The 57,671-nt window shown below is 46.4% G+C and carries 44 protein-coding genes and 2 pseudogenes (2 of these 46 cut by a window edge); 19 read left to right on the top strand and 27 right to left on the bottom strand.

Features of this window, described 5'->3' with window-relative positions:
• From srfAB to hxlR, 3 genes are all read right to left on the bottom strand, one after another.
• On the bottom strand, window positions 1–2,093 hold the start of the coding sequence (gene srfAB / locus AC0OMU_RS12975) for a surfactin non-ribosomal peptide synthetase SrfAB (protein WP_474241228.1). It extends 8,659 nt beyond the left edge of the window; 2,093 of the gene's 10,752 nt are visible here — the first part of the coding sequence; it begins with the start codon at window positions 2,091–2,093; the stop codon falls past the left edge of the window.
• Between the two features lie 12 nt (window positions 2,094–2,105).
• The gene (srfAA, locus tag AC0OMU_RS12970) at window positions 2,106–12,869 is read right to left on the bottom strand and encodes a surfactin non-ribosomal peptide synthetase SrfAA (protein ID WP_474241227.1); all 10,764 of its coding nucleotides are present in this window, start codon (window positions 12,867–12,869) and stop codon (window positions 2,106–2,108) included.
• A 575-nt stretch (window positions 12,870–13,444) separates the two neighbouring features.
• Window positions 13,445–13,807, bottom strand: a complete 363-nt coding sequence (gene hxlR / locus AC0OMU_RS12965; protein WP_015482783.1) for a transcriptional activator HxlR — start codon at window positions 13,805–13,807, stop codon at window positions 13,445–13,447.
• A gap of 231 nt (window positions 13,808–14,038) precedes the next feature.
• Here hxlR and hxlA point away from each other — a divergent pair, with 231 nt between their 5' ends.
• The 5 genes from hxlA (at window position 14,039) to nin (ending at window position 18,107) form a co-directional block, all read left to right on the top strand.
• A complete protein-coding gene (hxlA, locus tag AC0OMU_RS12960; protein ID WP_032724921.1) occupies window positions 14,039–14,671 on the top strand; it encodes a 3-hexulose-6-phosphate synthase in 633 nt (210 codons plus the stop codon).
• A 5-nt stretch (window positions 14,672–14,676) separates the two neighbouring features.
• A complete protein-coding gene (gene hxlB / locus AC0OMU_RS12955) occupies window positions 14,677–15,234 on the top strand; it encodes a 6-phospho-3-hexuloisomerase (protein WP_474241226.1) in 558 nt (185 codons plus the stop codon).
• 109 nt (window positions 15,235–15,343) lie between these two features.
• On the top strand, window positions 15,344–17,065 hold the full coding sequence (tlpC, locus tag AC0OMU_RS12950) for a methyl-accepting chemotaxis protein TlpC (protein WP_474241225.1): 1,722 nt from the start codon (window positions 15,344–15,346) through the stop codon (window positions 17,063–17,065).
• 167 nt (window positions 17,066–17,232) lie between these two features.
• Window positions 17,233–17,682 carry a DNA-entry nuclease gene (gene nucA, locus AC0OMU_RS12945; protein ID WP_014475770.1) on the top strand — a complete coding sequence of 150 codons (450 nt, stop codon included), beginning with the start codon at window positions 17,233–17,235 and terminating at the stop codon, window positions 17,680–17,682.
• Window positions 17,683–17,708: 26 nt separating this feature from the next.
• Window positions 17,709–18,107, top strand: coding sequence for a DNA-entry nuclease inhibitor (gene nin, locus AC0OMU_RS12940; protein WP_015382736.1), 399 nt, complete (start codon window positions 17,709–17,711; stop codon window positions 18,105–18,107).
• A 36-nt stretch (window positions 18,108–18,143) separates the two neighbouring features.
• On the opposite strand, the gene bglC is transcribed toward nin, so the two are convergent.
• The 4 genes from bglC to AC0OMU_RS12920 form a co-directional block, all read right to left on the bottom strand.
• Window positions 18,144–19,577, bottom strand: a complete 1,434-nt coding sequence (gene bglC, locus AC0OMU_RS12935) for a 6-phospho-beta-glucosidase (RefSeq protein WP_015382735.1) — start codon at window positions 19,575–19,577, stop codon at window positions 18,144–18,146.
• A 152-nt stretch (window positions 19,578–19,729) separates the two neighbouring features.
• Window positions 19,730–20,062: a YckD family protein gene (locus AC0OMU_RS12930; RefSeq protein WP_015252849.1), complete on the bottom strand. Its 333-nt coding sequence runs from the start codon at window positions 20,060–20,062 to the stop codon at window positions 19,730–19,732.
• 81 nt (window positions 20,063–20,143) lie between these two features.
• Window positions 20,144–20,575, bottom strand: a complete 432-nt coding sequence (locus tag AC0OMU_RS12925; protein WP_046340202.1) for an RDD family protein — start codon at window positions 20,573–20,575, stop codon at window positions 20,144–20,146.
• A 49-nt stretch (window positions 20,576–20,624) separates the two neighbouring features.
• Complete coding sequence (locus tag AC0OMU_RS12920) at window positions 20,625–20,822, bottom strand: hypothetical protein (RefSeq protein ID WP_144052033.1); 198 nt, start codon at window positions 20,820–20,822, stop codon at window positions 20,625–20,627.
• 161 nt (window positions 20,823–20,983) lie between these two features.
• Between AC0OMU_RS12920 and AC0OMU_RS12915 the strand changes: the two genes are divergently transcribed.
• Together AC0OMU_RS12915 and AC0OMU_RS12910 are read left to right on the top strand one after the other, a co-directional pair.
• Complete coding sequence (locus AC0OMU_RS12915) at window positions 20,984–21,847, top strand: transporter substrate-binding domain-containing protein (RefSeq protein WP_015482776.1); 864 nt, start codon at window positions 20,984–20,986, stop codon at window positions 21,845–21,847.
• 9 nt (window positions 21,848–21,856) lie between these two features.
• The gene (locus tag AC0OMU_RS12910; protein WP_015382730.1) at window positions 21,857–22,537 is read left to right on the top strand and encodes an amino acid ABC transporter permease; all 681 of its coding nucleotides are present in this window, start codon (window positions 21,857–21,859) and stop codon (window positions 22,535–22,537) included.
• Window positions 22,538–22,586: 49 nt separating this feature from the next.
• Here AC0OMU_RS12910 and zinU read toward each other — a convergent pair whose 3' ends face one another.
• From zinU to AC0OMU_RS12885, 5 genes and pseudogenes are all read right to left on the bottom strand, one after another.
• The gene (zinU, locus tag AC0OMU_RS12905; RefSeq protein WP_015382729.1) at window positions 22,587–23,780 is read right to left on the bottom strand and encodes a zinc metallochaperone ZinU; all 1,194 of its coding nucleotides are present in this window, start codon (window positions 23,778–23,780) and stop codon (window positions 22,587–22,589) included.
• A gap of 27 nt (window positions 23,781–23,807) precedes the next feature.
• Window positions 23,808–23,990, bottom strand: a pseudogene (locus tag AC0OMU_RS12900) (hypothetical protein).
• A gap of 221 nt (window positions 23,991–24,211) precedes the next feature.
• Window positions 24,212–24,796: a L,D-transpeptidase gene (locus AC0OMU_RS12895; protein ID WP_015382728.1), complete on the bottom strand. Its 585-nt coding sequence runs from the start codon at window positions 24,794–24,796 to the stop codon at window positions 24,212–24,214.
• Complete coding sequence (gene folE2, locus AC0OMU_RS12890; RefSeq protein ID WP_015382727.1) at window positions 24,793–25,707, bottom strand: GTP cyclohydrolase FolE2; 915 nt, start codon at window positions 25,705–25,707, stop codon at window positions 24,793–24,795. The genes AC0OMU_RS12895 and folE2 overlap by 4 nt, the downstream gene beginning before the upstream one ends.
• A 116-nt stretch (window positions 25,708–25,823) precedes the next feature.
• Window positions 25,824–27,029, bottom strand: coding sequence for an MFS transporter (locus tag AC0OMU_RS12885; protein WP_003246358.1), 1,206 nt, complete (start codon window positions 27,027–27,029; stop codon window positions 25,824–25,826).
• A gap of 179 nt (window positions 27,030–27,208) precedes the next feature.
• Between AC0OMU_RS12885 and nasB the strand changes: the two are divergent.
• The 5 genes and pseudogenes from nasB (at window position 27,209) to cobA (ending at window position 36,064) form a co-directional block, all read left to right on the top strand.
• Window positions 27,209–29,523 (top strand): annotated as a pseudogene (gene nasB, locus AC0OMU_RS12880) (assimilatory nitrate reductase electron transfer subunit NasB).
• A gap of 6 nt (window positions 29,524–29,529) precedes the next feature.
• Entirely contained in the window at window positions 29,530–31,662 is a 2,133-nt protein-coding gene (nasC, locus tag AC0OMU_RS12875; RefSeq protein WP_015382724.1) for an assimilatory nitrate reductase catalytic subunit NasC, read from the top strand.
• 120 nt (window positions 31,663–31,782) lie between these two features.
• Window positions 31,783–34,200 carry an NADPH-nitrite reductase gene (gene nasD, locus AC0OMU_RS12870; protein WP_063336032.1) on the top strand — a complete coding sequence of 806 codons (2,418 nt, stop codon included), beginning with the start codon at window positions 31,783–31,785 and terminating at the stop codon, window positions 34,198–34,200.
• Window positions 34,201–34,231: 31 nt separating this feature from the next.
• On the top strand, window positions 34,232–34,552 hold the full coding sequence (nirD, locus tag AC0OMU_RS12865) for a nitrite reductase small subunit NirD (protein WP_003246252.1): 321 nt from the start codon (window positions 34,232–34,234) through the stop codon (window positions 34,550–34,552).
• A 60-nt stretch (window positions 34,553–34,612) separates the two neighbouring features.
• Window positions 34,613–36,064 carry a uroporphyrinogen-III C-methyltransferase gene (cobA, locus tag AC0OMU_RS12860; RefSeq protein ID WP_309529882.1) on the top strand — a complete coding sequence of 484 codons (1,452 nt, stop codon included), beginning with the start codon at window positions 34,613–34,615 and terminating at the stop codon, window positions 36,062–36,064.
• A gap of 31 nt (window positions 36,065–36,095) precedes the next feature.
• On the opposite strand, the gene ffoR is transcribed toward cobA, so the two are convergent.
• On the bottom strand, window positions 36,096–37,106 hold the full coding sequence (gene ffoR, locus AC0OMU_RS12855) for a ferredoxin--NADP(+) reductase (protein WP_474241224.1): 1,011 nt from the start codon (window positions 37,104–37,106) through the stop codon (window positions 36,096–36,098).
• Between the two features lie 165 nt (window positions 37,107–37,271).
• On the opposite strand from ffoR, the gene AC0OMU_RS12850 reads away from it, so the two are divergent.
• The 3 genes from AC0OMU_RS12850 (at window position 37,272) to AC0OMU_RS12840 (ending at window position 39,972) form a co-directional block, all read left to right on the top strand.
• Window positions 37,272–38,126, top strand: coding sequence for an alpha/beta fold hydrolase (locus AC0OMU_RS12850; RefSeq protein ID WP_041517642.1), 855 nt, complete (start codon window positions 37,272–37,274; stop codon window positions 38,124–38,126).
• 99 nt (window positions 38,127–38,225) lie between these two features.
• The gene (locus AC0OMU_RS12845) at window positions 38,226–39,110 is read left to right on the top strand and encodes a permease (RefSeq protein ID WP_080030627.1); all 885 of its coding nucleotides are present in this window, start codon (window positions 38,226–38,228) and stop codon (window positions 39,108–39,110) included.
• Between the two features lie 4 nt (window positions 39,111–39,114).
• Complete coding sequence (locus tag AC0OMU_RS12840; RefSeq protein WP_015382717.1) at window positions 39,115–39,972, top strand: TIGR03943 family putative permease subunit; 858 nt, start codon at window positions 39,115–39,117, stop codon at window positions 39,970–39,972.
• Window positions 39,973–40,008: 36 nt separating this feature from the next.
• Here the strand turns inward: AC0OMU_RS12840 and putR are convergent, their stop codons facing one another.
• The 7 genes from putR to AC0OMU_RS12805 form a co-directional block, all read right to left on the bottom strand.
• Window positions 40,009–41,244 (bottom strand): proline utilization transcriptional regulator PutR, encoded by a 1,236-nt coding sequence (gene putR / locus AC0OMU_RS12835; RefSeq protein ID WP_015382716.1) that lies wholly within the window; start codon window positions 41,242–41,244, stop codon window positions 40,009–40,011.
• A 151-nt stretch (window positions 41,245–41,395) separates the two neighbouring features.
• Window positions 41,396–42,850, bottom strand: a complete 1,455-nt coding sequence (putP, locus tag AC0OMU_RS12830; RefSeq protein WP_072173908.1) for a sodium/proline symporter PutP — start codon at window positions 42,848–42,850, stop codon at window positions 41,396–41,398.
• 90 nt (window positions 42,851–42,940) lie between these two features.
• The gene (pruA, locus tag AC0OMU_RS12825; RefSeq protein WP_003234655.1) at window positions 42,941–44,488 is read right to left on the bottom strand and encodes an L-glutamate gamma-semialdehyde dehydrogenase; all 1,548 of its coding nucleotides are present in this window, start codon (window positions 44,486–44,488) and stop codon (window positions 42,941–42,943) included.
• 16 nt (window positions 44,489–44,504) lie between these two features.
• On the bottom strand, window positions 44,505–45,416 hold the full coding sequence (gene putB, locus AC0OMU_RS12820; protein ID WP_080030710.1) for a proline dehydrogenase PutB: 912 nt from the start codon (window positions 45,414–45,416) through the stop codon (window positions 44,505–44,507).
• 189 nt (window positions 45,417–45,605) lie between these two features.
• Entirely contained in the window at window positions 45,606–46,388 is a 783-nt protein-coding gene (locus AC0OMU_RS12815; protein WP_047183530.1) for a nucleotidyltransferase domain-containing protein, read from the bottom strand.
• Window positions 46,389–46,471: 83 nt separating this feature from the next.
• A complete protein-coding gene (cah, locus tag AC0OMU_RS12810; RefSeq protein WP_474241223.1) occupies window positions 46,472–47,428 on the bottom strand; it encodes a cephalosporin C deacetylase in 957 nt (318 codons plus the stop codon).
• 71 nt (window positions 47,429–47,499) lie between these two features.
• Window positions 47,500–48,474 (bottom strand): LysR family transcriptional regulator, encoded by a 975-nt coding sequence (locus AC0OMU_RS12805; RefSeq protein ID WP_015482768.1) that lies wholly within the window; start codon window positions 48,472–48,474, stop codon window positions 47,500–47,502.
• A gap of 116 nt (window positions 48,475–48,590) precedes the next feature.
• On the opposite strand from AC0OMU_RS12805, the gene AC0OMU_RS12800 reads away from it, so the two are divergent.
• Complete coding sequence (locus tag AC0OMU_RS12800) at window positions 48,591–49,352, top strand: class I SAM-dependent methyltransferase (RefSeq protein WP_015382709.1); 762 nt, start codon at window positions 48,591–48,593, stop codon at window positions 49,350–49,352.
• 27 nt (window positions 49,353–49,379) lie between these two features.
• Here the strand turns inward: AC0OMU_RS12800 and AC0OMU_RS12795 are convergent, their stop codons facing one another.
• Window positions 49,380–49,940, bottom strand: a complete 561-nt coding sequence (locus AC0OMU_RS12795; RefSeq protein ID WP_014475740.1) for a shikimate kinase — start codon at window positions 49,938–49,940, stop codon at window positions 49,380–49,382.
• Between the two features lie 277 nt (window positions 49,941–50,217).
• Between AC0OMU_RS12795 and tmrB the strand changes: the two genes are divergently transcribed.
• Complete coding sequence (tmrB, locus tag AC0OMU_RS12790; protein ID WP_063336043.1) at window positions 50,218–50,811, top strand: tunicamycin resistance ATP-binding TmrB; 594 nt, start codon at window positions 50,218–50,220, stop codon at window positions 50,809–50,811.
• Between the two features lie 49 nt (window positions 50,812–50,860).
• Here tmrB and nadE read toward each other — a convergent pair whose 3' ends face one another.
• A complete protein-coding gene (gene nadE / locus AC0OMU_RS12785) occupies window positions 50,861–51,679 on the bottom strand; it encodes an ammonia-dependent NAD(+) synthetase (protein WP_003246440.1) in 819 nt (272 codons plus the stop codon).
• A 129-nt stretch (window positions 51,680–51,808) separates the two neighbouring features.
• Window positions 51,809–52,405, bottom strand: coding sequence for a DUF1989 domain-containing protein (locus tag AC0OMU_RS12780; protein ID WP_003246345.1), 597 nt, complete (start codon window positions 52,403–52,405; stop codon window positions 51,809–51,811).
• Between the two features lie 129 nt (window positions 52,406–52,534).
• Between AC0OMU_RS12780 and AC0OMU_RS12775 the strand changes: the two genes are divergently transcribed.
• On the top strand, window positions 52,535–53,875 hold the full coding sequence (locus AC0OMU_RS12775) for an amino acid permease (protein WP_063336022.1): 1,341 nt from the start codon (window positions 52,535–52,537) through the stop codon (window positions 53,873–53,875).
• A gap of 4 nt (window positions 53,876–53,879) precedes the next feature.
• Here the strand turns inward: AC0OMU_RS12775 and AC0OMU_RS12770 are convergent, their stop codons facing one another.
• The 3 genes from AC0OMU_RS12770 to AC0OMU_RS12760 all read right to left on the bottom strand — a co-directional run bounded on the left by AC0OMU_RS12770 (window position 53,880) and on the right by AC0OMU_RS12760 (window position 55,878).
• Window positions 53,880–54,641, bottom strand: a complete 762-nt coding sequence (locus tag AC0OMU_RS12770) for a YqcI/YcgG family protein (RefSeq protein ID WP_474241222.1) — start codon at window positions 54,639–54,641, stop codon at window positions 53,880–53,882.
• 69 nt (window positions 54,642–54,710) lie between these two features.
• The gene (locus tag AC0OMU_RS12765; protein ID WP_003246469.1) at window positions 54,711–55,340 is read right to left on the bottom strand and encodes a LysE family translocator; all 630 of its coding nucleotides are present in this window, start codon (window positions 55,338–55,340) and stop codon (window positions 54,711–54,713) included.
• A 73-nt stretch (window positions 55,341–55,413) separates the two neighbouring features.
• On the bottom strand, window positions 55,414–55,878 hold the full coding sequence (locus tag AC0OMU_RS12760) for a MarR family transcriptional regulator (protein ID WP_014475735.1): 465 nt from the start codon (window positions 55,876–55,878) through the stop codon (window positions 55,414–55,416).
• Between the two features lie 112 nt (window positions 55,879–55,990).
• On the opposite strand from AC0OMU_RS12760, the gene bmr3 reads away from it, so the two are divergent.
• Complete coding sequence (bmr3, locus tag AC0OMU_RS12755) at window positions 55,991–57,529, top strand: multidrug efflux MFS transporter Bmr3 (RefSeq protein WP_163138453.1); 1,539 nt, start codon at window positions 55,991–55,993, stop codon at window positions 57,527–57,529.
• A 44-nt stretch (window positions 57,530–57,573) separates the two neighbouring features.
• Here bmr3 and AC0OMU_RS12750 read toward each other — a convergent pair whose 3' ends face one another.
• Window positions 57,574–57,671: the end of an L-lactate permease gene (locus AC0OMU_RS12750; RefSeq protein ID WP_038427334.1), read on the bottom strand. 1,528 nt of this gene lie beyond the right edge of the window; only the last 98 of its 1,626 coding nucleotides appear in the window; the start codon falls outside the window, past its right edge; it ends in the stop codon at window positions 57,574–57,576.

The following is a 57,671-nucleotide window of genomic DNA, read 5'->3' as shown; positions in this document are numbered from 1 at the left end:
GAGATTCTTTGCTCACGCAGAAATGCAGCAAATTGTTTCGCATCAAGCAGCGTCTCTTTTTTGACCGGATAAAGCGCTGCGCCATTCAGCAGTGCGCCGAATACCTCAAACGTTCCGGCATCAAAGCTGACAGCTCCCGTTTGCGCCATGCGGTCCTCTTCAGTAACAGGAACGTACCCGGCATTTTTGACGAGGCGCAGAATGCTTTTATGTTCGATCATGACGCCTTTCGGTTTGCCCGTTGAACCGGATGTGTACATGATGTACGCCAAATCAGACGGGGCGGATGGCAGGTTGAGATTGTCAGCCGCTTCACTCTCTTCAAAGCCTATGTCCAGTGTAAGAACCGGCACCTGCAGCTGATGTGCCTGCCCTGTATAAGAATTTCCGGTCAAAACCATTCGAACAGAGCTGTCCTCTGCCATGAAACGAAGACGATCCCCAGGAAGCGCTGGATCAAGCGGCACATATGCGGCGCCTGCTTTTAACACAGCCAGCATGCCGACAACGGTTTCTACTGAGCGGTCGTTCATAATCGCTGCTGTTTCCCCTTTTTGAAGCCCTTGTTCGACAAGCTTTCTCGCCAGACGGTTAGCCGCTGCATTCAACTCGCGGTACGTCAGCTCGGTTCCTTCATATACGACGGCAGTGCTCGCCGGCGTCCGTTTCGCTTGCTCTTCAAACACTTGGTGAACAGCCATTCCTTCAGGGAATTCGGCTTTCGTGCTGTTAAACACCTCGACAATTTGCCGCTGCTCTTGGTCTCCAACAAGCCCGTACTCACGCACAAAAGCGGCCGGCTGATCGACAGCTGCTTCCATCATGCGGGTAAGGTGCTCCGCTGTCCGTTCGATAAAAGCGGAATCAAAGGCGGCTCCGTTATATTTAATTTTGACGGTCCATGTTTTGCCTGGATACACAATCAGGTTGAAATCGAAGCTCGTTTGTTCAAATGCGCTTTCTACCTTAATCGAAAACCCGAGGCGGTCTTCCATGCTGCCGTTTTCAAGCTCTTGATCAAGCGGATAATTTTCAAACGCGACCAGATGGTTTAAGAGATTGCCATCAAGGGCTGAGCGTTTTTGAATCTCATAGAGCGGCACGTAATCGTAACGCTCTGCCTCTACTGCATGCTGCTGAACAGCTGTGAAAATATCAGCGAATGCAGCATCTCGTTCAACTTTCACCCGCACCGGAATGGTGTTGATAAACAGCCCCGCCATCGTTTCAATTCCGTTGATTTCAGACGGCCTTCCTGAGACGACCGTTCCGAAGACAACATCATCCGTAAAGTTGTATTTGCTGAGAACAATGCCCCAAACGGCCTGAAATAGGTTAGGCCCTGTCACTTGATGGAGATTTGCGGTTTGCTGAATACGGGCAACCAATGTTTCGTCCCATGTAAAGGAATATTCTTTATTGACGTATTCGTCTTTTTTTACAGGCAGGCGGCCCGGGAGCACGCTTGGCTGTTCAAAACCCGCCAAGCGCTCGCTCCAGTAGCTCTCCGCTTCTTCATTGTCCTGTTTTCCAAGCCACTTGATGTAATCGGAATAAGGCTTGCCCTGACCGTTTGCCGGTGTCCTGCCTGCTCTGAGCGCTTCATAGTTTTGGAACAGGCTTTTCATGAGGACGCCCATGCTCCAGCCGTCCATCATAATATGATGATTGCTCCAGACAAGATACAGCTGATCTGCATCAAGGCGGAAAACCGCTACCTTGAACAATATGTCTTTTGCCAGGTTAAAGCCTTGGCGCTGAACGTCTTGTTTGTAACGCTCAATGTGCTCTTTCTGGCGGTTCTCGTCTGCATGACTGATATCCTCATAATGCACCTTTGTTTTGCGTTCCGCTAACACGACCTGACGCGGTTTTTGCAGCTGCTGATGCACAAATACCGTACGGAGAATATCGTATGACCGAATCAGTTCATTGACGCTTTTCTCAAAGATTTCAAGATCAAAAGCGCCGTGAATCCCAAGCTCTAATTGTGTGAAGTACGAGGAAGAATGCGGATCAAGCATCGCATGATACAGCATTCCCTCCTGCATTGGTGTCAGTGCGTACACCTTTTGAATCGATTTTTTGCTCATATGCCACCTCTATTAGAAAATTTCCATTAATTTATCCAGCTCATCCAGCGTCAAATCGTCGTCACCAAGATCACTCGGGGTCAGTTCCGTACCGTCTTGAGATAGGCAATGTTCAATGATTCTGAGAAGATGCGCTTTAAAGCTGTCACTGAATGTTTGTACTGTTTTTTCATGAAATTCAAGAGAATGATAGGCCAGTGACATCGTCAGTTTTCCGTTTTCGATATATCCAACAACATCCAGCGCATTCGGTTTTTCTGTTTCAGGGCTTAATGACTGTCCTGATGGCAGCTCTGATCTCGTAAACAAACCTGCATCCGACATTTCGTCAAACTGACCTAAATAGTTGAAGCTGACATCCGGCTGAATCGAGAACGCCACATCTTCTTTATGTTCCGGTGCCGTCAGATAGCGCAGAATGCCGTATCCGACTCCCTTATTCGGCACATGTCTGATATCTTCTTTCATTTGCTTCAGCTGGTAGCCCAGATCATCCGCATGCTTCATATCGAGCACCATTGGGTACATACTTGTAAACCAGCCGACTGTGCGGGAAATGGTCAGGTCTTCTATGATTTCTTCACGTCCATGCCCCTCTAAATGAACACTTACTCGATCTTGACCCGTCCACTCCTTCATTGCCAATCCGAATGCCGTCAGCAAAATATCATTCATTTCTGTGTGATATGCCTCATGCACCTTTGTGGTGAGCTGTTCTGTCTCTTCAGCAGTCAGCGAGAATTCAATTGTCTTTGTATGTTTCATTCGCTGATCACCAGATTCGCGGTCTTTCGGAAGCTTTGCCGCGACTGCTTGTTCTTCAAGCTGTCTCCAATACTCTTTTTCTTTCAAAAAAGCTTTGGAGTTCGCGTAGTCTTGCAATCTCTCTGCATACTCTGCAAATGAATGTGTTTTCTGCGGGAGAACCGGTTCATTGCCTTGCTCAAGCTGTGTATATACTGCGGCGAAATCCTCCAGTAGAATCCGCCACGACACGCCGTCAACCACTAAGTGATGAATGGCAAGAAGCAAGTGGTCTCCGTCTTCCGCTTGGAACAAGCCTGCTTTTAACAAGCCGCCTTCCTGCAAGTCGATGCTGCTTTGCAAACGCTCCGCTTCTCTCTCTATACGGTCTTCGTAATCTGCAGCTTGGCCCTCAATCTGGATGACCTCCAATTGAGCTGAAGCAGCTTCAAGATCTCTGTTGTATTGAATGACGTCTTCCTGTCCCTCACGGTAGATCATACGGAGCGCGTCATGATGCTCGATCAGCGCCTGCAATGTTTTCTCCACCCGTTCAGGATCAAAGCCCTTCTTGGCGTGAAGCATCACCGATTGGTTCCAGTGGTGCTTGTTCGTGAAGTTCTTTTCAAAGAACCAGCGCTGGATCGGCGTCAGGATGACTTCGCCCTCCACCGGGCCTTGGTCTGCCTGTTTGCCTTCGGCACGCTCTACATATTGGGTAAGCTCTTCGATCGTCGGATGCTGGAAGAGATCTTTCATTTCCAGCTTCCAGCCGTGCTGGTTCAAGCGGCTCGCCATTTGAATTCCTTTGATGGAATCTCCGCCAAGCGAGAAGAAATTGTCGGTGACACCGACTTCAGACATTCCAAGCACGTCCTGCCAGATGCCGGCAAGCAGCTCTTCCATGTCGGTCGTCGGCGCTTTGTATTCTCCGCTTCCCGCTTCGATGTCCGGCTCAGGCAAGGCTTTGCGGTCCACTTTGCCGTTTGCCGTAACCGGAAGCTCGTTCAGCGTCACCCAGAACGCCGGGATCATGTAATCCGGCAGGGTTTCCTTCAGTGCTGATTTCAGTGCTTCTATGTCAGCTGTTTCCGGTGTGACATACGCCGCGATCGCTGTGTTGCCGCCTTTATCTTTGACAGCTGTCACCGCCGCATCCTGCACCTCAGAAAGCTGGGCGAGCTGGACTTCAATTTCTGAGAGCTCGATCCGGTAGCCGCGGACCTTGACCTGCTGGTCGATCCGGCCGATGTACTCAATGCCGCCGCCCGTCCATTTCACCAAATCGCCGGTACGGTACATGCGCTCACCCGGCACAAACGGATCAGCAACAAACCGCTTCGCGGTTTCGTCTTCTTTATTCAGATAGCCGCGTGCCAATCCGCGCCCCGCCACGCAAAGCTCTCCGGCTACGCCTTCCGGCTGCACCTGATTGCCCTCGCCGAGGATGTATACTCTCGTATTGGCGATCGCCCGTCCGATGGAAAGCGAGCCTTCCTCCGGATGGATTTCTGCGCTTGTGGCAACGACCGTATTTTCTGTCGGCCCGTAGTTATTGACGAGTGTGTACTGCATTTTCACTGCGCGCTTCAGCTTGTCTCCGCCTGTGAGCAATACGCGTAGCGATGTGTTCTCAAGCTCCATGAACTGTTCCGCAAGCTGTGTCGGCAGGAACGTGATCGTTATGCCGTTCGTTTCAAAATAATCGTTCAGGCGGACGATATCGAGGCGGATCGCTTCATCAATGACGTGAAGTTCGGCACCGATCGTCCAGGTCGGGAACATCTCCCAAATGGAAGCGTCAAATCCAAAGCCTGCGTACTTCGCACTGCGGTCCTCCGCTGTCATGCTGAACGCGTCGTGGTGCCAGAAGCACAGGTTCACAAGCGCATGGTGCTCGACCATGACACCCTTCGGCTGTCCGGTCGTTCCAGACGTGTAAATCATGTACGCCAAGTTCTCCGCGGTTACAGCCGTCTCTGGATTTCCCTCGTCGTTTTCATCAAGCGGCAGGCTTAGAATCGTGCGGCTTCCGTCGAGAAGAATGACATCTCCCGTATAGCTGTCCGGCACTGAATTCCCCTCTTGCTTCAAGAGAAGCTTCGCGCCGCTGTCCTGTAAAATATATTCAATCCGCTGATCCGGGTAGTCAGGATCAATCGGCACAAACGCCGCTCCCGCCTTTAAGACACCGAGCACCGCGGCGGACATTTCAAGCGACGGCTTCGTGAGAATGCCGACGCGGTCATCCGGGCTGATACCGCAGTCCATCAGAATCCGCGCAAGACGATTTGCCTTCGCATTCAGCTCGCCGTACGTCCAAGACTGGCCGTTGTATGTGACAGCCGGGCGGTCTTTGTGGCGCTGGACAGTCTCTTCGAATAGCTGATGAACCGTTTTGTCTGTCGGCACAGGCAGCGATTTGCCCTTCCATGCCTTAAGAAGCGCTTGTTTTTCTGTTTCAGTGACAAATGACAGGCTGGAAAGCGGCTGGTTCGGGTTCCCAGTAACAGCATCCAAAAGCTGCATCCAATATTGCTTCCATCGTTCAATCGTTTCCTGCTTAAACAGAGCTGTATTGTATTCGAGTACGAATGTAAGCCCTCCGTCGGTTTCGTCAGCCATCAGCGTGAGGTCAAACTTGGCTGTTTTCCGTTCAAACGGATGCGGCTCAAGCTGAATCCCTTTCATTGTTAAATCCTTTATGTTCGCATTTTGCATTGAAAAAACTGCATCAAATAACGGATTTCTGCTTGTGTCACGCTGAACCTGAACATTTCCGATCAAGTCCTCAAGCGGATAATCCTGCGCATCAAAAGCGCTTAGTGCCGTTTCTTTCACTTCGTTAAGATAGTCAGCAAACGTCTTTTCACCCTTCGGATACGTGCGGAGCGCCAGTGTATTGACAAACATTCCGATGACACGGCTGACGTCCGCTTGAGATCGTCCGGCCACAGGTGAACCGACGATGATATCGTCTTGCCCGCTAAGTTTTGATAAAAACGCACTGTATGAAGCCAGAAGCACCATGTAAAGCGTGGAATCCGTTTCTTTTGCAAGCCTGCGCAGAGCATCAGCTTTGCCTGCTTCTAATGAAAATGCAATGCGGTCTCCCTCAAATGTTTGAACGGCAGGCCGACTGTAATCAGTCGGAAGCGTCAACACCGGCAGTTCTCCGTCCAGCTCCTTCAGCCAATGCTCCTCTTGCTTCTTGTAAAGCTCAGACTGAATGAACTGCTGCTGCCACACGGCATAATCCTTATATTGAATACGGAGCGGCTCAAGGATTTCTCCGTCGTACAGCTTTGAAAGCTCCTCAATCAGCACACCGACAGACGCACCGTCAGAAATAATGTGATGCATATCGAACAGCAGCACATGCTCAGTGTCTGAATGCTTGATCAGCCCTATTCTGAACAGTGGAAGTTGGTCGATTTTGAAAGGCTTAATAAACTCAGAAACGATCCGCTCTGTCTCTTCTTCCGGGGCTTCGAAATAGGCTATCTCACACTCAGCCTCTTCCCAGATCCGCTGCACCGTTTCTCCATCTTTTATTTCAAACGTGGTTCTCAAGGCTTCATGACGCTGCATTAACTGCTGCATGACGCTGTTAAGCCTTTCAATATCAAGCTCACCTGTCAGGCGCAGAACCGCAGGCATGTTATAGCTCGTTTGCGCATCCTCAAGCTGCTGAAGCACGTACATCCGTTTTTGCGGTGAAGAAACAGGATACGTATCTTGTTTCTCTGCTGGGCTGATACTGGCGGCTGTCCCTTTTTCAACAGAGGCAATCACCTGTGCCAAGCCCTCAACCGTCGGTGACTGGAAGAGATCCTTGAGTGACAGCTCAACGCCCAGTTCCTGATGAACCAAGGCAAGCATCTTCATGCCTGCTAATGAATGTCCGCCAACGTCAAAGAAGTGGTCATAAACGCCGACTTGTTCAGCCTGAAGCACCTGCGCCCAAATGTCTGCGACTTTTTGTTCCGTTTCATTGCGTGGCGCCACATATGAAACACCTCTTGAAACGTTGGCATCAGGAATCGGCAGCGCTCTTCGGTCAATTTTTCCGTTCCCTGTCAGCGGCAGCTCGTCCATTTGGATAAACACCGCAGGAACCATATATGCCGGCAAGTCCTTCGCAGCATGCTCTCTCATCTCTTGTGATGAGATGTCTCCCTCTCCGACATAGTAAGCGCAAAGCAGTTTATCTCCCGCTCCTTGATCAACGGCAAGCACAACACTTTCCTGAACACGATCATGGGTTTGCAGCTGATGTTCGATTTCTCCAAGCTCGATGCGCTGTCCGCGAATCTTCACCTGATGGTCGATTCGCCCGATAAATTCGATGTCGCCATTCGGCAGCCATCTCGCAAGGTCTCCCGTTTTATACATGCGTTCGCCAGATGTAAACGGATGGGGAACAAATTTCTCCTCAGTCAGTTCTGGACGGTTGTAATAGCCTTTCACGAGTCCTTCGCCGCTGACGCAAAGCTCTCCGACAATCCCGGCAGGCTGCACGTGTCCCGTGCGGTCAAGAATGTATACTTCCGTATTGCTGACCGGTTTTCCAATCGGAACAGACAGCGTGTGCTCCTCCAATTCATCAACCGGATGATACGTCGCGAAAACCGTGCTTTCAGACGGCCCATACATGTGAAGGAGCTTGCCCTTTCCAACCGTTTGCAAAGCTTTTCTGACATGCTCAACCGAAGCCCGTTCCCCGCCAAACATAATCTTGCGAAGCGTTGACAAGCACGCCGGATTCAAGTCCACAAGCAAGTGGAACAAAGCGGTTGTAATCATGAGAATGCTGATGTTCTCCCGTTCAATGACGCGGGACAGGCGAGCCATGTCCAAAACGGTTTCCTTCGGTATCAGCACCAGCTTGGCTCCGTTTAACAAAGAGCCGAACATATCGAACATAAACGCGTCAAACACGTAATTGGAAAGACCGAGAATCGTATCCTGTTCTGTAATGCTGAGATAATTCGTTTCCTTCACCGTGCGGAGAATATTGGCATGTGTCACGATATTCCCCTTAGGTGTTCCAGTCGTTCCAGAGGTATACGTCAGGTTTGCCATTGCTTCAGAATCAAGAGGCAGTGCGAGATTGCGCGCATCGGCATGATAGCTTTCTTCCTCATCGGCTAGCACGATAACGCCCTTAAATTCCGCTTCTTCCGCCAAAGCCTTTAATTTCCTCTGAGTGAGAAGCACCTTTGCTCCGCTGTCACGGAAGAAATGCTGCATCCGCTGAATCGGATGTTCCGGATCAATCGGAACATAAGCCGAACCTGATTTTAATACTGCCAAGATCGACACAATCATATCCATTGACCGCTCGCATAAGACAGCCGCAGTTCTGCCTTCGCCAGCTCCAAGAGAAAGAATGCCGCGGGCTAAACGATTGGCCCGTTCATTCAGCTCACGATAAGTGAGTGTTTCACCTTCATATTGAAGTGCCGGCTGGTCTGGCGTTTTCGCCGCTTGCTCCTCAAACAGCTGAACAATTGTTTTGTCTTTCGGATAAGGTGTTCTGCCCGGGTTAAACTGCTGAATTTGCGAAGCAGCCTCCTCTTCAGAAAGAAGCTTATACTCGGAAATCCGCTTCTCCGGATCAGCCGCAGCATCTTCAAGCAAACGCGCAAAATGCGTAAGCAGCCTGTCTGCCGTGCTTTGTTTAAACAGCTTCGTGCTGTAATCCAAATCAAGCTCAATGCCTTCATCGGTTTCTCTCGCCTGCACCGTCAAATCAAATTTGGCAATCTTGAAATTGGTCTCATGAACAGACAAGGACAGATCGCCGACAGCCGGAATGCCCTCTGTCGCGTTTTGAAGGCTGAACATCGTGTCAAACAGCGGATGCCTGCTAACATCACGCGGGATATTCAAGTCTTCAACAAGCCACTCAAACGGATAGTCCTGATGAGAAAAGGCATCCAGCACCTGTTTACGAACACGCGAGATCAATTGGGTAAACGTCTCATCCTGCTTCACCTCACTGCGAATCGCAAGCGTATTGACGAACATCCCGATAATGCCCTCTGTATCGGAGTGATTTCTGCCGGCTGACGGCGTCCCGACAATGATGTCATCCTGTCCCGTATACTTTGACAAAAGCGTATAGTAAGCGGACAGCATCACCATATACAAAGTGGCGCCGTTTTGTTCAGCCAAACGATTGAGGCGATCCTTTATCCCCGCATCCAGCTTGATTGACACCCGATCCCCTTCAAAGCTCTGAACAGGCGGTCTTGGGTAATCGGACAGAAGCTGAAGCACCGGGAGCTCGCCTGCAAAGACTTCCTTCCAATAAGCCTGGTCCTTCTTGTATCCTTCAGCAGCCTGTCTGCTTTGCCATACAGCGTAGTCCTTATACTGAAGACGAAGCTCAGGAAGCTGTTCGCCTTTATAAATGCGTGCTAACTCCTCCAGCATAATGCCAATGGATACACCGTCAGAATTCAAATGGTGCATGTCAAACAGCAGCATATGACGGTTCCCTTCAAGCTCCAGCAAACCGATTCTGAACAGCGGCGCTTTCGCCAAATCAAATTTCCGAACGAATGAAGCCATAATTGCCTCATCTGAGCGGCCGCCTCTTTCAATCATTTCGATGTTGAAATCAACGCTATCGTGAATTTTCTGTCTCGGCGTGCTGTTTTCAAGAACAAATGATGTTCTCAACGACTCGTGGCGTCGGATTAACCCCTGAAATGCGCGCTCCAGCTTTTGAATATCTAAAGGCCCTTCTAGAATTGCTGCTGCCGGCATGTTGTAGCCGACTCCCGCATCCTCGAACTGGCTGACGATATATGTTCGCTGCTGTGCCAGAGAAAGCGGATAATGTTCCTGTTTTTCAGCAGGTTCAATCACCGAAAATGCCCGGCTTTCTCTGTGATCAGCTTCCTCTGCAAGAGCCGCAATCGTCGGATGCTCAAACAAATATTGAAGCGGAATCTCGACGCCTGTTTGCTTATGAATCTTTGTTAAAAGGGTCATGGCTTTCAATGAATGCCCGCCGGTTTCAAAGAAATTGTCAAAGATCCCCGCCTTCTCAACGTTCAGTACGTCCTGCCAAATGGCTGCGATTGCTTTTTCAGTCTCATTTCGCGGCGCTGTATAGGCAGTGCCGCTGACAGCCTTCACCTCTAGTGCAAACAGCTTGCGGCGGTCGACTTTGCCGCTTGGCGTAAGCGGAATTTCTGTCACTTCTGTAAAGTAAGCCGGCACCATATAGTCAGGAAGCTGTCTGGCCGCATGCTCCCTCAAGCCGGCTGGCGCAAATTCGCTTCCAGGCTTCTGCACAACATATGCGCAAACCTCAAGATTTCCCTGTTCGTCAGGGCGTGCCAAAACAACGGCTTTTGCAACGTCTGGCGCCTGCTGAATCACGGCTTCAATTTCCCCAAGCTCAATCCGGTATCCGCGGACTTTGACCTGGTCGTCCTCTCTGCCTAAATATTCGATTGTTCCATCTGGAAGCCAGCGCACCACATCCCCGGTCCGGTACATGTGATCGCCCGGCACGAATGGATCTTGTAAAAACTTCTCTTCCGTTAATTCAGGCAAATGCAAATAGCCTCGGCCCACACCGTCTCCCGCGATATAAAGCTCGCCCGCCACGCCTTCAGGCTGCAGCCGGCTTTTTTGATCCAAAATATATAAGCGATTGTTCCCCAGTGCTTTCCCGATCGGCACATACGCTGATTGAACTGCACTCTCAGGGATAACCGGATGAACAGACGCGTCAACGCACGTTTCAGTCGGCCCGTACACATTGGTCAAACGCGGCGCTGTGCCGGCTTCTTTAAACAGCTTCAGCAGCTTGTCCGCAACAACAGATGACAGGCCTTCTCCTCCGATCAGCATGTGTTTCAGTTTTAGGCCTTCAAAATCGCCCGCTGCTACCAGCATTTGCAAATGAGCCGGTGTTCCATCCGTCGCCTCAATGCTGTTTCTCCGATAATATGCTGCAAGGGCGGCCCCATTCGTCACTGTTTTCTTCGGTACGATATAAAGGGTTTGCCCCAAAAGAAGCGACGCGAAGATCTGCTTCACTGACGCATCAAAGTGGAACGGCGCAAGCAATGCCATCCGCAGGGTTTGGCTGCCGCTTTGGTAAATCGTCTGCTGCAGAGATTCAACCAAATGATGAACCTGGCGATGCTCGATCATAACGCCTTTCGGGCGTCCGGTTGTTCCCGATGTGTATATAATGTAGGCAAGGTTCCGAGCGTTCACATCTGCATTCAGGCTTTCTTCTGTACCTTCCTCAATCGCCTGATCTAAGTCAATCAGCTCAGCATCGGCTTCAGGCGCCGCAACCTTCGATTCAGTCAGGATAAAGTCCGCCCCGCAGTCCTCCAAAATATATTGAATGCGCTCAGCAGGAAAACCCGGATCAATCGGCACATAGGCTCCGCCGGCTTGTAAAATCCCCATGATAGCTGTAATCATCCGTTCAGAACGTTCAATCAAAACCGCGACAGGACTGTCCGGGCCAACCCCCTTCTGTTTCAGCACATTGGCGATACGTGCAGATTGTTCATGTAACGTTCGATAGGACAATGTGCGATCTTCAAATACAACCGCTGGATAATCTGAAAGCTGCTCAGCCTTTTCTTGGAACAGTTCCGGGATCGTCATGTCCTTACGGTAGCTCACAGATTTACCGCCGGCCCTCGCAAGCAGCTTCTCTTTCTCCGCATCAGAAATCATCGTTAATTCATCAATTGTATGTTCTGGATGCGTTAACGCGTCCTCCAGCATTGTAATCATGCGCTCACAAATCATGTTGATTTCTTCACGTGAAAATAAATCAGTGCGGTAATCAAAATCTATGGTGAGTTTCCCAGTATCCCATCGATCCTTTACATGGATCGAGACATCATTTAATCCGCTGCCGCTGAAAATCGGCTCAGTCAAAAAGGCAAGGTCCTCTTCTTTTTGCCACTGCATCACCTGATATTCAAGAGAAACAGTAAACAGCTTGGTCAGAGAGCTCTTTGTTTCACGCAAATCGTTGATCAGGAGATTATAAGGGTACTTTTGGTGGCGAAGCGTCTTCATGAGATCCTTCATCCGGTCTTTGACAAATTCTAAAAACGCCTGCCCGCCGTCAATGTTTGTCCGAAGCGGAACCGTAGAAACAAACATGCCAAGCATCTGCTTCTCTTTCGCATTTGTCCGGTTGCCCATAAAGGTTCCCGTCACAACATCATTCTGGCCGCTGACCCTGTATAAATAGGCGGCGAGCAACGATTGAAATACCGAAAGAACACTGACTTTATTCGCCTCACAAAACGATAGAATCTGCTGATGAAGCGCTTCAGGCACATCTTTAGAGAACCTCTCAGCATCTAAACTTCCTCCTGCGGAAGCATTCCGTTTCAAGGAAACAAGTTCAGGCACCGATTCAAATTGTTTGTTCCAAAACGCCTTGTCCTTTTCAAACCGCTTCGATTGAGCATAGTCCTGTTCAGATAAAACATGATCGATAAATGAATGCGAGATTCCTTCTTTTGTCTCTGAGCCGCTGGCTAATTCTAAATAAATGTGCATGATCGCATTTCCGAGAATATTCATGGAGATACCATCAGAAATCACGTGATGAACATTTGCGTAAAACCACACTTCATTTTCCTTTATGGTGAACAAGGAAAAACGGAACAAATCACAATCGTACAACGGCAACGGTTTCTTCGTTTCCTCCCGGCTCCATTGTGAAATAAACTCTATCGCATTCGGATCTTCAGTAGTGTCAGTATGTTTTATATCAACAGGCCGATACTCGCTAATATATTGAACAGGCTCCCCGTTTTTATCTAGCCGCAACCGAAGGCGCATGGCGTCATTTCTGCGAATAAACTCTTGAATCGCCTGCTCAACAAGCACATAATCAATCGCATCAGCTGAAACCAGCTTACCAATCCCCGCAAGATTTGAAATGCTCGTGTGAGGATAAAATTTTTCTGTGTACCAAATTCGTTTTTGTGCATCCGTTAAAGGGTAAAAAGTTATTTCCATATTGTCATACCTCCCCTAATCTTTATAAGCAGTGAACATGTGCAACGCATTTTCTCTTTCTTATCCATATCAGCTTTTAATGCTTATGAACTAACAGCCGAAATAGCCCAAAGTACTACACTTAAAAAGCAATGCTTCCAAACAAAAAAACAGATTGCCGCTATTAAAACGGGCAGCCGTCAGTCAGCATTGCGGCGTTTAACATAAGCGGATAAAGACCGCAAGATCCCCTATCCTAATAGGAAACAATTTTGGCTATTTATTCATTGTTTTCAATATTTTTTATCTTACTACCGTTCACTTTAAATGAAAAAAATGTTTTTATCACCGAAAAATGGGTGAAAAGTTTCATGCGGGATGCCGAAAGATTCCAGATTATTTACAGGGATATTTTTGCGGGATGCCGCAATCATTTCCACTAAACATTATTTACAGAAAAATAAAAATTTTTAAACCAAACTCTTGCGTTTAATCTTTTTTTATTGCTGACTGCAATTTACAATCTTTACATGACTATGTGTACCGCGCAAAAACCGAAAAAAAGGCCAAAAAAAGACACCCTTGCGAAGAGCGTCTTACAACGATTCTTTCATGATATTTTTGTCGATATCAATCAATTCCATATAGCCTTTCCCCCACTCATACATGGCTTCAAGAATAGGCATGAGGCTTTCTCCGTGCGGGGTCAGAGAATATTCAACCTTCGGCGGGACAACCGGATACACTTCCCTGTGAACAATCATATCCTGCTCAAGCTCCCTCAGCTGATTCACGAGGATCTTCTGCGTAATATCAGGAATCAATGTTTTTAATTCATTGAACCGTTTTGTGCCTTCTTTTCCTAAATGCCACAAAATGAGCATTTTCCATTTACCGCCAATCACTGCAAGCGTTAATTCCTTCTCACAATTAAACCTTTTGTCGTCCATCCGGCTCAATAGAATCCCCCCTTAGTAACCTTTTTGTATGTTAGATACGTATCATCACTTACTTACTTTTTTGCAGACTCTTTTTTCATTATACTCACTCATAAAATTAAGCGAAAGAAATCTGATTGCCTCTCCTCACAGTATCCTCCAAGTAACTTGTTGACTTTAAAGTGCCTACTTCTCAACAAAAGAGGGAACCTATAGAATGAACAATAATTCGAAAAAGGGAGTGGATCAACAATGGAATTACAGCTTGCATTAGACCTCGTCAACATTCCAGAAGCCATTGAGCTTGTCAAAGAGGTAGAACAATACATCGACGTAGTTGAAATCGGAACACCGGTCGTCATTAACGAAGGCCTAAGAGCCGTTAAAGAAATAAAAGAAGCATTTCCTCAATTGAAGGTTCTTGCAGACCTGAAAATCATGGATGCCGGAGGCTACGAAATTATGAAAGCGTCGGAAGCAGGCGCTGACATCATAACCGTTTTAGGGGCTACAGACGACGCAACGATTAAAGGCGCAGTAGAAGAAGCCAAAAAACAAAAGAAGAAAATCTTAGTGGACATGATTAACGTGAAAGATATCGAGTCCCGTGCGCAAGAAATTGACGCACTCGGTGTTGACTACATCTGCGTCCACACTGGCTATGATCTTCAAGCAGAGGGCAAGAACTCTTTCGAAGAATTAACGACAATCAAAAACACCGTAAAAAACGCAAAAACCGCAATCGCGGGCGGCATCAAACTTGATACACTGCCAGAAGTGATCCAGCAAAAGCCTGACCTTGTCATTGTCGGGGGCGGAATTACAAGCGCAGCTGATAAGGCGGAAACAGCTTCAAAAATGAAGCAGCTGATTGTCCAAGGATAACTCCGATGAAAACGACTGAATACGTAGCGGAAATTCTCAATGAGTTACACCGTTCAGCGGCTTATATTTCTGATAAAGAAGCTGACCAGCTTGCCGATCACATTCTTTCGTCCAATCAAATTTTCACTGCGGGCGCAGGTCGTTCTGGCCTGATGGCAAAATCCTTCGCAATGAGATTGATGCACATGGGCTTCAACGCCCATATTGTCGGTGAGATTCTCACTCCGCCGCTCCGCGAAGGAGATCTAGTTATTATCGGCTCAGGATCAGGCGAGACAAAAAGCTTGATTCATACCGCAGCAAAAGCAAAAAGCTTACACGGAATTGTTGCCGCTTTAACCATCAATCCGGAATCAAGCATCGGAAAACAAGCGGACCTCATCATCAGAATGCCTGGTTCTCCTAAAGACCAGTCAAACGGAAGCTATAAAACCATTCAGCCAATGGGATCATTATTTGAACAAACTTTGCTGCTCTTCTATGATGCAGTGATTTTAAAACTCATGGAGAAAAAAGGACTCGATTCTGAAACTATGTTCACTCACCACGCAAACCTTGAATAGCATCACACAACCGGCCTGAAGATCAGGCCGGTTTTATTTTTTAAAAATAAAACTTTAAACCTAAAAACCCGATAAGTAATATGACCTATAAATCATAAAAGGAGGAATTATGTTGATAAAACGATTTAAGATGAAGCTAGGAACTAAAATTCTTTGCCTCGTTTTCGTGGTGATTCTTTTGTTTTCGGCATCAGTTGGCACTGTGATGCTTAAAGAAATTACAGAAAGCATGAAACAAATGGCAACTGAAAAAGCGAAAGGTGATCTCGCTTTAAGCAGCACATATATTGATGATGTCATGTCAGGCGACTGGCAGGTGAAAAACAATAAGCTCTATAAAGGGCAAACACAAATCAATGGAAATGAAGATATTGTTGATCTGCTTGGTGAAAAAACAGGTGATACCATTACCATTTTCCAAGACGATACTCGTGTTGCAACCAATGTCATGAAGAATGGCGAAAGAGCTGTCGGCACCCAGGCTTCTTCTGAAGTTATTGCCGCTGTTTTAAAGAAAGGAAAGCGTTTTTACGGACAAGCAGATGTAGCAGGTTCTTCTTATCAGACTGCATACATGCCGTTAAAAGATCAAAATGGGAACATCATCGGCATGCTGTATACCGGAGCTAATCAAAGTATTTTAGCATCACTTACACAATCACTTTTCACTCAATTCGCTATTGTTCTTGTTATCGTCATTATAGTATCAGTCATCCTTGTTTTGGTTTTCACCAGAAAAATCAACAAGCGGCTGAACGCTTTAAAAAGCGCCTTTGAAAGTGCCGGAAACGGAGATATGACAATAGAGGTGTCAGACAAAACCGGTGACGAGCTTTCAGAACTAAGCGTCTATTATAATAAGATGAGAATGAAGCTGAACGATACCATACAAACCGTACAACAATCAGCCCTTCAGCTTGCGTCAGCCTCTCAGCAGCTCTCAGCCGGAGCAGAGGAAACAAATCAAGCTTCAGAAAAAATCACAGAAGCTGTACAGCAGATTGCAAATGGAGCCCAAGATCAGATCACCCGAATTGAAAACAGTGAAAGCTCATTAAAACAAGCTTCAGCAGACATCCGGGATATTTCTGCAAATACTGCCGCTATCGCTGACAAAGGGCAGCTCGCTCAATCAAAAGCAGACATTGGGCAAAAGGAAATTGCAAATGTACAGGCGCAAATGGATGCGATTCACCAGTCAATTCAGAAAAGCGGAGAAATCATACACCAGTTAGACGGCCGCTCTAAACAAATTGAGCAAATTTTATCGGTCATCACCCAAATTGCCGATCAGACAAACCTGCTTGCGCTGAATGCAGCGATTGAAGCTGCCAGAGCCGGTGAACAAGGAAAAGGCTTTGCTGTTGTTGCTGATGAAGTACGGAAATTAGCAGAAGAGTCTCAACAGTCTGCAGGGCAGATTTCAAAACTGATCATAGAAATACAAAAGGATATGAACCGGTCTGCAAGATCTGTTGAGCATGTGAAAACAGAAACTGCAGAAGGAGTCACCATGATCCAGCGCACCAGAGATGCATTTAAGGAAATTGCAGCTGCAACAGGTGAAATCAGCGCCGAGATTAGTGATTTATCAGCATCTGTAACAAACATTTCAGCCAGTGCACATCATATAAATGATTCCTTTGCAGCCAATACGGCCGACATTAAAGAATCTACTAAAAATACCCGGCAAGCGGCTGCATTAACAGAGGAGCAATTTGCTGCAATGGAGGAGATTACCGCAGCTTCTGAAACACTTTCTCAATTAGCTGAGGAGCTTACCGGTATCATAAGCCAATTTAAAATGATTAATCAAGCCGAAAACGGCTGATGACTTACTATCATTATTGTAAATTGGCAATCGTATTTTGCTGAAAACAAATATTTCGATCTGCTAAAATTACGATTTCTGCAATAAACTGAGCGTAAAACATAAAATTTAAACCTTTACACCAAATGCTTTCTGGATTACTCTTGTGTCAGTTTTAAAAGCGGGAGGTGAACATCACGACGGACATCATAAAAACGATACTTCTCGTCATCGTCATCATAGCAGCTGCAGCTGTCGGTCTGATAAAAGGAGACTTTTTCTCAGCTGATCAAAAAACGTCTCAAACGAAAGAATATGATGAAACAATCGCCTTCCCATCTGACCGGTATCCCGAAACTGCCAAGCATATTAAGGATGCGATAAATGAGGGGCACTCAGAGGTGTGCACTATCGACAGAGACGGAGCTGAGGAACGCCGCGAGCAATCATTAAAGGACGTACCTTCCAAAAAGGGGTATGACAGAGATGAATGGCCAATGGCCATGTGCAAAGAAGGCGGTGAGGGAGCTTCTGTAGAATACATTTCTCCCGCTGACAACCGCGGAGCAGGCTCTTGGGTCGGGCATCAGCTTACCGATTACCCAGACGGCACAAAGGTTTTATTCACAATTCAGTAAACAGTACATAGAGGAGGAACAGCACATTGATCAAATCATGGAAGCCGCAAGAACTTTCGATTTCATATCATCAATTTACTGTATTTCAAAAGGATTCTACACCTCCTGTAATGGATTGGACTGACGAAACGATTAAAAAAGGATATGCTGCGGCAGACGGAGCCATTTCCTTTGAGGCACAGCGAAATACAAAGGCCTTTATTCTTTTGCGCCTGAACAGTTCAGAAACAGTAAGCTCCTACGAAACAAAAGTGACTGTTCCTTTTCATGTCACAGAAAACGGAATTCATATTGAAAGCATCATGTCTAAAAGACTGTCCTTTGATCTCCCTAAAGGAGACTATCAATTGACATGCTGGACTGTGCCGGCTGAAATGTCAGATTTGCACGCCGACACTTATATTATTGATGCTGTTTCTGTGTAATGAAAAACCCCTGAGAGAATAACTCTCAGGGACTCTTTATAAACTTTCTCCGTTCGTCTTGATGACACCTTGATACCAATAAAAGCTTTTTTTCTTCAAGCGTTTTAAATCGCATGTGCTTTCTTCATCACGATTGACATATACAAATCCGTATCTTTTTTGGTAGCCGTTCAGCCAGCTTAACAGGTCAGTAAACGACCAGCTGCAATAGCCGATTAAATCGACACCGTCACTGATGGCTTGTCTGCATTGCTCAAGATGCGAACGTAAATAATCAATTCGATAATCATCCTGTACAGTGCCGTTCTCAACTTTATCAAATTCACCCAAACCGTTCTCTGTTATAAACACTGGAAGCTGATAGCGGCTTGTAATTCGGCGAAGACCGATACGCAGCCCAATTGGGTCAATTGTCCAATCCCAGTTGCTCGTTGTCAGATGCGGATTTTTTTTCGTTTTGAACACTCCGGGTATCCCCGTCTCCTGATTGGCTCCCTTTTGGCCTGTCGTATTCATTTTCCCTTCAGACACACCATCAAGCGGATTTCGTTCATAGGTGATTGTCTGATAATAATTGACACCTACAAAATCAGGCTTCCCTTTGGCAAGCAGCTCCATATCTCCTGCTTCGATTGTTGGCGCCCATCCCTGTTTTTCCAAGTAGCGGAATGGAATTTGCGGGTAGGTTCCCCAGCAATACATGTCAAGCCACCAATTGTTCATAAATTCTTCGGCGTTTTCAAATGCCAGTATATCCTCTGGATGGCTTGATAAAGGATAAGCCGGAGAATAAGCAAAGCTAGGACCTATTTTGCCTTCAGGCACATATTCTCTAAATGATTCGATGGCTTTTGCATTAGCCAGAAACGCAATATGGTTTGCTTCGTAAAATCGTTTTCTGTCTTTCACTCCAGGCGGATGCATGGCTGTAATAAATCCGTGATTAAAATTGTAGTTCTGTTCATTTAACGTAACCCAATATTTCACCCTGTCTCCAAAACGTTTATAAAGAGTAATACAGTAGTGATTAAAATCCTTTATGATGTTTCTGGATTCAAACCCGCCGTATTCGTCCATAAGCGCTTGAGGCAAATCCCAGTGATATAAAGTCAGAACCGGCTCGATGTGATGAGAAAGCAATTCATCAATCAGACTATCGTAAAACGCTAGACCTGCTTCATTGATCTCTCCTTTTCCTTTTGGAAAAACCCGTGGCCAGCTGACGGAAAATCGATATGCTTTTAACCCCATCTCAGCCATCAGAGCGACATCTTCTTTAAATCGGTGATAATGGTCAACCGCAATGTCGCCATTGGTTCCTTTAAACGTTTTGCCCGGTATTTTCGTAAACACATCCCAAACAGAGGGGCCCTTGCCATCTTCATTCCAAGCGCCTTCAATCTGGTACGCTGCAGAAGCAGAGCCCCACAAAAAATGTTTCGGAAAAGATTCTGGATGCTGGTGGATCATAGTGTTTATCACTCCTGAATTATTGATAAACCTATCATAGGCTATGAAACGCGTTTCATATCAACTCGATGTTAGTCGCGGAACAGCTCAGCTAATATTGTCTACCTGTAAATAACGCAAAAGCACCCAATTCCCATTGGATGCTTACCATCTTAATGTCTTTTTTCAAATTTATGCGGATGAGGATGGTGCTTTGGAACAAAGCCGTTTTGTTTCATCATTTCAAAGTGTTTGTCCAAGTGATTTTTGATGTGTTCTCCTCTTTCTTTAGGCAGGATACCGTATTGTACATACTTTGAGATCACGTCTTTGCGCTTTTTAAGAATCTCTGCTTCCAGTTGTTCAATCTCTTTCTTTTGCTGATCTGTCAGTGTAACATTTGCGGGAGGCTGCTGCTGTTTTTCAGCGGCCTCAGCTGTACCGGTCAGAGAAATGACAGCCGCTGCAATGAACATTGTGATGATGTTGATGGTTATTCGTTTCATCCAGTTTATTCCTCCAATCCTATTTTTCATATGGTTTGCTGCCTTGTATTTTTTATGCATAAAAATAAAAAGAGCGAACCATTATTCGCTCTTTCTAATCTCTTCGTCAGCATTAAGTTCTTCTTCACCTGGTGTCGCATAAGTGACATATGTTCCCGCGATTAAATCATGCAGGGTCCGTTTGTCTTCTCGTACGGCAATCAGAATCAGAATCAGGCTGGCGATCAAGCCGAGTCCGAAGGTTATACCGTAAACCAGGCCGGCTACAATAACCCGTAAAAACATTGTTAACAGGCTGACCTGTGATCCGTCTTTTTTTACGATTCTGATTCCGCATATCCTTTTTCCGATAAGATAACCGCGCCAAAACACTGGCAGCAAAATAGAGTACAGCAGAACAACCAAACTGATGAACATGCTGTCGTTCGGGTCTTTTCCTGTAATCAGCCAATAGATCAGCAAAAGAGGCACGGAGACTATAATGTAGTCTAACAATGCAGCTCCAAGTCTGATCCAAAATCAGGCTGGTTTGTAAATATTCATTTGACTCCCCCATTATGGTTTAAATGTTTCCATTTTCTTTCTCATCGAATATATCATATGCCTTAGGGGCATCAGCAAAACTTAAATTTATTCTGAAGATCGGTTTCATGCCTCTTGACCATTTCTTCCGGTATTGGCATAGATGAGTGACGGGTCTGCTGCATCCTTCACTTTCACATGCGTTTCCTTGGTACGCCTGGCATTCATCCTTGGACAACTCCTTTTTTCATCACCTCTTCCCTTCATAGACGCTTTTAAACACCCACCCATGCCTTTTGTATACACAATTCGAACTTTTTGAAAACGTCATCAACATATTGCAACCCCTTATGTTCAATGCTATCTTTTTAGTTGATTAACAGATTGGGGGAACTATAGGTGAAATCATTCATGCATTCCAAAGCCGTTATATTCAGTTTCACAATGGCTTTCTTTCTTATATTGGCAGCCTGTTCCGGCAAAAATGAATCCGATTCCAAGGATACAGGCTGGGAGCAAATCAAGGACAAAGGGAAAATCGTAGTCGCTACATCAGGCACGCTCTATCCCACTTCTTATCACGATACTGACTCAGGCTCCGATAAGCTGACGGGCTACGAGGTTGAAGTTGTTCGTGAAGCGGCAAAACGCTTGGGGCTGAAGGTTGAGTTCAAGGAGATGGGCATTGACGGGATGCTGACAGCGGTGAACAGCGGACAGGTTGACGCAGCCGCAAATGACATCGATGTCACGAAGGACCGCGAGAAGAAGTTCGCATTTTCTACTCCATATAAATATTCATACGGCACAGCAATCGTCCGTAAAGACGATTTATCAGGGATTAAAACGCTTAAGGATTTAAAAGGGAAGAAAGCGGCTGGCGCTGCTACCACCGTCTACATGGATGTCGCGAGAAAATACGGCGCCAAAGAAGTGATTTATGATAATGCGACGAATGAGCAATATTTAAAAGATGTTGCCAACGGACGCACTGACGTCATTTTAAACGACTATTACCTGCAGACACTTGCGCTCGCGGCATTCCCGGATCTCAACATTACAATTCATCCTGACATCAAGTACATGCCGAACAAACAGGCCCTTGTCATGAAAAAAAGCAATGCGGCACTTCAGCAAAAGATGAACGAAGCATTGAAAGAGATGAGCAAGGATGGCTCTTTGACTAAACTGTCGAAACAATTCTTCAATAAAGCAGATGTATCAAAAAAAATTGATGCCGACGTTCAGGACGTTGATTTGTAATCGGACGCCATGATTAGTAGCATTCAATGGGAATATATTTTCAACACGAAGCTGGCTATTGAATCGTTCCCTTATGTCATAAAAGGCATTGGGTATACACTGCTCATCTCTTTTGTAAGCATGTTTGCGGGAACTGTGATCGGCCTGTTTATATCACTCGCCAGAATGTCTAAACTTGCTTTGTTAAGATGGCCGGCGAAGCTCTATATCTCATTTATGCGGGGCGTTCCGATTTTGGTGATTTTGTTTATCCTTTATTTCGGGTTTCCTTATATCGGCATTGAATTTTCCGCTGTCACGGCTGCTTTAATCGGGTTTAGCCTAAACAGCGCCGCCTACATTGCGGAAATTAACCGTTCAGCCATTTCATCCGTCGAAAAAGGGCAGTGGGAAGCCGCATCCTCGCTGGGTCTTTCCTATTGGCAGACGATGAGGGGCATCATTTTGCCGCAATCGATACGTATTGCGCTGCCTCCGCTTGCCAATGTATTGCTCGACTTAATCAAGGCGTCCTCTCTCGCTGCGATGATTACAGTGCCGGAATTGCTCCAGCATGCGAAAATCATCGGGGGCAGAGAGTTTGATTATATGACCATGTATATTCTGACCGCTCTCATTTATTGGGCCATCTGCTCCATTGCCGCGGTCTTTCAGAATATCCTTGAGAAAAAATACGCTCATTATGTTTAAACAAACGTTTCATTAAAAAAAGCCGCTCCCCCAGGGGACGGCTTTTTTTCTATTGATTCAGCTTCCATTTAAACGGGTCCTCAAACAGCGACCAGTCGGAATCAAATTCATACTCAGTCAGCAGGCATTGATCAAGCTCTTTCGTGATCGTTTCTTCATCCAGGTCAGTTCCGATAAAAACTAGCTGCGTTAGGCGGTCGCCGAACTCCGGGTCCCACTCCTCCAGGATTTCCGGCTCCTGCTGTTTGACTTGCTCCTGCTCAAGCTTCGGCAGCGCCGCCACCCAATAAGATACAGGCTCAATCGTAACCGAAGGACCTGCTTGCGACATCAGCAAAGCGAGGTTGTTATGAGATGCGCACCAGACGATTCCTTTGGCACGAACCACGTTCTTTGGCATTTGATCCATCCATTGATAAAACCGTGTAGAATGAAACGGCAAACGTCTCTTATATACAAATGAAGAGATACCGTATTCTTCTGTTTCCGGGGTGTGTTCCGCATGGCCTGCCGTCAGCTCTTGAATCCAGCCGGCCGATCCGCTCGCTTCCTCGAAGTTAAATAATCCTGTATGCAAAATCTCCTGCGGTTTTACATTTCCTTTGACGGAACGAATGAACCTGGCTCTTGGCTGCAGTTTACGAAGAACGTTTTGAAGCTGTTCGAGCTCTTGCTCGCTGACCAAATCACATTTATTTAAGATCAGTACATCGCAAAACTCAATTTGATCGATCAAGAGGTCGGCGATTTCTCTTTCATCCTCTTCCCCCAATGCTTCTTTGCGGTCCAGAAGGCTTTCGCCTGACTGATAATCATGCCAAAAACGGTTGGCATCAACCACTGTCACCATCGTATCCAGCTGACAGAATTTTGTAAGATCGATTCCCATCTCTTCATCGATATAAGAGAAAGTCTGGGCCACCGGGATCGGTTCGCTGATTCCGGTCGATTCGATGACGATATAATCAAACCGTCCGTCTTTTGCCAGCTTCTCAACTTCTATTAATAAGTCTTCGCGAAGCGTGCAGCAAATGCAGCCGTTTGACATTTCCACAAGCTTTTCATCTGTTCTGGAAAGGCCCCCTTCCTGCTTAACCAAACCCGCGTCAATGTTCACCTCGCTCATATCGTTTACGATAACCGCTATTTTCAAGCCTTCGCGATTTTGCAGAATGCTGTTCAACAATGTTGTTTTTCCCGCACCGAGATAACCGCTCAGTACGGTAACCGGAATTTTTTTCATAATAATGCCTCCATTAAAATAGAATGATTACGATTTAAATTGAATACTTCGCCGTATGTACAATGGTGTAGAGCAGCTTTTCGCGCTCATTTCTCGCTGCCGCCCGATTTATAAATCAGTAAAGGCTCCAACCGCGTTTAATCCTTTTCCCCATCGCAAATACTTGCCTACAATCGGAAAACCGCAGCTTGCATAAGGCAATTGCTCCACTTGCGTTGCTGAACCGATGGAAAGCGCAAATATCTCATCAGAAAGTAGCTTGGGTTTCGTTTCCAGTTTTCAAGAGACGCTTCATGGGGATCAATGACAGCAAGATCCTTAGCCTTTCCGCTTTTCACAGATACAGCCAATGATAAGCCATTTCTCACAAAACGTAATTGTTACGATTTAAATTGTATGGTCTTTTTTCCTTTTTGTCAACGGTTTTCAATTCAGCTGATCACCACTTTTGTATGTTCAGGGATATTTTCATATACCCATTTCGCATCTGGAATGGTCAGCCTGATACATCCGTGAGATGCTTTCGTTCCTAGTTTTTCTGCTTCCGTTTTGATGACTTTTTGATCCTTAGTCATTGGCACACTATGAAATAGAAATTCACCGTGATTTTTCCATGATACCCAGTATTCTGCGCCTTCCTGGTATCCTTCGGAGAAAAACCATTCTCCCCGTTCAGGCTCTACATAAAAGGTGCCCTTTGGCGTAGCATCATCTTTTGTTTGATCAAGACCAGAAGAGATCATCATTGTATAGATGGTGTTGCTTCCTTCCTTGATGTAAGCCTTCTGCTCCTTCACATTCACATCAATCCAGACATGCTTCTGTTTAATATCCGGGTATTCTCCGCCCGAAGGCTTTGTCCAATCAATGCTTGTTTTTGCTGTTTTTCGAACGTCCGTTATGTTTTCGACCGTTTTCTTTGTATTGATACTTGCGTGTTCTTCTGCATGATCGGAGCAGGCTGACAGCAGGCAGGCTGGCATAAGAACTGCAATAATGAATAATGAGAGTTTCATATTTTATCCACTTCCTTCGAAAAACACAGCTTCGCATAGGCATCGTGGAGATGGATCGATTCTTCATTGCGGCATTCAATCTCAAAGGCTGACACCCATTCAAGCTCAAACAAATCTGCAGCAATCAGCCGGGCGAGATCCTCAACAAACCTCGGATTTTCATAGGCCGTTTCTGTCACGGCTTTTTCATCAGGCCGCTTCAATACCGGATGCAGTCTCGCAGAAGCATTTGATTCTGCGGCGTGAAGCAAATCAGCTTTAACATCACTTGGCAGCGATGCGGCCGGATGAATATCCGCCCAAATGCTGACCGTTCCCCTCTGATTATGGGCACTGTATTCGCTGATTTCCTTGGAGCAAGGGCACAGAGTCGTTACTTTTGCTGAGATGCCGGCACGCTGTTTAAACGGCTGATCTTTGCGATAGGTGACAGACATGAATATATCAGCATGCATCAAACCCGCTTTCTCAAGCTTCGGGCTTTTCCGTTCGAAAAACCACGGAAACCTCACTTCAACTGTGGCAGATGATATGTCCATGTTTTCTGCAAGCTCTTTCGCAAATTGTTGAAGAGAGGAAAATGAGAGAACCCAGCCGTTTTGATGATAGACTTGCAGCAGCTCTGTTAACCGGCTCATATTAGTCCCCTTCTGATTTCTCGGCAAATTACAAGTCATTGTAAAGTTCGCAGCCGTTGTTTGCTCGGCAGGCATCATGGCAGAAGTGATTGTGACTGGATGGGACACATTAGCGACACCTACATGCTGAATGTCAAAAAAATAATCCTTCCTGATATTTTGCAGGTCCTTCATTTTCTCTTTTTCCACTGGTTTCTCGCCTTTGATCGGACTGACCGATCCAAAGTATTGAAGACGCTCCGTTTTTTTCGGGAGCAGCGTATGTTGATTCATTCAGAAAACTCCTCTCACTAACAAATCGTAATAATTACTATTTATTTTGATCGGTTCACTGTTGAAAATCAAGAGAAAATAAAAAAGACACGCACAAATGCGTGTCCGTCAAAATCCTAAACATCCGCCGGGCTGCTTTCCGCGCTCCAGCTTTTCCGCCAGTAATAGCCTGCGGCAAGGACAAGTGCAAACGCCAGCAGCGCGATACAGGAAAACGTGATAAAACCGATAGCATATGTGCCTGTCATCTGTTTGAGAGATCCTAAGATGTTCGGCAGGAAAAACCCTCCGATTCCTCCGGCCGCACCGACGATTCCCGTCACCATGCCAATTTCTTTGCGAAAACGCTGCGGCACGAGCTGGAATACTGCACCGTTACCCATTCCGAGCCCCATCATTCCGACAAACAATAGAACAATAACCATTGAAAGAGATGGCAGGCTGCTGACTCCGGCCATACACAGTGCCACGATGACAAACAGTACAGAAAGAACTTTCGTGCCGCCGACACGATCCGAAATCAAGCCCCCGACAGGCCGGAAAAAGCTCCCCGCCGCCACACATAATGTAACGAAGTCGCCCGCGTGAATTTTTGACAGCTGGTATTGATCAACAAAGAAAATTGATAAAAAGCTTGAGAGCCCGACAAATCCGCCAAATGTGACGCTGTACAGCAGGCAGAAAAACCATGTTTCCTTTTGCCCGAACACATGCAGATAGCTTTTGAGCGGCTGCGGAGACGGCTGTGCAGGAGAATCCTTTGCCATGGATACAAAAAGAATAAAGACGATCAATAATGGAATAAGCGCAATTCCCATGACAATGTGCCAGCCGAACTGCTCTGCCAGACGAGGGCCAAACAGGGTTGCAAACAACGTGCCGCTGTTCCCCGCTCCAGCAATCCCCATCGCAAGTCCCTGCAAATGAGGAGGATACCAGCGGCTGGCCATAGGCAGCGCTACAGCAAAGCTTGCCCCCGCCACGCCAAGCAGAATCCCGATGGCATACAGTTCAGTCAGGGAACGGCCGCCGAATGTCCCCCAAAGCAGCGGAATCATCGTCACCAGCATCCCGATCACTGCCGTTTTTTTCGGTCCGATTCTGTCCGTTAAAATACCAAGAATGATACGAAACACTGATCCAGATAAAATCGGCACAGCTACGACAAGCCCTTTCTCAAAAGGAGACAGGCCAAAATCCTGAGAAATATAAACACCCAGCGCCCCAAGCATAACCCATATCATAAAACTGACATCAAAGTATAAAAAGGAACAGAGCAACGTGAGTGGATGACCGCTAGTTTTCAGTTCCGACAGCTTCATAAGATTCCCCTTTCTAGACCCTCATTATTTTACATTTTCTGAATCAAGGATATAGGACCATTATTTTCTGGAAAAGACATGTGTAAGTTTTTGTGACACGTTTAATGCGTTAACAGTGCATTGTGACATAATTTTTAATAGGAGAAAACTTACGAGCTTCGCCAAAGGAGGTCTGATACATGAAGAAACAAAGATTGGTGTTAGCGGGAAACGGCATGGCCGGAATCCGCTGTATTGAAGAAGTATTTAAGCTGAATCGCCACATGTTTGAGATTGTCATTTTCGGAAGCGAGCCGCATCCCAATTACAATCGCATTCTCTTATCCTCTGTATTGCAGGGTGAAGCGTCACTCGATGACATTACACTGAACAGCAAGGATTGGTACGACAAGCACGGGATCACGCTTTACACAGGCGAAACGGTTATTCAAATTGATACAGATCAGCAGCAGGTCATAACGGATCGCAAGCGCATCCTGTCTTATGACAAATTCATTGTGGCAACAGGTTCCTCCCCTCATATTCTCCCTATCCCCGGGGCAGACAAAAAAGGTGTCTATGGATTTCGGACAATAGAAGACTGCCAAGCGCTGATGAAGATGACTCAGCACTTTCAAAAGGCTGCGGTAATCGGAGCCGGCTTATTAGGACTGGAAGCTGCAGTCGGCTTACAGCATCTCGGTATGGATGTCAGCGTCATTCACCACTCCGCCGGCATTATGCAAAAACAGCTCGATCAAACAGCGGCGCGGCTGCTGCAAACAGAGCTGGAACAAAAAGGCCTAACCTTTCTTTTGGAGAAAGACACCGTCTCCATTTCCGGCGCCACCAAGGCAGACCGAATCCATTTTAAAGATGGCTCTTCATTAAAAGCAGACTTGATTGTGATGGCGGCCGGCGTCAGACCGAATATTGAATTAGCTGTATCCGCTGGAATCAAAGTGAACCGCGGGATCATCGTGAATGACTTCATGCAGACAAGCGAACCGAATATCTACGCCGTCGGTGAATGCGCCGAACATAACGGAACGGTGTACGGATTGGTGGCACCGCTTTATGAGCAGGGAAAAGCTCTCGCCAGTCATATTTGCGGCGTTCCATGTGAGGAATATCAAGGCTCAGCACCATCTGCGGCTTTAAAAATAGCTGGAATCGATGTGTGGTCAGCAGGAAAGATCCAAGAGGATGAACGCACGACGAGCATCAAAATCTACGACGAACAAGCAGGCGTTTATAAAAAAGCGCTTTTTGTAGATGACAAACTGGCCGGCGTTATTTTATTCGGAGACACCCGTGACAAGCAGCGGCTTCTCGACAGCCTGCTTAAACAACGAGACATCTCCATTGTCAAAAAGCAGATCATCGAACCAGAGACAAGCGGCCCTTTATTTGAATCCATGCCTTCCAGTGAAACGATTTGCCAATGCAACACAGTGACGAAAGGCGCGATTGAAGACGCGGTGCACACGAATAGCTTAACAACTGTTGAGGAAGTCAAGCACTGCACCAAAGCCACTGGGTCCTGCGGAGGATGCAAACCGCTCGTTGAAGACCTTTTGAGGCACATGACCAACAGCGAATATACGAAGCCCGCCGGCACACCTTCGTTTTGCAGCTGTACTGATTTTACAGAAGACGACATCATCGCTGAGCTTCAGCGCAGGCCATTCACTAATCCGGCAGAAGTGATGAACCAGCTTGACTGGAAAACAAAAAAAGGATGCAGTACTTGTGTTCCTGCGATTCAATACTATCTGGAAATGCTGTACCCCGGGTTTGTCCAGCCGGAGCCAGCCACTGAAGAGGCATGCATCCTGATTCCGCAAATGTACGGCGGACGGACAAACGCGGAGCAGCTAAGAACCATCGCCAACATCATTGAGGCATACAGCATTCCCGACGTATCCATCACTCACGGCCAAAGGCTGAAGCTTTCCGGGATCAAGCCTGCGGATCTCCCGAATATAAAAAAAGACCTGAAAATGCCCGTTTACACCAATGAACACCGACACGCGCTGCAAAGCATCAAAGCATGTACATGCGGGCAAAATCGATCGATTCAGCAGCTGGCAGCCCAAATCGAAAGACAACTTGAGATGCTTCCCTTACCCGCTCCCATTTCTATCAGCTTATCATGTGAAACAGACTGCACCCATGCCGCCCTGCAAGATGTCGGCGCAATTCGGACACAAGCTGGCTGGGACATTTACATCGGCGGCGTCCGGGGAACTCATGCCCGTTCAGGAGCTCTGTTTTGCGTGACTGAGAATGAAGACAGCACTGCCGGCATGATCAAAGGACTGATCCAGTATTATCGGGAAACGGCTCATTACTTAGAAGCTGTTCATCAGTGGATAGACCGTCTCGGGATCGTTCATATCAGAGAAGTGCTATTCGAAGAAGACCTAAGGGCACAGCTGCTGGAAAGCCTCCAAACAGATCTGTCACTGATTCAAAACCCGACTGTAGAGACGGCGCATATAAGAAAGGATGAGGCATTTTGACTGAACGACTGCTTAGATATTTCCGTGATAAACAGCAAGACGTCCAATCAGAAAAAACATATGACACTCAATGCCCGTTTTGCAGCATGCAGTGCAAAATGCAGCTCGTGGAACAAACCATCGTCACGCGCAAAAAATACACTGCGATCGGGATTGATAATCCTACAACACAGGGTCGGCTATGCATGAAGGGCATGAATGCTCACCAGCATGCCTTGAACTCCTCTCGCATCACCCGCCCTCTGCTGAAGAAAAACGGCGAGTTTATCCCTGTTTCCTGGGAAGAAGCATTGAATTACATGAAAGACCAAGTGACAATGATCCAAGCAGAACACGGCCATGATGCCATGGCGCTATACGGAAGCGCCTCGATTACAAATGAAGAGGCGTATTTGTTAGGGAAATTCGCACGGGTGGGCTTACAGACAAAATACATCGACTACAACGGGAGGCTTTGTATGTCCGCCGCAGCAACCGCAGCCAACCAAACATTCGGCGCGGACAGAGGCTTAACGAATCCCTTATCAGACATTCCCCACACCCGTGTGATCATTCTGGCCGGCACCAATATCGCGGAGTGCCAGCCTACGATTATGCCATATTTTGAAAAAGCGAAAGAAAACGGAGCTTACATCATTGCCATTGATCCGCGTGAAACAGCGACAACAAAAATCGCCGATCTTCATCTGAAAATCAAACCCGGCACAGACGCCGCTCTTGCCAACGGCCTCGTCAAAATCATCATTGACGAACAGCTTATAAACGAGGATTTCATTCAATCACGAACAAATGGATTCGAAGAGCTGAAGCAGCATACTGACTCGTTGGACCTGAATGACATCGCCGAACAGACGAGTGTCCCGCTGGTGGATATAAGAAAAGCTGCTGTAAAGTTTGCCAAGGAAACGTCCGGCATGCTGTTTACAGCCCGCGGGATTGAACAGCAAACCGATGGAACAGCGGCTGTGAAAGGCTTCTTAAACATGGTGCTGATCACAGGGAAAATCGGCAAGCCTTACTCAGGTTACGGGGCGATCACCGGACAAGGCAACGGGCAAGGTGCAAGAGAGCATGGCCAAAAAGCCGATCAGCTTCCGGGCTATCGATCTATTGAAAACGAACAACACCGGGCACATGTTGCGAAAGTGTGGGGAATCCATCAGGATGATCTGCCGCGAAAAGGTGTCTCAGCCTATGAAATGATGGAAAAAATCAACGACGGCGACATCAAAGGATTGTTCCTCATGTGCTCCAATCCTGCTGTCTCCAGCCCAAATGCGAATCTCGTGAAAAAGGCTTTAAGGAAACTGACATTCTTTGTTGCAATCGATTTGTTTATTTCTGAGACTGCGAAATACGCAGATGTGATTTTACCCGCCTCCTCTTACTTAGAAGATGAAGGCACCATGACAAATGTAGAAGGACGCGTGACATTAAGAGAAGCAAGCCGGCCATGTCCCGGCGAAGCAAAGCATGATTGGCAGATCATTTGTGATCTCGCATCCGCTCTCGGCAAGGGCCGCTACTTTTCTTATACGTCAGCGGAGGATATTTTTAATGAATTGAGAGAAGCGAGCCGAGGCGGGATTGCCGATTATTCAGGCATCTCATACGGCAGGCTCAGACGTGAAGGCGGCATTCATTGGCCGTGTCCGGAATCTGATCATCCCGGAACTCGGCGCTTGTTTACAGAATCATTTGCTCATCCGGATCAAAAAGCGGCATTAAGTGTGATTCCAAACGAACCGCCTGTTCCAAAAGAGAAGCCGACAGCCGATTATCCGCTTTATTTAACGACAGGCAGAGTCATGTCTCACTACTTAACAGGCGTCCAAACAAGAAAAAGCGCCGCCCTTGCCGCGAGACATTTTGAATCGTTTATGGAAATCCATCCGCAAACAGCAGCGACCTACAATATCGAGGACCGTGTACTGGTAAAAATAGAATCGCCGCGGGGAAGCATCACCGTCCGCAGCAAATTATCAGAACAAATCAGAAAAGATACCGTTTTTGTTCCCATCCATTGGGCAGACGCTCAAAATGTGAATGATTTAATCGGGGAAGCCTTAGATCCAGCCTGTAAAATGCCCGGTTTTAAGGTATGTGCCGTCCGAATCAGACCTATTTAAATTTTTCATAAAATTTTTAGAACTTTTCGTATATTTTGTTACATTTTATAACATGTATCTTAAATATTCCTTTTTGCTGTGCTACGCTGGAAAAAACATTGATAAGGAGCGGATCATCTGATGGGAAAAAAACAGCTAGTTCTTGTTGGTAATGGAATGGCCGGGGTAAGGGCCATTGAAGAGATACTGAGTGTTGCTAAAGACGAGTTTCAGATCACAATTTTCGGTGCCGAACCGCATCCCAATTATAACCGAATCCTTTTGTCAAAAGTGCTTCAAGGCGATACAGATATTAAAGATATTACGTTAAACGATTGGGACTGGTACAAAGAAAACAACATTCAATTGTATACAAATGAAACAGTCATCAAAGTGGACACGGAAAACAAAACAGTCATCACAGATGCAGACAGAATCCAGCCTTACGACGAATTGATCCTGGCAACAGGCTCGCTCCCTTTTATCCTTCCGATTCCGGGCGCAGACAAAAAAGGCGTCACAGCTTTCCGGGATATAAAAGATACAGACACAATGCTCGCCGCGTCAAAACAATATAAAAAAGCAGCCGTCATCGGCGGAGGACTTCTTGGTTTGGAAGCAGCTCGCGGACTGCTGAATCTTGGCATGGATGTGTCCGTCATCCACCTTGCCCCATTCCTGATGGAGCGCCAGCTTGATGCAACGGCAGGACGCCTGCTGCAAAACGAGTTAGAAAAACAAGGTATGACCTTTTTACTTGAAAAGCAAACCGAAGAAATTGTCGGTGATGACCGTGTCGAAGGCCTCCGCTTCAAAGATGGCACAAGCATTGAAGCTGATTTAGTCGTCATGGCTGTCGGCATTCGTCCGAATACAACACTCGGGGCCGAGAGCGGCATTCCGGTTAACCGCGGCATCATCGTCAACGATTATATGCAGACTGAAATCCCGCACATTTACGCGGTCGGCGAATGTGCCGAGCACCGCGGAATCGCCTACGGGCTTGTGGCGCCGCTCTATGAACAGGCAAAAGTGCTGGCAAAGCATATTTGCGGCATCGAAACAAAACCGTATGAGGGCTCCGTTCTCTCCACACAGTTAAAGGTATCAGGCGTCGAGGTCTTCTCTGCCGGTGACTTTAACGAATCAGAGGAGAAAAAAGCGATTAAAGTCTTCGATGAGCAGGACGGCATCTATAAAAAAATCGTCCTGAGAGGCAATCAAATTGTCGGTGCTGTTTTATTCGGCGACAGCAGTGAAGGCAATCGCCTGTTTTCTATGATTCAAAAAGAAGCCGATATCTCTGAAACCTCTAAAATATCAATCTTACAGCCTCTCAGCCAAGAAGCAGGCACAAGCATTACCGCAGCGATGAGCGACGATGAAATCATCTGCGGCTGCAACGGCGTGTCAAAAGGTGCGATTATTCAAGCCATACAGGAAAAGGGCTGCTCGTCAACGGACGAAATCAAAGCATGCACTGGCGCATCCCGCTCATGCGGAGGCTGTAAGCCGCTCGTAGAAGAAATCCTCCAGCATACGCTCGGATCAGACTTTGATGCGTCAGCGCAAAAAGAAGCCATTTGCGGCTGCACCACATTGTCGAGAGATGAAGTCGTAGAAGAAATCAAAGCCAAAGGGCTGTCACATACAAGAGAAATCATGAATGTGCTCGGCTGGAAAACACCAGAAGGCTGTTCCAAATGCCGGCCGGCTCTGAACTACTACTTAGGCATGATCAATCCAACCAAATACGAGGATGACCGGACATCCCGCTTTGTTAATGAACGAATGCACGCCAATATTCAAAAAGACGGAACATACTCAGTCGTTCCTCGGATGTACGGCGGCGTGACCAACTCCACAGATTTGCGCAAGATCGCCGATGTCGTTGACAAATATGAGATCCCGCTCGTGAAAATGACAGGCGGCCAGCGAATTGATCTTATCGGCGTGAAAAAAGAAGACCTTCCGAAGGTATGGGAAGATCTTGATATGCCGTCGGGCTATGCGTACGGAAAAACGCTCCGCACAGTGAAAACATGTGTAGGCGAGCAATTCTGCCGCTTCGGCACACAAGACTCCATGGCACTGGGCATTGCGCTTGAGAAAAAATTCGAAGGGCTGAACACGCCGCACAAAGTCAAAATGGCCGTGTCTGCCTGCCCGCGAAACTGTGCGGAATCCGGCATTAAGGACCTTGGCGTTGTCGGCATCGACGGAGGCTGGGAGCTTTATGTCGGCGGAAACGGCGGAACCCATTTGCGTGCCGGCGATTTGCTGATGAAGGTGAAAACAAATGAAGAAGTCTTAGAATACGCAGGCGCTTACCTGCAATATTACAGGGAAACCGCAAACTATCTGGAGCGTACGTCCGCATGGCTTGAGCGCGTCGGTTTATCCCATGTCCAATCCGTGTTAAACGATCCGGAAAAGCGGCAGGAGCTTAACGACCGAATGAATGAAACACTCTCTGTCCACAAGGATCCGTGGAAAGACTTTTTAGAGGATAAACAAACCTCTAAAGAATTATTTGAAAATGTCGTGACCACATCATAATGACAAAAACAATCATTGAGGAGGAATGGACATGGTAAACAAAGACGTAACAAAAGTATGTATCGGAAAAATTGAAGAATTGCCTGAACAATTAGGCAAAACAGTGTATATTGAAGATAAGGAGCTCGCGGTTTTCAAGCTTTCAGACGGAAGCATCCGCGCCATCGAAAACCGCTGTCCGCATAAAGGCGGCGTCCTGGCAGAAGGCATCGTCAGCGGTCAATATGTTTTCTGCCCGATGCACGACTGGAAAATTTCCTTAGAAGACGGAATCGTCCAAGAACCTGACCACGGATGTGTCAAAACATATGAAACGCTGATCGAAGGAGAACATGTTTATCTCGTATATTGATCAAAAGACCGGATCACTTTTCTAGTGGTCCTTCATTTTTTACAGTGACGGAAGGATGACATGATCATGAAGAACGGAATCGTATATTTCGTGGGAGCCGGACCCGGCGACCCAGGCCTGCTCACCATCAAAGGAAAACAGGCGCTCGAGGAAGCAGATGTGATTTTATATGACCGGCTCGCCAACCCGAAGCTGCTCGAATTTGCATCACCGGATTGTCAGTTTATTTATTGCGGAAAACTGCCAGACCGCCATTTTATGAAACAAAAAGAAATTAACGCCCTGCTGGTTGAAAAAGCATTAAATGGGTTAACCGTCGTTCGCTTGAAGGGCGGAGATCCGAGCGTATTCGGCAGAGTCGGCGAGGAAGCAGATGCTCTTCATGAGCACGGCATTCGCTATGAAATGGTGCCGGGAATCACCTCTGGAATTGCAGCGCCGCTATATGCGGGCATCCCCGTCACGCATCGGGATTTTGCATCGTCTTTTGCCATGATTACAGCGCATGATAAATCATTAAAAGGCACGCCGAACCTTGACTGGGAAGGGCTTGCACGAAGCGTACAAACCCTTGTTTTTTACATGGGTGTCAAGAACTTGTCTTATATTTGCCAGCAGCTTATTTCATACGGGAAATCACCTTCTGTCCCTGTCATTGTCATCCAATGGGGAACGTGGGGCCGCCAGCGGAGTGTGAAAGGAACACTTGAGAACATCCAGCAAAAAGTGCAGGAACACCAGATTACAAACCCCGCGATTATCGTCATCGGAGACATCGTCAACTTTCAAACACACAGCTGGTTTGAAAGCAAACCGCTCATCGGACGGCATTTGATGGTTGTGACTCATGGCGAAGATGAAGACCCGCTTGCAGACAAGCTGCGCGATTCCGGCGCCGATGTCATCGAGTGGCCGAAATGGCGGACCGAAAACATGCCAGTCAATGAAGAAATTCTTCGAAAGATTGGCACCTTTGAAGACGTTTTTTTCACATCGCGCCGGGCGGTTTGTGAATTTTTCAGAGCACTGGCTTCTCAGAAAATCGATATCCGCCAGTTGACAGCCAAACTGAGTGCAGCATCTGAGCAAGCAAAGACAGAGCTTGAGAAACGGGGCTTTCTTGTCACCGCCATTGAGCCTGATTCAGAGAAACGTCTTGTTGTCGGGAGCCGCCATGCAGTGGAAAACATGCAAAAGCATGAATCCTGTTCGTTTTATATCACTCATGAAAACGTCATAGATGACCGGTTCACCCACATGATTCAGCGTACCATCAGTGAATCCCCGCTGCACATGGTCATTTGCCCGAACAAGCTGTCCGTTCAGCAATTGATCAATACTGGCGAACAAATTGGCATGTCGCCGGAACCGTCAGCAAGCCGGCCTCCTATCGTCTGTTTAGGCGATGACTCAGCTGCCGGGGCTTATGGATTCACAGCCATCCAAGAACAGGATGAATTGTTTGCTTTCATCCAAAACCAACAAGCGGAAAGAAAACTCCTTCACAGCTGATGGCAAACAGCCCTTTCCCCCAAGGGCTGTTTTATTTATGTACCAATTTTTTATGATGGGTTGAATACATCGCCATATTCTCAGCCTTAGGATCCAAATAAGCCTTAGCGCTGTTGACTGCTGTCGGGCCTTCAGTAAAGCCGCCGGCAATTAATCTCAGCTTGCTTTCATAAAAAGCCGCGTCGCCCGCCACAAAAACGCCCGGAAGATTCGTTCGCATATGTCTGTCGGCTTTCACCCTGCCTTCTTCAATCTCCAGCCCCCACTCCATCATCGGCCCGAGATCAATTTTGAAACCATGATTAATGATCAGCTCATCAACCTCTATATCTTCCCTTTGGCCTGATTCAGTATGACAAATCGTCACGCTTTTGATGCGCTCTTCATCGCCGCTCAGCTGCTCCAGACAATAAGGAGTAAGCACCCGCACCGATGATTGTTTCATTTTCGTCACGCTGCTTTCCATTCCTCCGAATTCCTCGCGGCGATGAACGACAGTCACAGACGCCGCGAGCGGTTCAAGCTCATTAGCCCAATCAACCGCAGTATCTCCGCCGCCTGATATCACCACGCGCTTATCTTTAAACGCATCGAGCTTCTCCACTCCATAATGAAGATTTTTGCCCGCATATCGGGCCGCATCCTCGCTGTCAAACTCATTGACCTCAAGCGTCCCCATGCCGCAAGCCAAAATCACAGTTCTTGTATAGTGCTTTTCCCCTTCAGAACCCGTCAGTACAATGGTGCCGTCATCCAGGCGTTCAAACCCGGTCACACGCTGATTCAATACGATATCAGGATCAAACGTTGTCGCCTGCTCCTTCAGCTGCTCGATCAGCTGCTTTCCCGCAATCCCCGGTATGCCGCCGATATCGCGAATGATTTTCTCAGGAAAGAATAAAGACACCTTCCCTCCGAGCTTCGGCAAAAATTCGATTACCTTTGTTTTCAGCTCCCGCATCCCGCAGTAAAAAGCAGTAAACAGCCCAATCGGCCCCCCGCCTATAATCGTAACGTCATATACCTCTTGATTCTCAGCCATGCGTCCTGCCTCCCGTTCGTTCACATCTATATTAAAATTTTAATTGAGAATGAATATCAATACAAAGTATATCATATTTCAAGGGCCTTTGTTTATTCATTTCTTCTACCTTGTGGTCAATTGCTGAAAACTCTATAATAGGCAAAAAACAAATGGGTGAAACAGATGAAAAGACGAGTCGAAACGATCACCTTCGATGGCCGTACACTAGAATATTCTGTGACAGGCAAGGGAACCCCAATCCTTGTCATGCATGGCGGGCATTCAAATTGTTACGAGGAATTCGGATACACAGCGTTGATTTTGCAAGGGTATTCCATCATTACGCCTTCAAGGCCCGGCTATGGACGAACGTCAAAAGAAATTGGAAAAAGTCTTGCCAACGCCTGCCGTTTCTATGTGAAATTATTAGATCATCTACAAATCGATAGTGTCCATGTGATCGCCATCTCAGCAGGAGGGCCGAGCGGCATATGCTTTGCCTCACATTATCCGGAAAGAGTAAATACATTGACCCTGCAATCCGCGGTCACCAAAGAGTGGCTCACCCCAAAAGACACTGAATATAAATTGGGGAGAATTCTCTTCCGCCCGCCGGTGGAAAAGTGGATATGGAAGCTGATTTCTTCTTTGAATAACGCTTTCCCGCGTTTGATGTTTCGAGCTATGAGCCCCCAATTCAGCACCATTCCGTTTCAGCGAATCAAGTCCTTGATGGATGAAAAAGACATAGAAGCATTTCGGAAAATGAACAGCCGGCAGCGCTCGGGTGAAGGATTTCTGCTTGACTTGTCACAAACCGCCGCTGTCTCTTCAAAAGAGCTGCAAGCCATCATATGTCCGGTGCTGATTATGCAAAGTGTTTATGATGGATTGGTTGACTTGTCACATGCACATCATGCAAAAGAGCACATTCGTGGCGCTTCTCTCTGTTTGCTTCACTCATGGGGGCATCTGATTTGGCTCGGAAAAGAAGCTGCAGAAACAGACAGTATCCTGCTCGGCTTTTTGGAATCCTAACCAAAGTGAAACGATCCTTTCCCCTCCTCCGTCAAACAAGCAGTGCCTTTTTTTCTGGTATCATAAGAAAGGCAGCTTAACATGAGCGGAGGTTTTATTGTGACAGCACAATCATCTTTTCTTCAGCTGAATTCTATTTTTATCAGCATTTTAATAGAAGCCATTCCGTTTATTCTGATTGGCGTCATACTTTCCGGAATCATTCAAATGTTTGTTTCTGAAGAAATGATTGCAAGAATCATGCCGAAAAACCGTTTTCTCGCCGTTTTATTCGGTGCGCTGGCCGGCGTTTTATTTCCCGCCTGTGAATGCGGCATCATCCCGATTACGAGGCGGCTTCTGTTAAAGGGAGTTCCTCTGCATGCGGGCGTTGCTTTCATGCTGACCGCGCCTATCATTAATCCTATCGTTTTATTTTCTACTTATATTGCGTTTGGGAATAGATGGAGCGTTGTCTTTTACAGAGGCGGACTGGCTCTCGCCGTTTCGCTGATCATCGGGGTCATCTTATCCTATCAATTTAAGGATACCCAGCTTTTAAAGCCTGATGAACCCGGGCACCACCATCATCATCACCACACCCTGCTTCAAAAGCTGGGAGGGACCTTGCGTCACGCCATTGATGAATTTTTCTCCGTGGGAAAATATTTAATCATCGGCGCCTTTATCGCAGCCGCTATGCAGACGTATGTCAAAACATCCACTCTGCTTGCGATCGGGCAGAATGATGTATCCTCTTCACTCGTGATGATGGGACTGGCGTTTGTCTTGTCGCTTTGTTCAGAGGTCGATGCGTTCATCGCGTCTTCCTTCAGCAGCACATTTTCATTAGGCTCGTTAATCGCCTTTCTCGTCTTTGGCGCGATGGTGGATATTAAGAATCTATTGATGATGCTTGCGGCCTTCAAAAAACGATTTGTTTTCCTGCTGATTACGTACATTGTCGTGATTGTCTTAGCGGGATCACTACTGGTAAAGGGGTGATTGGATGTTTCGTCTATTGGTGCTGATGGGATTTACGTTTTTCTTTTATCATCTGCATGCCTCAGGAAATCTAACAAAATATATCAATATGAAATATGCCTATCTTTCCTTTATTGCGATCTTCCTGCTGGCCATTCTGACAGTCGTTCAAGCATATCTATTTATCAAGTCGCCTGAAAAAGGCGGGCATCACCATGACCATGATTGCGGGTGCGGCCATGATCACGAGCATGACCATGAACAAAACAAGCCATTTTATCAGCGTTATTTGATTTATCTTGTTTTTATTTTCCCTTTAGTGTCAGGCATCTTCTTCCCGATTGCGACGCTTGACTCATCCATTGTTAAAACAAAAGGGTTCTCGTTTAAGGCGATGGAGAGCGGAGATCACTACTCCCAAACACAGTATTTGCGTCCTGATGCCAGCCTGTATTACGCGCAAGACAGCTATGACAAACAAATGAAACAGCTGTTTAATAAGTATTCCAGCAAAAAAGAGATTTCTCTGACCGATGACGATTTCCTAAAAGGAATGGAAACCATCTATAACTATCCGGGTGAATTTCTCGGACGGACGATTGAATTCCATGGATTTGCTTACAAAGGAAACGCAATTAACAAAAATCAGCTGTTCGTATTAAGGTTTGGCATCATTCACTGTATCGCTGATTCCGGCGTGTACGGGATGCTTGTGGAATTTCCGAAGGACATGGACATCAAGGATGATGAATGGATTCACATTAAGGGCACTCTGGCCTCAGAATATTACCAGCCATTTAAGTCAACTCTCCCTGTCGTCAAAGTAACTGACTGGAATACCATAAAAAAACCTGATGATCCGTATGTTTACAGAGGATTTTAAGTGAAGACGAAACCAGTACAAGTACTGGTTTCTTTTTTATTTCTTTTTCATCAGCATCAAATCGAGATAGAGCTGGCACCGCGTTCTGAAATCGCTTAAATCGATCGACGTCATCTCAGTAATCTGTTTGATGCGGTAATTCAATGTATTTTGGTGAATAAACAGCTGTTCTGCCGCTGGTTTTGTTTTGCAGTTGTTGAGGAGATAGATTTCCAAGGTTTTGAGCAGCTCAGTGCTGCTTTCTTCGTCTTTCGCTTTTAATAAAGCTAAATCTTTATTCTCGTATTCTAAAAATTCATTTTTCTGTTCGATGCTTTCTAAATAGCGGTAAATGCCGAGTTTGGCATATTCATATGGAATGTTTTCCTGATTGCCGGTGATTTCTGCGGCTTTGATGACTTCAAGTGCTTCTGTGTAACTCTTGCCAAGTTTTAATAGGTGATTATATTCGTTTCCGATACCGATATAAATAGGGGTAGGTATTTTTTGAAAGTGAAAATGTGTTAACAGCTTGTTAATAAACTCAGAAGCTGCTGAGGAGACGGAGCTTTTTTGGGAAAAACTCGCTACGACGATGACAATATTTGATTCGATCGTTAAGACATGACTGACCTTATCCCGTAAATTCAGGTACGACCTGATATTTTCCTTTAGATCCTCAACCGCTTCCCCATCCCCATTTGCGGCGTGCAGGATAACAACTGAAAACATGGAAGGCAGCACGGTGTTGATCCTTTCAGCTTCCCGTCTGAGTTCCTTCTCAGAGGTAAATTGCTGATAGATCGCCCGTTTGATGAGATTCTCTGCTTTTTCTTCCTTTTCCTGTTTCAATTTATTCGTTTTATAAATGATTTTCCCGACATGGAAGGAGGTCTCGTACAAAAAGTCGAGCTCTTCATCCGTCAGATTTTGGTCCAGCTCCTGTATCCAGATGTAGCCCATGACTTCCCCTTTGTGCTTTGCACTCACGACCACCCTCTGGTTTAACCCGATGCTTTCAATTTTATTGACGCGAAAAGGCTCAGGCTCTGTTTTCAATTTTTCAATAATTCCGTCCTTCAGAAACCTCTCAAAAATCTGGACCGGACACTTTTTCGAAAAAATAGTCTGCTGGTTGGCAGAATCAAAATGGTTAATATAGTAAGAATTATAGGCTAACAAAAAGAAATCCGCGCTTTCCAGTATCACTGGCTTTTGCAGTTCATAGCTAATAAAATCAATCAGCTTATCAACATCTGAAAATGAAAAAACTCTCTCTAAAAGCTCTTCCATACCTTTTTCTCCTATACTTTTTTACTTTAATCATATCCATACGGGGTCTTTTTGTATAGAAAAAAATACGTTTGTTTCCAAAAGAAAAAAATGGCCGCTTAAAAGGAGAAAAGAGGAAAAAGGGACAGCCCCTTCCTCCTCCTTTCGATCTTTATTGTGACATTGTATCTTGGTAGTCGTTGAACTGGTCTGTGACAGCTTGTGACGGAGCCTGCGTCAATATGCTGACAAAAAAGACAGATAATAGACTCGCAGCAAAACCAGGTATCATTTCATACAGAAAGTCCGAAAGACCGGCATTCGCCCAAATGATTACAGTCGCTGCTCCCACAATCATGCCGGCGAGTGCCCCCCATTTGGTCATTCGTTTCCAAAACAGACTGAGCAGTACAACTGGCCCGAATGATGCACCGAAGCCCGCCCACGCGTAGCTGACCAATCCAAGGATGGTGTTATTTTTCTCCCAAGCCAGAACCAACGCGACAATTGAAACAGCCAGAACAGCCAGTCGGCCTAAAAACACCAGTTCTTTATCTGAAGCTGAGCGTCTGAACATCGACTTATACAAATCTTCTACCAGAGAGCTTGATGTCACAAGCAGCTGAGAAGAAATGGTACTCATAATCGCAGCCAAAATCGCTGAAATCAGAAAACCCGTGATAATCGGATGGAACAAGATATTCCCTAACTGAATAAAAATCGTCTCAGGGTCCTTCAGTGTCATGCCGCGCTGATGGTAATAAGCGATTCCGCCCAAACCGGTCAGCACTGCGCCTACTGCAGACAAAATCATCCAGCCCATCCCGATTCTGCGCGCTCTTTTGATCTCTTTGACAGACGTGATCGCCATAAAACGCACAATAATATGCGGCTGGCCAAAGTATCCCAGCCCCCAGGCAAACAAAGAAATAATGCCAAGGACGCTCGTTCCTTTGAAAATATTAAACATATCAGGGTCTACAGAGCGGATTTCAGCAACTGTATCACCTGCTCCTCCTGTGTGGAAAAACGTAACGATCGGCACAAGAATGAGTGCGGCAAACATAATGATCCCCTGAACAAAATCTGTCCAGCTGACTGCCAAAAAGCCGCCAAACAGGGTATATGCCACAACAACACCCGTCACAATCCACAGGCCGGTGTGATAATCCATCCCCAAGATGCTGTTGAATAAGACGCCGCCGGACACCATTCCGGACGATACATAAAACGTGAAAAAGACTAAAATGACAATTCCCGAAAACAGTCTGAGAAGCTTTGTTTGATCTCCGAAGCGATTCTCCAGGAATCCGGGAATTGTAATTGAATTCCCCGCTTTTTCAGTATAGGTTCTCAGCCGCGGCGCAACGTAGAGCCAGTTCGCCCATGCTCCAAGGCAAAGTCCGAACACAATCCAAACTCCGCTCAGACCTGTTGAAAACATGGCGCCCGGGAGCCCCATTAGCAGCCAGCCGCTCATATCGGCAGCGCCGGCACTGAGAGCGGTTACTGCCGGACCCAAAGAGCGTCCTCCCAGCATGTAATCCGTCAGATTCGACGTACGCTTATAAGCAAAGTAGCCGATCAGCAGCATTCCCGCCATATAAATACAAATCGAAATAATCAGCTGTGTGTTTTCTATGGCACTTCCTCCTCTTTTTTATAGTATATGGATGAAATGGACACCCCCGCAGGGAGGATGCCCATTTAGTCCCGCTTAGAACATTTCACTGATTGTTTTTGCTTGCATATGCAGAGCCAAGTAATCCGGCCCGCCTGCTTTTGAATCCGTTCCCGACATTTTGAAGCCGCCAAACGGATGGTAGCCGACGATAGCACCTGTACAGTTGCGGTTGAAGTATAGGTTTCCGACATGGAATTCCTGTTTCGCACGCTCGATGTGCTTGCGGTTGTTTGTGATAACCGCGCCTGTCAAACCATATTCAGTATTGTTTGCCACTTCTAAAGCTTCATCAAAGTCTGACACTTTACAAAATGCAACGACAGGTCCGAAAATTTCTTCCTGCATGAGTCTTGCTTTCGGATCAAGGTCAGCGAAGATCGTCGGTTTGATGAAGTATCCTTTCGAATCATCACCAGTACCGCCGCTTACTAAACGCCCTTCCTGTTTTCCGATCTCAATATAGCTCATAATTTTATCATAAGAACCTTGGTCAATGACAGGTCCCATATAAACATCTGCACTGTCAGGTTTAGCTGTTACTTTTGATTCCGTAATTTCAATGACACGCTCTAATACTTGATCATACACTTTTTCATGAACAACTGCACGTGAACCTGCAGAGCATTTTTGTCCCGCAAAGCCGAATGCTGAAGTAAAGATCGATTGAGCCGCTAATTCAATGTCCGCATCCTCATCAACAACAACCGTATCTTTACCGCCCATTTCAGCGATGACACGCTTTAAATGCTGCTGGCCCGGCTGAACCTTCGCCGCGCGTTCGAAAATTCTCGTACCAACTTCTCTTGATCCCGTAAATGTGATAAGGCTTGTTTTCGGATGGTCAACAAGATAGTCGCCTACTTCCGCTCCGCTTCCCGGAACAAAGTTGACTACGCCTTTTGGCAATCCGGACTCTTCAAGCACCTCAACAAATTTTGCTGCAATAACAGGTGTAGCACTCGCAGGTTTCAGAACCACTGTGTTTCCAGTAACGATCGGCGCCACTGTTGTGCCTGCCATGATCGCAAACAAGAAGTTCCAAGGCGGGATCACGACTGTCACTCCAGTCGGCGTGTATACATATTGGTTTTTCTCGCCTTCACGGCTGTTGACCGGTTTGCCTTTTGCCAGTTCGATCATTTGGCGTGCATAATACTCCATGAAGTCGATCGCTTCAGCCGTATCGGCATCCGCCTCGTTCCAAGGCTTTCCTGCTTCTTTCACAAGCAAAGCTGAGAATTCATGTTTTCTTCTGCGGACTTTGGCAGCAGCGCGGAACAGGACAGCCGCTCTCTCTTCAGGAGACGTGTATCTCCACTCTTCAAATGCTTTTGCAGCCGCTTGAATCGCTTGCTCAGCGTGCTCTTGAGACGCTTTTGACACTCGGCCGACGACTTCTTCTTTATCAGCCGGGTTGATTGAAACGATTTTCGCTTCCGTTTCCACTCTCTCGCCGTTAATGACAAGCGGATAGTCTTTTCCTAAATATTCGCTTACTGTCGCAAGCGCTTTTTTAAACGCTTCCACGTTGTTTTGATCTTGGAAATTTGTGAATGGCTCGTGTTTGTAAGGTGTTGTCATGATAATCTCTCCTTTTTTACTTCTTTGTCATTCCTTTGAAAGCAAATGCAATGTTTGACGGACGTTCTGCAAGGCGTCTCATAAAGTAGCCGTACCAATCCTCGCCGTATGGCAGGTAGACTCTCATGTTATAACCTTCTTTTACGAGGCTGAGCTGGGTTTGCGACCGCATGCCGTACAGCATCTGAAATTCAAACTTGTCATGGGCAATGCCATGTTCCTTGGCAAGCTGCTTTGTAAAGTCGATCATTTTGTCGTCATGTGTGGCAATCGCTGTATAGTGACCGTTTAAGAGCTGCTTTCGGATGATTTTTTTGTAATTTTCATCGACATCGCTTTTCTCCGGGAAAGCTACTTTTTCTGATTCTTTATAAGCTCCTTTTACAAGGCGAAGGAACGGGTTTAAAGAATCCAAATCGTCAATGTCTTTTTCCGTCCGGTACAGATAGGCTTGCAGCACTGTGCTCACATGCTCGTATTTCTTTCTGAAATCTTTGAAAATATCAAGCGTTTTCTGGCATCTGACTTCGTCCTCCATGTCAATGGTGACCATGATTTTATGTTTCTCGGCCGTCTGAAGGATTTTTGTCATATTTTCATACACCAAATCCATATCTATATCCAAACCTAAAGACGTCATTTTTAAAGAAACGTGTGAGTTCAGCTCCTGATCCGCGATGGTCGCAATGGTTTGAATGCACTCTTCCGTACGCTCCCGTGCGACCTCGGCGCTGTTCACGAACTCGCCTAAATGATCGACAGTAACTGACAGGCCTTGGCTGTTAAGCTGTCGAATGGTCGGGATTGAACTGTTAAAGTCATTCCCGCCGATAATTTTACCCGCTGCTACCCGGCTTCCCCAGTTCCTCGCCATTTTATTGAGAAAGCCGCTTTTGGATAAAAATAAGAAAAAATCTCTTGTGATCACTTCCAACCTCAACACCCCGCAATCTAAGAAGTATTTGTATGAGTTTATTGTAAATGGACAAAACCGGCGTTCACAATATTCTCAAAATACAAAGATTCTGATTATTTTTGTGGATTTGCCACAATCAGATAGTTAGAAAGTCGGGGGGGATTCTGTCGAATAAAGGAGAAAAGGAAGCGACAAAAAACATCAGCTTCCTCCATCCTTCCACACTTCTTCAACCGTATTCAAAAGCAAACGGTTCAACTCAGGTGTCATATCTTTTTTCTCTGCCTTCAGTTCTTTTGCCGCTTCCATGATTCTTTCGATTTCCGTTTCAATGAATTGGTGAATAACATCGATTCTTGCTTCGAGGTCAAGCTCTTCTCCTCTTCTTTTCCGTTCAAGCAAAGTTTCCATTTCAGCCTTCAGCTCGGGTTCAGCAATAAGTTCATTCATCAAAACAGTAAAGTCCATTGGCGGAATGGTTCCGTGCTTTTCAATCCATTGGCAGGCCAAAATAGGCCGAAGAACGTAGAAGTACTTTTTAATTTTGACCTCTTGTCCTTGTAGATAATCCTTGACGTTCCTTCTCGCCATATTGATATAGTGATACACGCTTGCTTCAGGCTTAAATGCCTCCGTGCGCAGTTTTCTTAACTGCTCTGCGGTCGTAAATGCTTCGTAATACACAATGTCTGAGGACAGCCATTCAAGGAGCGGCGGGTTTGATTTTTTGAAGAGCCGCAGCGTCTTTCTCAGCTCCCAGCCGCTGATATCCAGTAAATCGTGAATCGGTTCCTCAATCACATCCCGCTCCTGCTCAATTGAAAAATACCACTCCTTTTTCGGCACATAAATAAAGCGGACGTCGTAATCACTATCCTGCGAGGGAAATCCCCATGCGCGGCTTCCTGACTCGACGGCATACACGATTTTGACTCCGTATGACTGCTCGATCCGTTTTAATTCATCAATGATTCTTTGTTTCATATCTATTCGTCTCCAGTCTGTTCTCATTCCGGCAGTTCGCAGAAAAAAACCGCCTGATGATATGCGGCGGCTTTTCACATTTATCAGCCTTTAAGATGCTGCTTAAAGAAAGCAAGTTTTTCCGTTTGAAAAGCAGGGATATACTCATGTCCGAAGTAGCGGTACACCTTCAGCTCTTTCTCTGTTTCCAAATGATTGTAGGCGGCAAACACGGTGGACGGCGGCGTGACCTTGTCAATCAGGCCGATTGACATCAGGACAGGCACCTTCACTCGGTCAGCGAGATTCATAATATCGAAATATGAAAGTGTCTTCATCGCCTGCTCTTCTGTTTCCGGGCTGCCATTTCTTCTGAAGAAGGAATTGATTTCAAGGTACGGCTGTTCAAGCGCCACATCAATGGCCCGTTCGAAGTTGCTTAAATAAGGATAATCGGCAACCGCGGCTTTTGGAATGTCTGACAGCGCTGCTGCGGCAATGGTTAAACCTCCGCCTTGGCTTCCTCCTGTCACACCGATCCTTGTTTCGTCAACCTCGTCGAAGCTGCTGATGACCTCAAGCGCGCGGACGGCGTCCAAATAAACACCGCGGTAATAGTATGTATCTTTATCAAGAATTCCTTTCGTCATCCAGCCCAAAGCGTGACCGTGCGGTGAAATACTCGTATCCTCGCTGCTCTGCTGGCCGCGGACAAGCATGCCGAATGCGGCGTAGCCATGGAGTGCCCAGTTTACCATTTCATGAATCTCACCATCATAGCTTGCATTGTAGCCATGATATTTCACGATCGCCGGATGCGGGCCTTCCTTGTCAGGCACCGCGTACCATCCGGTAATGCGGGCGTTTTCGAAGCTTTTATATGTGAGACGGTACACTTTTACTCCGTCAGCAGGATAGTCAACCGGCTGTAAATCAGGTTCTGCTTGGACTTTTGCAAGTTCCTCCAAAGACAATTTCCAAAACTCAGAAAAATCTTTCGGTGCTGTTTTTTCAGGCTTATATGTTTGCAATTGGTCGAGCGGCAGATCGAATAGTTGCATTTCCGATTATTCCCCTTTGTTTTATAAGATTTAGTTTGTATTCCTATACTACCACGTTTCGGCTTTGTTTTCTAAATATTTTCAGCTTTGTTTCCCAGACAGCCTTCATCAAACGTTTGTTTAAGACTTTCCCGGCTTAGTTCCATAAAGGCCTGGGCGGTCAGACTGACATAGCGGTTCTTTAAAAAGACAAAGACGAGGGTTCGTGATGGCGCGGATTGAATCGATAAATAGATTACACCCGGATCTTTATCCCTTTTGACCATATTCGGTGCCATTGTCACACCTAATCCGTTAGCCACAAGAGATTGGGCGGTTTCAATATGGCTCGTCTTAAAGGCAGCATTCGGCTTAAAGCCGCTTTCTGCACAGAGATCGAGAACTGTCCTGCGAAAGCCGAAGCCTTCTTTTAACAGAATAAAGGGCACGTTCCTTACCATGGCAAGCGGCACACACGGATGGCGGCCCTCATCTTCTTCCAGCGCTTTCTCAATCAGCGCGACCATTTCCGGCGGCATCCACCTTTGTTTTTCCTTCGGCACCGCGAGAACAACCGGTTCCGTGAGCAAGGGTGTAATGGAGAGCCGTTCATCCTCGATCGGCAAGGATAAAACAGAAAGGTCAACTTCTCCCTTTGCCGTCATCTCCTCTAATGAAACCGGATCTTTTTCAACAAGCTGAACCTCCACATGAGGATAGCGCGCCAAAAACTGCTTCAGCAGCGGAGGAAAGAGATATCTCCCTGTTACAGCAGGAATTCCGATGGATAATTTATGACCGATTCCCTGTGATCGCTCCTGCATTTCCCGAAGCAAATCATCTCTGGAACGAATGATGTCCTCGGCTTTTTCAATGAAACGCCTGCCGTGAGGTGTCAGTGTAACAGAGCCATGAGATCTGTGAAAAAGGGTAAGCCCCAGCTCAGCCTCAAGCTTTTTGATTTGCTGGCTGAGAGACGGCTGTGCGATATGAAGATGTTCCGCCGCCTTTGTAAAGCTTTGGCGCCGGGCAATTTCCGCTGCATATTCCATCACTTTAATATCCATTTCAGCCTCCATAGGTTGAACCTATCGTTTTCATCATTTTTATATCTTGGACGAATCATAACAGAAATTGCTAACATAATCCATATCATCATTTACAAAAGAAGGAGCTGGTTCAAATGACAAATGAAACACCGTTTTCTAAAAACGCCGAGATGTATCGGGATGAAAAGGTATTTGCCGAGGGGGAAGATTTGGGGTTGATGATCAAAACAGCGGAATGCCGGGCAGAGCATCGGGTGCTGGATATCGGAGCGGGCGCCGGCCATACGGCCCTGGCATTTTCTCCTTATGTACAGGAGTGCATCGGTGTTGATGCAACGAAAGAGATGGTAGAGGTTGCGTCCTCCTTCGCGCAAGAAAAAGGAGCTGAAAACGTACGCTTTCAGCAAGGAACGGCAGAGTCACTCCCCTTCCCCGACGATTCATTTGATATCATCACCTGCCGATACGCAGCCCACCATTTTTCAGATGTCCGCAAAGCTGTCAGCGAGGTTGCACGCGTACTGAAACAGGACGGACGTTTTCTCTTAGTTGATCATTACGCGCCTGAAGATCCCATTCTTGATGAGTTTGTCAATCAGTTGAACCGGCTTCGAGACCCTTCCCATGTTCGAGAAAGCTCATTATCAGAATGGCAGGCGATGTTCAGCGCCAATCAACTGGCTTATCAAGACATCCAAAAGTGGAACTTGCCGATTCAATACGATAGCTGGATCAAACGAGGCGGAACCCCCGCTGACCGGGAAAAACAAATCATTGCCCACTTGAACCACACATCAGACGAAGCACGCGACACGTTCTGTATTACATTAAACCGAAACGGACAGCCCGTCTCCTTTTGTTTAAAAGCGATTTTGATACAAGGGATAAAACGATAAAAAAAGCCGTGCGCTGCGCACGGCTTTTTACATCGGCTGATAAAGATCCCAGCCAATTTTTAATGTCTCAACAATGTAATCGGCAACCTCTTCCGGGGAAAGGTTGTCTGTTGCCACTTTTGAATTGTGCTTGTCATAAATGACTTTTCTTTCGTTAAACAGCTGTTCCATTTCATCCATTGAACGGTTATGCAGTACAGGGCGGCTTTCGATCAATAAATCCGCGCGCTGCTTCCAATTCTCCCATGACAGGTCAAGATGAAGCACGAGACAGTTTTCCAGACAGCAATTTCTGATTTCTTCTTGTTTAAAAGATCCCCCGCCCAGAGATACGATTTTGAATCGTTTATGATGGCAGATGTCTAAAATATATTCCTTCTCCGTTTTCCGGAAAAAGTCTTCTCCCTTTTTCTCAAATATCTCAGGAATTGACATATTGAAATCCTTTTCGATCTCTTGGTCAATATCAATAAAATCTCTATATAATTTTTTAGCGACCAATTGGCCGATTGTCGTTTTTCCTACACCCATGAATCCAATCAGGACGATATTTCTTTCTCTTACTGGGATGGCTCGTTTAGCGTTCATCTTCGGCGAAATCCTCCTAAGGAATGAAAGTTTATCTTCATTATATGCTTAATTAGCGAATATTTATATAGATACCGGCTTTACTGGTCAAGCTTATAGTGCGCTTTGTTGTTTAGCCATTTTTGCCTGAATGACATTCATTGTACAACATTTCTGCAGGTATTTTAATACTTCGACGCAAAAAAGCATTAAAACCTTCCGCCTTTATTGTTTTTCCAGCTGACTCTTCGATGGAAGGGTCTTTTTCTGTATGATAAATAGGAAGGGAGAAATGGCGATGATCATTTGGATAAACGGGGCATTCGGTTCCGGAAAAACACAAACAGCCTTCGAACTGCACAGAAGGCTGAACCCATCTTACGTGTATGATCCCGAGAAAATGGGTTTTGCGCTGCGCTCCATGGTGCCGCAGGAGATCGCAAAGGACGATTTTCAAAGCTATCCCTTATGGCGGGCGTTCAATTACAGTTTGCTAGCTTCTCTGACAGATACATACCGCGGCATCATTATTGTGCCTATGACGATTGTACATCCTGAATACTTCAATGAGATCATCGGCAGGCTCAGACATGAAGGCAGGATCGTTCACCACTTTACACTAATGGCTTCAAAGGAAACCTTGTTAAAAAGGCTGCAAACCAGAGCAGAAGGAAAAAACTCATGGGCCGCCAAACAAATTGACCGCTGCGTTGAAGGTTTATCATCACCCATTTTTGAGGACCACATTCAAACAGACCACCTGTCGATTCAGGATGTGGCAGAGAACATTGCCGCGAGAGCCGAACTCCCATTAGATCCTGATACGAGAGGCAGCCTCCGAAGGTTCACCGACAGATTAATGGTAAAGCTGAATCATATCCGCATCAAATAAAGCTTCTGTACACGACAAAAGCCCGCTCCGAGAGCGGGCTTTCTTCAACTTATTTCCACCAGTCATCAAACATAGACGCCGGAACCTGGCGTTTATGTTCAGTCATGCTGTAGCGTTTTTCCAGCGCTTCTGATACTTTCGCTGATACTTCTTTTCCTTCGAGATAATCGTCAATCTCGTCGTAGGAAATGCCAAGCTCTGTTTCATCCGACTGCTGCGGTTTTTCGTCGAGCAGATCGGCAGTCGGTTCTTTTAAGTATAAGCGTTCCGGTGCACCCAGCTCTTTCAGCAGTGTTCTTCCCTGGCGCTTCGTCAAGCCTGTCAGCGGCAGGAGGTCTGCTCCGCCGTCACCGTACTTCGTAAAGAAACCAGTCACTGCTTCAGCAGCATGGTCTGTTCCTAACACAAGAAGGCCTTCCTGGCCGCCGATCGCGTATTGCGCGATCATTCTTGTTCTTGCTTTTACGTTTCCTTTATTAAAGTCAGTCAGCTGATCGCCTGTTTCCTGCTGATACTGATCAGAAAAAGCGCTGACTGTCGATTTAATATCAAACTTCCATGATTTATCCGGCTTAATAAACTTTAAAGCAAGCTGGGCATCGTCTTCATCCTGCTGTGTGCCATGCGGAAGACGGACCGCGATAAATTGAGCGTCTCCGCCCTCCTCGCGAATGCTCTCCACCGCAAGCTGAGCGAGTCTTCCCGCAAGTGTTGAATCCTGGCCTCCGCTGATTCCCAATACAAAGCCTTTAGCACCGGTTTTCTTTACATATTGTTTTAAAAAATTGACTCGGTCCTCAATTTCTTGCTTTGGATCAATTGAGGGCTTCACATGTAACTCACGCATAATCTTTTCCTGCATGCTCATCCCAATCATTCCTCCTGTACATTTTCCCTTGTTACTGATCATTTCCCCAAATCAATGAAAATGAATCATGACTGTTATGTATCCCTATTAAATATAGCACAGGTCTTCATTCACAGTGAACAAGAGAGATCAGCTGACTTCAACCCGTATGGATGTCACACTGTCGCCATTGCATTTCCCTTTTTCAATCGGGCAGGAAGAAAACGCGACAATTAAATCCATCTCCGCCCTGAGCCTTACATAATCTCCGGCATTCGAAAGCGGCGTTTCCACAGACAGATTCCCTTTCTCATCAAGGACAGTATTCATAAAAATCGCAAATGGGTAATGCATGTGAGGCTTCGGTACGCCAAACTGCTCAAGCGCACGGTTCATATTGTCATAGCACGTATCCTGAAACTCATCCTTTTGCTTCCCATATAAGAGCCTGTTCATATCAGGACGGCAGGCGGGCAGCAGCAGATCATGCTTGCCGACCGTATCTTCAATCAGGGTTAACATCGGCTTATACAGGTTGGAGTAGAGATGGTCGTTGACCTTCACATGAATGGAGTGATTGGCATCTATCGTCGCTCCCTGATCAAGGTGTTCATAAAAATCCTTGGCATGGTATGCGACAAAATCAGCCACCTGCTGCCCTTCTACATCAACCACCTTTAAAATCTGCCCCTTTTTCAGCTTCAGCCCAAGCCCTTTTTTCGGCTCCACAATATATTGCTGTGTCATTGGTTTGCTCCTTTTTTCATTAGTATGAGCGTCCGCTTCCTTCTCCATGTAAAAAGAGGCAAAAATCCGATGTATATAAGCTTCGGACAGATCACAATCTAACCTTAGATAAAAGGGGTTGAATAAATAATGAGCCAAACAAAAAAAGACCAGCCAAAAGGGAATCTGGCTTGGTGGCAGCTGTCACTGATCGGAGTCGGCTGCACGATTGGAACAGGCTTCTTTCTCGGTTCCAGCATCGCTATTGTAAAAAGCGGTTTTTCCGTTCTCCTTTCATTTCTGATCGCAGGGATCGGTACGTATTTTGTCTTTGAACAGCTCGCCAAGCTGTCGGCGAAGCAGCCGGAGAAAGGTTCGTTTTGTGCGTATGCCCGAAAAGCATTCGGCAAATGGGCAGGCTTCAGCAACGGCTGGGTGTACTGGTCATCAGAAATGTTGATTACCGGAAGCCAGCTGACAGCCATTTCGCTATTTACGAAGCATTGGTTTCCTCAAGTGCCGCTATGGGTGTTTGCCTCAATCTACGCGGTACTGGGGCTCCTTATTATTTTCACCGGCCTGTCTGTCTTTGAAAAAACAGAAAACGTGCTGGCAGTCATTAAAACAGCTGCTATTTTTATGTTTATTGTCATTGCCATCCTGGCATTATGCGGTATCCTGTCCGGCGGAAATCATGGCATACATGTTCCAAATAAGACGAGAGAGCTTTTCCCATACGGCGCCATGGGGCTGTGGACAGGTTTAATCTATGCGTTTTACGCTTTTGGCGGAATTGAGGTCATGGGGTTGATGGCGGTTCACTTAAAAAAACCTGAGGAAGCGTCTAAATCAGGGAAACTGATGCTGGCGACGCTGGCGATTATTTATATCATTTCAATCGGGCTTGCTCTGCTTTTGGTTCCGTTACACGCGTTTACTGAACAGGACAGTCCGTTCATTACGTCATTAAAAGGATATAACCTTGAGATCATCCTTGATATATTTAACGGGATTTTCATCATCGCCGGGTTCTCGACCCTTGTCGCTTCGCTTTTTGCCGTTACGACATTGCTTTGTACAATGGCTGATGACGGCGACGCGCCGAAATGCTTTACTCTAAAGGAAGGCAAAAAAATATGCTGGCCGGCACTTGGGCTGACGTTTGCGGGGCTTGTTCTCTCCATTATTCTGTCGTTAGTGCTGCCTAAAAACATTTATGAGCATATGACAACAGCTGCGGGGCTTATGCTTTTATACACTTGGCTGTTTATCCTGTTCTCCAGCAAAAAGCTGACTGATCCCGAGGGCATGGGAAAAACGCAAATTTATTTAGCGATGGTTCTGATTGCTGCAGCTGTGTCCGGTACATTGTTTGAAAAATCAAGCCGGCCCGGTTTTTTCGTCAGCATAGGTTTTCTCGTGATCATCGCCATTGTAACCATGATCTATCAAAAAAAGCAGGGTCATAAAGATCGCCCTGCCAGTCCTTGATTATTTATTTCATTTTGTTGAACATGTTCTTTAAATAAGAAAACGGGCACTTCGATACCTGTTTTTCGTCATCACGGAGGAAATACTGCTTCCATTCACGATTACCCTTTCCTCCGTACCAGTCTAATTGCGGGTGAATCGGAGCCTGATCATAGGCCTCTAAACGAGATCGGATCAGCCTGCTCATGTTACGGCCAAATGCAGTTGATCCATTTAGGTCCTCAAACACCCACCTTGGCTGAAACGTGACCATAAAAAAAGGAAAGCTCCGGCTTCTTCTTGCCTCGTGCCCCGGTGTAGCGCACAGAATGAAATACGGCTCGCCGTCAAAACAAAACTCCCATTTATAATGCTCGGGATCGGCCGGAATGTCTTCCGGCCATTCTTTTTCGTCTTGATGACTCAGTCTATTTAAAAAGCGCCAAAACAGCTCTTCATATGCTTCAATCGAATAATGCTCCGCCAAATCTTCCGGTGTATCAAACAACACAACGAGGGATGCGTATTTTCCCGTGTCCCGCGATATCTTGCCGTACTCCGCAAGCAACGGAGCCAGTTCCTCCGCTGTACGGTTTTCCCGCGGATCTCCGGCAAAAGCAATCCGAAGCTGATCAGTCAGAAACGCCTGGCGTCCGGGAATGCACGGAAACGTATCCGCGTCGTCCGCCAGAGTTTCTGCCAGCAGCTCAAAAGCGATTCTTTGCCATTCAGGAAGCTCTTCCTGAATACGTTCCAGAAAACTTTTGGTGTAAATCCCATTCACCATTGATCCACCTCCAGTATCATCTGAATACTATATTAAAACTGGAAGCGGCAGGTGACTGTCCTTCATGAATCAGCCCAATAACTGTTTGATGCCCTGATAACCAAAGTAAAAGCCAAACACGAGGAGGGATACACCGGCGATTCCGGTCAATCCTCTCAATAGCTTTTCATGAAGCAGGTTTCTGAACGTACTGGCTGTGATAGCCATGCAGAAATCCCAGATTAAAATGCCGATCATGATGCCGGAGCTATAGATTAGAAGCTGATTCATATTGTAGGCCTCTGCTGTTTTCGCAAGAATGCTTCCGTAAATTCCAAGCCAAAAAAGGATGCTCAATGGGTTTGACAATGAAATGAGAAAACCCGATGCGAATGTTTTCCTGTATGACGGTTTCCCCCGCGAGCTTCGCACATCCATCGGTTCTCTGACGTTTTTCAGCGTTTCAATTCCGGTATAGGTCAGGACAAAAAAGCCGAAGAGCCACAAAAATGTTTTCACAAATGGAGCAGTCAAGAACTGTGACAGCCCGAAATAGATAAAAAGCATGTACAGCCCATCCGCTGTCATCGCGCCTAAACCGAAAATCCATGCATGCCAAAAACCGTTTTTAATTCCTTTGTCTATTTGCGCCGCATTCACTGGCCCCACAGGCGCAGACAAGGACAGCCCCAGCACAATATAGCTCAAAAAAATGTTCACCGGCCCGTACTCCCTTCTCTTATGTAACTTGTACAATTTATTCGGGAACGGGCCAAGCTATGCACAAATTCACTTACTGTTTCAGACGTTCAAGCTCTTCCTCCATAATATCGGCGGCTTTGCCTACAAAACTAAAAATGAGTTCCAGCTCCTCTTCCGTATATTCGCGGCACAACTCCATCGTCGACTCAGACAAAGGACGGAACAAATCCTTTATATGTTTTTTCGAAGCAGTCAAAGGGACGATTACGACTCTCCTGCGATCGTTCGGGTCCTTTTCACGAGCCACATACCCCGCTTTTTCCAGCCGGTCAACCAGTGCCGTGACTGACCCCGTGCTGAGGCCGGTTTTTTTCCCCAGTTCTCCGGCCGTCATCGGACCTGCTTCATTTAAAATGTCAGCTGATTTCAAATCGGTGGGAAACAGACCGAGAGCTTGAGCGGCTGCCTGATGAAACAGAACCGTTCTTGTGCCCAGTTTTCGAAAAAGCTGAACAGCAGTCTTTTCCAACTCACTTCTGGAATTTCTTGTTGACAACTGACAGTCCTCCCTATAAAATCGAGTTTATCTTGATAATCGAGATATTCAACATTCAAACTATTATCATGATATCAGAACTTACATAGAAAAGTAAGAGGAGGTAGAACAAATGGACACAACAACAGCAAAACAGGCTTCCACCAAATTTGTGGTCCTCGGTCTCCTGCTGGGCATCTTGATGTCTGCAATGGACAATACGATTGTTGCCACCGCGATGGGCAATATCGTAGCCGATCTTGGAAGCTTCGATAAATTTGCCTGGGTGACGGCATCCTATATGGTGGCGGTTATGGCTGGCATGCCGATTTACGGCAAGCTTTCCGATATGTACGGCCGAAAACGGTTTTTCCTGTTTGGACTTATTTTTTTCTTAATCGGCTCGGCTTTATGCGGGATTGCCCAGACGATGAATCAGCTGATCATCTTCCGGGCCATTCAAGGGATAGGAGGCGGCGCGCTCCTGCCAATTGCCTTTACCATTATCTTTGATTTGTTTCCGCCGGAAAAACGCGGAAAAATGTCCGGCATGTTCGGTGCTGTATTTGGATTATCCAGTGTTCTTGGTCCGCTCTTAGGCGCGATCATAACAGATTCGATCAGCTGGCATTGGGTGTTTTACATCAATGTGCCGATCGGCGCATTGTCATTGTTTTTCATTATTCGCTACTACAAAGAATCTCTGGAGCACAGAAAGCAGAAAATAGACTGGGGCGGCGCGATTACATTAATCGTATCCATTGTATGCCTGATGTTCGCCCTTGAGCTTGGCGGCAAAACATACGATTGGAATTCCATTCAGATCATCGGGCTGTTTATTGTATTCGCCGTTTTCTTCATTGCCTTTTTTATTGTGGAGAGAAAAGCAGAAGAGCCGATTATTTCTTTCTGGATGTTTAAGAACCGCTTGTTTGCCACAGCACAGATTCTCGCTTTCCTGTATGGCGGAACATTTATTATTTTAGCGGTATTTATTCCGATTTTCGTTCAGGCGGTCTACGGCAGCTCGGCGACAAGCGCGGGCTTCATTCTGACGCCGATGATGATTGGATCAGTCATCGGAAGCATGATCGGCGGAATCTTCCAAACGAAGGCAAGCTTCCGCAATTTGATGCTGATATCTGTTATAGCTTTCTTTATCGGCATGCTGCTTCTTTCCAATATGACGCCTGACACAGCACGGGTATGGCTGACAGTCTTTATGATGATTTCAGGCTTTGGTGTAGGCTTTAACTTCTCCCTGCTGCCGGCGGCATCGATGAATGATCTTGAACCTCGCTTTCGGGGAACAGCAAACTCTACAAATTCATTTTTGCGATCATTTGGCATGACCTTAGGCGTCACCATTTTCGGAACGGTGCAAACAAACGTATTCACGAACAAGCTGAGTGACGCCTTCAGCGGTATGAAAGGCTCAGCGGGATCAGGCGCTGCGCAAAATATTGGCGACCCGCAGGAGATATTCCAAGCGGGAACACGTTCCCAGATTCCTGATGCGATCCTGAATCGCATTATTGACGCGATGTCATCAAGTATTACGTATGTCTTTTTGCTCGCTTTGATTCCAATTGTCCTCGCGGCGGTTACCATTTTGTTTATGGGAAAAGCCAGAGTGAAAACAACAGCCGAAATGACAAAGAAAGCAAATTAACATAAAAAAAGCAGTACATGCTGGGCATGTACTGCTTTTTTCTATTACACTCCTAATCTTGCAAGAATAAACGTCCATATACAAATGATCAATAACAGAATCAGGCTGTACGCCACTGTCCTTTTAAACAGTTTAGATTCCT

The organism is Bacillus sp. FAU18 (assembly GCF_056033885.1).
The sequence above is the reverse complement of the archived record's forward strand: the minus strand, read 5'-3'. Positions and strand labels throughout refer to the sequence as shown.

Bases quoted from the DNA above. Each gene is read 5' to 3' on its own strand.
- AC0OMU_RS12800 (WP_015382709.1), top strand. From the start codon at position 48,591: ATGACAAATGAAACACCGTTTTCTAAAAACGCCGAGATGTATCGGGAT.
- ffoR (WP_474241224.1), bottom strand. From the start codon at position 37,106: ATGGCTGAGAATCAAGAGGTATATGACGTTACGATTATAGGCGGGGGG.
- AC0OMU_RS12795 (WP_014475740.1), bottom strand. From the start codon at position 49,940: ATGAACGCTAAACGAGCCATCCCAGTAAGAGAAAGAAATATCGTCCTG.
- AC0OMU_RS12815 (WP_047183530.1), bottom strand. From the start codon at position 46,388: ATGAAACAAAGAATCATTGATGAATTAAAACGGATCGAGCAGTCATAC.
- nirD (WP_003246252.1), top strand. From the start codon at position 34,232: ATGGTAAACAAAGACGTAACAAAAGTATGTATCGGAAAAATTGAAGAA.
- putR (WP_015382716.1), bottom strand. From the start codon at position 41,244: ATGGAAGAGCTTTTAGAGAGAGTTTTTTCATTTTCAGATGTTGATAAG.
- AC0OMU_RS12850 (WP_041517642.1), top strand. From the start codon at position 37,272: ATGAAAAGACGAGTCGAAACGATCACCTTCGATGGCCGTACACTAGAA.
- AC0OMU_RS12930 (WP_015252849.1), bottom strand. From the start codon at position 20,062: ATGAAACGAATAACCATCAACATCATCACAATGTTCATTGCAGCGGCT.
- hxlB (WP_474241226.1), top strand. From the start codon at position 14,677: ATGAAAACGACTGAATACGTAGCGGAAATTCTCAATGAGTTACACCGT.
- bglC (WP_015382735.1), bottom strand. From the start codon at position 19,577: ATGATCCACCAGCATCCAGAATCTTTTCCGAAACATTTTTTGTGGGGC.
- AC0OMU_RS12770 (WP_474241222.1), bottom strand. From the start codon at position 54,641: ATGGTGAATGGGATTTACACCAAAAGTTTTCTGGAACGTATTCAGGAA.
- folE2 (WP_015382727.1), bottom strand. From the start codon at position 25,707: ATGAATCAACATACGCTGCTCCCGAAAAAAACGGAGCGTCTTCAATAC.
- AC0OMU_RS12895 (WP_015382728.1), bottom strand. From the start codon at position 24,796: ATGAAACTCTCATTATTCATTATTGCAGTTCTTATGCCAGCCTGCCTG.
- pruA (WP_003234655.1), bottom strand. From the start codon at position 44,488: ATGACAACACCTTACAAACACGAGCCATTCACAAATTTCCAAGATCAA.
- AC0OMU_RS12910 (WP_015382730.1), top strand. From the start codon at position 21,857: ATGATTAGTAGCATTCAATGGGAATATATTTTCAACACGAAGCTGGCT.
- srfAA (WP_474241227.1), bottom strand. From the start codon at position 12,869: ATGGAAATAACTTTTTACCCTTTAACGGATGCACAAAAACGAATTTGG.
- AC0OMU_RS12775 (WP_063336022.1), top strand. From the start codon at position 52,535: ATGAGCCAAACAAAAAAAGACCAGCCAAAAGGGAATCTGGCTTGGTGG.
- bmr3 (WP_163138453.1), top strand. From the start codon at position 55,991: ATGGACACAACAACAGCAAAACAGGCTTCCACCAAATTTGTGGTCCTC.
- AC0OMU_RS12885 (WP_003246358.1), bottom strand. From the start codon at position 27,029: ATGAAGCTGTCGGAACTGAAAACTAGCGGTCATCCACTCACGTTGCTC.
- tlpC (WP_474241225.1), top strand. From the start codon at position 15,344: ATGTTGATAAAACGATTTAAGATGAAGCTAGGAACTAAAATTCTTTGC.
- nadE (WP_003246440.1), bottom strand. From the start codon at position 51,679: ATGAGCATGCAGGAAAAGATTATGCGTGAGTTACATGTGAAGCCCTCA.
- AC0OMU_RS12840 (WP_015382717.1), top strand. From the start codon at position 39,115: ATGTTTCGTCTATTGGTGCTGATGGGATTTACGTTTTTCTTTTATCAT.
- nasD (WP_063336032.1), top strand. From the start codon at position 31,783: ATGGGAAAAAAACAGCTAGTTCTTGTTGGTAATGGAATGGCCGGGGTA.
- cobA (WP_309529882.1), top strand. From the start codon at position 34,613: ATGATCATGAAGAACGGAATCGTATATTTCGTGGGAGCCGGACCCGGC.
- zinU (WP_015382729.1), bottom strand. From the start codon at position 23,780: ATGAAAAAAATTCCGGTTACCGTACTGAGCGGTTATCTCGGTGCGGGA.
- AC0OMU_RS12780 (WP_003246345.1), bottom strand. From the start codon at position 52,405: ATGACACAGCAATATATTGTGGAGCCGAAAAAAGGGCTTGGGCTGAAG.
- AC0OMU_RS12805 (WP_015482768.1), bottom strand. From the start codon at position 48,474: ATGGATATTAAAGTGATGGAATATGCAGCGGAAATTGCCCGGCGCCAA.
- tmrB (WP_063336043.1), top strand. From the start codon at position 50,218: ATGATCATTTGGATAAACGGGGCATTCGGTTCCGGAAAAACACAAACA.
- cah (WP_474241223.1), bottom strand. From the start codon at position 47,428: ATGCAACTATTCGATCTGCCGCTCGACCAATTGCAAACATATAAGCCT.
- hxlA (WP_032724921.1), top strand. From the start codon at position 14,039: ATGGAATTACAGCTTGCATTAGACCTCGTCAACATTCCAGAAGCCATT.